General features: G+C 61.8%; 53 protein-coding genes, 1 tRNA gene and 1 other RNA gene (1 of these 55 only partly in view). 23 read left to right on the top strand and 32 right to left on the bottom strand.

The window, feature by feature from the left end:
• Together V7D69_RS03645 and V7D69_RS03650 are read left to right on the top strand one after the other, a co-directional pair.
• Positions 1-659, top strand: a 659-nt coding sequence (locus V7D69_RS03645; protein WP_442947037.1) for a TPM domain-containing protein, incomplete at its 5' end; no start/stop codon positions are given.
• 7 nt (positions 660-666) lie between these two features.
• Positions 667-1,215: an NUDIX hydrolase gene (locus V7D69_RS03650; RefSeq protein ID WP_324062679.1), complete on the top strand. Its 549-nt coding sequence runs from the start codon at positions 667-669 to the stop codon at positions 1,213-1,215.
• A 240-nt stretch (positions 1,216-1,455) separates the two neighbouring features.
• On the opposite strand, the gene mmsB is transcribed toward V7D69_RS03650, so the two are convergent.
• From mmsB to V7D69_RS03680, 6 genes are all read right to left on the bottom strand, one after another.
• On the bottom strand, positions 1,456-2,325 hold the full coding sequence (gene mmsB / locus V7D69_RS03655) for a 3-hydroxyisobutyrate dehydrogenase (protein WP_324062677.1): 870 nt from the start codon (positions 2,323-2,325) through the stop codon (positions 1,456-1,458).
• Between the two features lie 56 nt (positions 2,326-2,381).
• Complete coding sequence (locus tag V7D69_RS03660) at positions 2,382-3,164, bottom strand: enoyl-CoA hydratase-related protein (protein ID WP_324062675.1); 783 nt, start codon at positions 3,162-3,164, stop codon at positions 2,382-2,384.
• Complete coding sequence (locus V7D69_RS03665) at positions 3,161-4,204, bottom strand: enoyl-CoA hydratase/isomerase family protein (protein WP_333605083.1); 1,044 nt, start codon at positions 4,202-4,204, stop codon at positions 3,161-3,163. The genes V7D69_RS03660 and V7D69_RS03665 overlap by 4 nt, the downstream gene beginning before the upstream one ends.
• 49 nt (positions 4,205-4,253) lie before the next feature.
• Complete coding sequence (locus tag V7D69_RS03670; protein ID WP_324062671.1) at positions 4,254-5,396, bottom strand: acyl-CoA dehydrogenase family protein; 1,143 nt, start codon at positions 5,394-5,396, stop codon at positions 4,254-4,256.
• A gap of 30 nt (positions 5,397-5,426) precedes the next feature.
• Positions 5,427-5,900: a hypothetical protein gene (locus V7D69_RS03675; RefSeq protein ID WP_333605084.1), complete on the bottom strand. Its 474-nt coding sequence runs from the start codon at positions 5,898-5,900 to the stop codon at positions 5,427-5,429.
• 68 nt (positions 5,901-5,968) lie between these two features.
• Positions 5,969-7,393 carry an aldehyde dehydrogenase family protein gene (locus V7D69_RS03680; protein WP_333605085.1) on the bottom strand — a complete coding sequence of 475 codons (1,425 nt, stop codon included), beginning with the start codon at positions 7,391-7,393 and terminating at the stop codon, positions 5,969-5,971.
• A 273-nt stretch (positions 7,394-7,666) separates the two neighbouring features.
• On the opposite strand from V7D69_RS03680, the gene V7D69_RS03685 reads away from it, so the two are divergent.
• Positions 7,667-8,158, top strand: a complete 492-nt coding sequence (locus tag V7D69_RS03685) for a flavin reductase family protein (RefSeq protein WP_324062665.1) — start codon at positions 7,667-7,669, stop codon at positions 8,156-8,158.
• A 42-nt stretch (positions 8,159-8,200) separates the two neighbouring features.
• On the opposite strand, the gene V7D69_RS03690 is transcribed toward V7D69_RS03685, so the two are convergent.
• On the bottom strand, positions 8,201-9,424 hold the full coding sequence (locus V7D69_RS03690; protein ID WP_333605086.1) for an acyltransferase family protein: 1,224 nt from the start codon (positions 9,422-9,424) through the stop codon (positions 8,201-8,203).
• A 221-nt stretch (positions 9,425-9,645) separates the two neighbouring features.
• Between V7D69_RS03690 and V7D69_RS03695 the strand changes: the two genes are divergently transcribed.
• Both V7D69_RS03695 and V7D69_RS03700 read left to right on the top strand, forming a co-directional pair.
• Positions 9,646-10,653, top strand: a complete 1,008-nt coding sequence (locus V7D69_RS03695; RefSeq protein WP_324062661.1) for a LacI family DNA-binding transcriptional regulator — start codon at positions 9,646-9,648, stop codon at positions 10,651-10,653.
• Between the two features lie 202 nt (positions 10,654-10,855).
• Positions 10,856-14,191 (top strand): glycosyltransferase, encoded by a 3,336-nt coding sequence (locus V7D69_RS03700; RefSeq protein WP_333605087.1) that lies wholly within the window; start codon positions 10,856-10,858, stop codon positions 14,189-14,191.
• Between the two features lie 75 nt (positions 14,192-14,266).
• Here the strand turns inward: V7D69_RS03700 and V7D69_RS03705 are convergent, their stop codons facing one another.
• The 5 genes from V7D69_RS03705 to V7D69_RS03725 form a co-directional block, all read right to left on the bottom strand.
• Entirely contained in the window at positions 14,267-15,049 is a 783-nt protein-coding gene (locus tag V7D69_RS03705; RefSeq protein ID WP_324062657.1) for an enoyl-CoA hydratase-related protein, read from the bottom strand.
• Positions 15,050-15,099: 50 nt separating this feature from the next.
• Positions 15,100-15,918, bottom strand: a complete 819-nt coding sequence (locus tag V7D69_RS03710) for a LysR family transcriptional regulator (RefSeq protein WP_333605088.1) — start codon at positions 15,916-15,918, stop codon at positions 15,100-15,102.
• An 80-nt stretch (positions 15,919-15,998) separates the two neighbouring features.
• Positions 15,999-16,397 carry a Co2+/Mg2+ efflux protein ApaG gene (gene apaG / locus V7D69_RS03715; protein ID WP_333605089.1) on the bottom strand — a complete coding sequence of 133 codons (399 nt, stop codon included), beginning with the start codon at positions 16,395-16,397 and terminating at the stop codon, positions 15,999-16,001.
• 75 nt (positions 16,398-16,472) lie between these two features.
• Positions 16,473-17,831, bottom strand: coding sequence for a PAS domain S-box protein (locus V7D69_RS03720; protein ID WP_333605110.1), 1,359 nt, complete (start codon positions 17,829-17,831; stop codon positions 16,473-16,475).
• Positions 17,828-19,036 (bottom strand): trans-sulfuration enzyme family protein, encoded by a 1,209-nt coding sequence (locus tag V7D69_RS03725; RefSeq protein ID WP_333605090.1) that lies wholly within the window; start codon positions 19,034-19,036, stop codon positions 17,828-17,830. Before V7D69_RS03725 ends, V7D69_RS03720 begins: the two co-directional genes overlap by 4 nt.
• Before the next feature lie 83 nt (positions 19,037-19,119).
• Between V7D69_RS03725 and V7D69_RS03730 the strand changes: the two genes are divergently transcribed.
• Positions 19,120-20,403, top strand: a complete 1,284-nt coding sequence (locus V7D69_RS03730; protein WP_324062652.1) for a phospholipid carrier-dependent glycosyltransferase — start codon at positions 19,120-19,122, stop codon at positions 20,401-20,403.
• Positions 20,404-20,416: 13 nt separating this feature from the next.
• Here the strand turns inward: V7D69_RS03730 and V7D69_RS03735 are convergent, their stop codons facing one another.
• From V7D69_RS03735 to V7D69_RS03760, 6 genes are all read right to left on the bottom strand, one after another.
• Positions 20,417-21,604 (bottom strand): glycosyltransferase family 2 protein, encoded by a 1,188-nt coding sequence (locus V7D69_RS03735; protein ID WP_324062651.1) that lies wholly within the window; start codon positions 21,602-21,604, stop codon positions 20,417-20,419.
• Positions 21,605-21,643: 39 nt separating this feature from the next.
• The gene (leuB, locus tag V7D69_RS03740; protein ID WP_324062706.1) at positions 21,644-22,687 is read right to left on the bottom strand and encodes a 3-isopropylmalate dehydrogenase; all 1,044 of its coding nucleotides are present in this window, start codon (positions 22,685-22,687) and stop codon (positions 21,644-21,646) included.
• A gap of 14 nt (positions 22,688-22,701) precedes the next feature.
• On the bottom strand, positions 22,702-23,313 hold the full coding sequence (recO, locus tag V7D69_RS03745; protein WP_333605091.1) for a DNA repair protein RecO: 612 nt from the start codon (positions 23,311-23,313) through the stop codon (positions 22,702-22,704).
• Between the two features lie 47 nt (positions 23,314-23,360).
• Entirely contained in the window at positions 23,361-23,615 is a 255-nt protein-coding gene (locus tag V7D69_RS03750) for an accessory factor UbiK family protein (protein WP_324064478.1), read from the bottom strand.
• A gap of 42 nt (positions 23,616-23,657) precedes the next feature.
• Complete coding sequence (locus V7D69_RS03755) at positions 23,658-24,212, bottom strand: TspO/MBR family protein (protein WP_324064479.1); 555 nt, start codon at positions 24,210-24,212, stop codon at positions 23,658-23,660.
• A gap of 83 nt (positions 24,213-24,295) precedes the next feature.
• The gene (locus tag V7D69_RS03760; protein WP_324064480.1) at positions 24,296-25,078 is read right to left on the bottom strand and encodes a TlyA family RNA methyltransferase; all 783 of its coding nucleotides are present in this window, start codon (positions 25,076-25,078) and stop codon (positions 24,296-24,298) included.
• A 211-nt stretch (positions 25,079-25,289) separates the two neighbouring features.
• Here V7D69_RS03760 and V7D69_RS03765 point away from each other — a divergent pair, with 211 nt between their 5' ends.
• Complete coding sequence (locus V7D69_RS03765) at positions 25,290-25,670, top strand: hypothetical protein (protein ID WP_324064481.1); 381 nt, start codon at positions 25,290-25,292, stop codon at positions 25,668-25,670.
• Positions 25,671-26,107: 437 nt separating this feature from the next.
• Here the strand turns inward: V7D69_RS03765 and rnpB are convergent.
• The 4 genes from rnpB to V7D69_RS03785 form a co-directional block, all read right to left on the bottom strand.
• An RNA gene (gene rnpB / locus V7D69_RS03770) (RNase P RNA component class A) lies at positions 26,108-26,564 on the bottom strand.
• Between the two features lie 8 nt (positions 26,565-26,572).
• Complete coding sequence (locus V7D69_RS03775; protein WP_333605092.1) at positions 26,573-27,277, bottom strand: N-acetylmuramoyl-L-alanine amidase; 705 nt, start codon at positions 27,275-27,277, stop codon at positions 26,573-26,575.
• A gap of 39 nt (positions 27,278-27,316) precedes the next feature.
• The gene (locus tag V7D69_RS03780) at positions 27,317-27,958 is read right to left on the bottom strand and encodes a histidine phosphotransferase family protein (RefSeq protein WP_324064483.1); all 642 of its coding nucleotides are present in this window, start codon (positions 27,956-27,958) and stop codon (positions 27,317-27,319) included.
• Between the two features lie 43 nt (positions 27,959-28,001).
• Positions 28,002-28,415 carry a M67 family metallopeptidase gene (locus tag V7D69_RS03785; protein ID WP_324064484.1) on the bottom strand — a complete coding sequence of 138 codons (414 nt, stop codon included), beginning with the start codon at positions 28,413-28,415 and terminating at the stop codon, positions 28,002-28,004.
• Between the two features lie 19 nt (positions 28,416-28,434).
• On the opposite strand from V7D69_RS03785, the gene V7D69_RS03790 reads away from it, so the two are divergent.
• The 5 genes from V7D69_RS03790 to mtgA all read left to right on the top strand — a co-directional run bounded on the left by V7D69_RS03790 (position 28,435) and on the right by mtgA (position 34,108).
• On the top strand, positions 28,435-29,379 hold the full coding sequence (locus V7D69_RS03790) for an RluA family pseudouridine synthase (RefSeq protein WP_333605093.1): 945 nt from the start codon (positions 28,435-28,437) through the stop codon (positions 29,377-29,379).
• Positions 29,380-29,474: 95 nt separating this feature from the next.
• Positions 29,475-30,380 (top strand): RNA polymerase sigma factor RpoH, encoded by a 906-nt coding sequence (gene rpoH, locus V7D69_RS03795; RefSeq protein ID WP_333605094.1) that lies wholly within the window; start codon positions 29,475-29,477, stop codon positions 30,378-30,380.
• A 243-nt stretch (positions 30,381-30,623) separates the two neighbouring features.
• Positions 30,624-32,855: a catalase/peroxidase HPI gene (gene katG, locus V7D69_RS03800; RefSeq protein ID WP_333605095.1), complete on the top strand. Its 2,232-nt coding sequence runs from the start codon at positions 30,624-30,626 to the stop codon at positions 32,853-32,855.
• 5 nt (positions 32,856-32,860) lie between these two features.
• On the top strand, positions 32,861-33,328 hold the full coding sequence (locus V7D69_RS03805) for a c-type cytochrome (protein WP_333605096.1): 468 nt from the start codon (positions 32,861-32,863) through the stop codon (positions 33,326-33,328).
• Positions 33,329-33,439: 111 nt separating this feature from the next.
• Positions 33,440-34,108 (top strand): monofunctional biosynthetic peptidoglycan transglycosylase, encoded by a 669-nt coding sequence (gene mtgA, locus V7D69_RS03810; RefSeq protein WP_333605097.1) that lies wholly within the window; start codon positions 33,440-33,442, stop codon positions 34,106-34,108.
• A 64-nt stretch (positions 34,109-34,172) separates the two neighbouring features.
• On the opposite strand, the gene V7D69_RS03815 is transcribed toward mtgA, so the two are convergent.
• Positions 34,173-37,541, bottom strand: a complete 3,369-nt coding sequence (locus V7D69_RS03815; protein ID WP_333605098.1) for a TonB-dependent receptor — start codon at positions 37,539-37,541, stop codon at positions 34,173-34,175.
• 343 nt (positions 37,542-37,884) lie between these two features.
• Between V7D69_RS03815 and V7D69_RS03820 the strand changes: the two genes are divergently transcribed.
• Positions 37,885-38,832, top strand: a complete 948-nt coding sequence (locus V7D69_RS03820; RefSeq protein ID WP_324060902.1) for a cation diffusion facilitator family transporter — start codon at positions 37,885-37,887, stop codon at positions 38,830-38,832.
• 25 nt (positions 38,833-38,857) lie between these two features.
• Positions 38,858-39,352, top strand: coding sequence for a GFA family protein (locus tag V7D69_RS03825; RefSeq protein WP_333605099.1), 495 nt, complete (start codon positions 38,858-38,860; stop codon positions 39,350-39,352).
• Positions 39,353-39,362: 10 nt separating this feature from the next.
• Here V7D69_RS03825 and V7D69_RS03830 read toward each other — a convergent pair whose 3' ends face one another.
• The 3 genes from V7D69_RS03830 to clpP all read right to left on the bottom strand — a co-directional run bounded on the left by V7D69_RS03830 (position 39,363) and on the right by clpP (position 42,031).
• Positions 39,363-39,773 carry a TM2 domain-containing protein gene (locus V7D69_RS03830; protein ID WP_324060905.1) on the bottom strand — a complete coding sequence of 137 codons (411 nt, stop codon included), beginning with the start codon at positions 39,771-39,773 and terminating at the stop codon, positions 39,363-39,365.
• A gap of 191 nt (positions 39,774-39,964) precedes the next feature.
• Entirely contained in the window at positions 39,965-41,227 is a 1,263-nt protein-coding gene (gene clpX, locus V7D69_RS03835) for an ATP-dependent Clp protease ATP-binding subunit ClpX (RefSeq protein ID WP_324060906.1), read from the bottom strand.
• 120 nt (positions 41,228-41,347) lie between these two features.
• Positions 41,348-42,031, bottom strand: coding sequence for an ATP-dependent Clp endopeptidase proteolytic subunit ClpP (clpP, locus tag V7D69_RS03840; protein WP_324060907.1), 684 nt, complete (start codon positions 42,029-42,031; stop codon positions 41,348-41,350).
• Between the two features lie 196 nt (positions 42,032-42,227).
• Between clpP and V7D69_RS03845 the strand changes: the two genes are divergently transcribed.
• Positions 42,228-43,739, top strand: a complete 1,512-nt coding sequence (locus V7D69_RS03845) for a hypothetical protein (RefSeq protein WP_333605100.1) — start codon at positions 42,228-42,230, stop codon at positions 43,737-43,739.
• Between the two features lie 83 nt (positions 43,740-43,822).
• On the opposite strand, the gene tig is transcribed toward V7D69_RS03845, so the two are convergent.
• Complete coding sequence (tig, locus tag V7D69_RS03850) at positions 43,823-45,385, bottom strand: trigger factor (protein ID WP_324060909.1); 1,563 nt, start codon at positions 45,383-45,385, stop codon at positions 43,823-43,825.
• Between the two features lie 75 nt (positions 45,386-45,460).
• Positions 45,461-45,545: transfer RNA gene (locus V7D69_RS03855), tRNA-Leu, on the bottom strand.
• A gap of 152 nt (positions 45,546-45,697) precedes the next feature.
• On the opposite strand from V7D69_RS03855, the gene V7D69_RS03860 reads away from it, so the two are divergent.
• Entirely contained in the window at positions 45,698-45,859 is a 162-nt protein-coding gene (locus V7D69_RS03860) for a hypothetical protein (protein WP_324060910.1), read from the top strand.
• Between the two features lie 18 nt (positions 45,860-45,877).
• Here V7D69_RS03860 and sppA read toward each other — a convergent pair whose 3' ends face one another.
• Positions 45,878-47,755 carry a signal peptide peptidase SppA gene (sppA, locus tag V7D69_RS03865; protein ID WP_333605101.1) on the bottom strand — a complete coding sequence of 626 codons (1,878 nt, stop codon included), beginning with the start codon at positions 47,753-47,755 and terminating at the stop codon, positions 45,878-45,880.
• A gap of 122 nt (positions 47,756-47,877) precedes the next feature.
• On the opposite strand from sppA, the gene V7D69_RS03870 reads away from it, so the two are divergent.
• A complete protein-coding gene (locus V7D69_RS03870; protein WP_324060912.1) occupies positions 47,878-48,858 on the top strand; it encodes an aspartate carbamoyltransferase catalytic subunit in 981 nt (326 codons plus the stop codon).
• Entirely contained in the window at positions 48,855-50,105 is a 1,251-nt protein-coding gene (locus tag V7D69_RS03875) for a dihydroorotase (protein WP_324060914.1), read from the top strand. The genes V7D69_RS03870 and V7D69_RS03875 overlap by 4 nt, the downstream gene beginning before the upstream one ends.
• 53 nt (positions 50,106-50,158) lie before the next feature.
• Here V7D69_RS03875 and V7D69_RS03880 read toward each other — a convergent pair whose 3' ends face one another.
• Genes V7D69_RS03880 through V7D69_RS03890 form a run of 3 tightly spaced genes read right to left on the bottom strand, consistent with a single transcriptional unit; the run spans position 50,159 to position 52,688 of the window.
• On the bottom strand, positions 50,159-51,445 hold the full coding sequence (locus V7D69_RS03880; RefSeq protein ID WP_333605102.1) for a tetratricopeptide repeat protein: 1,287 nt from the start codon (positions 51,443-51,445) through the stop codon (positions 50,159-50,161).
• Between the two features lie 32 nt (positions 51,446-51,477).
• On the bottom strand, positions 51,478-51,951 hold the full coding sequence (locus V7D69_RS03885) for a hypothetical protein (RefSeq protein WP_333605103.1): 474 nt from the start codon (positions 51,949-51,951) through the stop codon (positions 51,478-51,480).
• A 14-nt stretch (positions 51,952-51,965) separates the two neighbouring features.
• Positions 51,966-52,688: a ParA family protein gene (locus V7D69_RS03890; protein ID WP_324064756.1), complete on the bottom strand. Its 723-nt coding sequence runs from the start codon at positions 52,686-52,688 to the stop codon at positions 51,966-51,968.
• Positions 52,689-52,968: 280 nt separating this feature from the next.
• On the opposite strand from V7D69_RS03890, the gene V7D69_RS03895 reads away from it, so the two are divergent.
• From V7D69_RS03895 to V7D69_RS03915, 5 genes are all read left to right on the top strand, one after another.
• The gene (locus V7D69_RS03895) at positions 52,969-54,060 is read left to right on the top strand and encodes an SPOR domain-containing protein (protein WP_333605104.1); all 1,092 of its coding nucleotides are present in this window, start codon (positions 52,969-52,971) and stop codon (positions 54,058-54,060) included.
• Between the two features lie 42 nt (positions 54,061-54,102).
• Positions 54,103-55,344, top strand: coding sequence for a DUF418 domain-containing protein (locus V7D69_RS03900; protein WP_324064538.1), 1,242 nt, complete (start codon positions 54,103-54,105; stop codon positions 55,342-55,344).
• A 68-nt stretch (positions 55,345-55,412) separates the two neighbouring features.
• The gene (locus V7D69_RS03905) at positions 55,413-55,601 is read left to right on the top strand and encodes a (2Fe-2S)-binding protein (protein ID WP_324064537.1); all 189 of its coding nucleotides are present in this window, start codon (positions 55,413-55,415) and stop codon (positions 55,599-55,601) included.
• A gap of 60 nt (positions 55,602-55,661) precedes the next feature.
• Entirely contained in the window at positions 55,662-56,141 is a 480-nt protein-coding gene (gene bfr, locus V7D69_RS03910) for a bacterioferritin (protein ID WP_324064536.1), read from the top strand.
• 13 nt (positions 56,142-56,154) lie between these two features.
• Positions 56,155-57,033 carry the 5' portion of an NAD(P)H-dependent flavin oxidoreductase gene (locus tag V7D69_RS03915; protein ID WP_324064535.1) on the top strand. It continues 177 nt past the right edge of the window, so 879 of the gene's 1,056 nt are visible here — the first part of the coding sequence; its start codon is at positions 56,155-56,157; its stop codon lies beyond the right edge, outside the window.

The following is a 57,033-nucleotide window of genomic DNA, read 5'->3' on the forward strand; positions in this document are numbered from 1 at the left end:
ACACGGACCGCGACCGCATAAGCGCCGCCGTGGGTGAAGCCGAACTGCTCAGCGCGGGCGAGATCGTCACGATTCTTGCCGAACGCTCGGACGGTTACACCGATGTCGCGCTGGCCTGGTCGGCGGCGGTCGCCTTGCTTGCACTTGCGTTGCTGGCGATCGCGCCGGATTTCTATCTGGGAATTTACGACCGCATCCTGGCCGGCTGGGGGCACGAATGGACGCCGCGCGCGATACTGACGCTGGCGGCGGGGGTCGCTGCGGTCAAATTCGGCGCGATGATGCTGCTTCAGCTCTGGCAACCGCTGCGGTTCTGGCTGATTCCGCCACCGATCAAGACCATGCGCGTACATGACCGTGCCCTGCGCGCCTTTCGCATCGGCGCCGAAAGGCGCACCAGTGGCCGAACCGGCATTCTCATTTATCTTTCGATGCGAGAGCGCCGAGCAGAGATCGTGGCGGATGAAGCCATATCCTCAAAGGTCGATCCGCAAGTATGGGGAGACGCCATGAACGCCATGCTGGTCGAACTTGGCCAGAGCCGCATCGCCGATGGCATGATAGCAGCGATCCGCAAGGTGGGCGCTGTGTTACAGGTGCACGTGCCCCGCGCCGCCGATGACGTGAATGAACTTCCCGACCGCCTCATCGAAGTATGACCCCCGCATGACGCTCGCCGACCATTACGATGCCGACAAACCCGAAGAAATCATGTGGGAAGGCCGCTTCATCACTGCTAAACGGCGGGGGCGATGGGAATATGTTGGCCGTTCGCGTGGCATAACCGCCGCGGTCATTCTGGCGGTCGATGTGGAAGACCACGTCATCCTGGTCGACCAGTATCGAGTTCCCCTTGGATGTCGCTGCATCGAGCTTCCCGCCGGGCTTGTGGGAGATCATGACCACACCGCCGGGGAGGACGCAAGCATCGCCGCCGCCCGCGAGCTGGAGGAGGAAACCGGCTATCGCGCCGGGAGAATGGAGAAAATCGGCGAGTTCTTTTCCTCCCCCGGCATGGTCAGTGAAAGCTTCACCCTGTTTCGCGCGTATGATCTGGCGAAAGTGAGTGAGGGCGGCGGGGTCGATAGCGAGGACATCGTCGTCCACCGCGTGCCCTTATCCGGGATCGCAAAGGCGGTCACCGACTGGCAGGGGGCCGGCTATGCGATGGACGTGAAGATGCTGGCCCTGCTGGGCCCCTGGCTGTTGCGCTGAGATGCGAACGCGCTTCGGAATCTGTCAGCGCAAGGCTCATTATGCAAGGGAGGAGGCGGCGCTGAAAGCCGCTGCGAACGCCCCCTTCCCGCTCCGCCCCTATCGCTGCGCTCTATGCCGCAACTATCATCTGACCAGCCGCACCAAGGGTATGCGCCTGCCGCAGTTCGAGATCGAGCGACGACGGGCCGCGAAGCTCAGCCCGTCTTCATCCCCGCCCGCCCTGCAGATGAGCGAGGTTCAAAGTGTCGTGAAGATCGCGCCGAAGTCCTTGGCGCCATTGCCGCCCTCGACGAAAGCCTCATAAATCTTCGTCGCATGCTGGCCGAGTGGGACATTCGCGCGTGCGCCTTGCGCGCCTTCCATGGCCAGGCGCAGGTCCTTCAGCATCAGTGCTGAAGCAAACCCGCCCTGGTAGTCATTGTCCGCCGGGCTGGCAGCGCCGACGCCGGGAACGGGGGTATAGTCGTTCAGCGACCAGCAGTAGCCGGTCGACTTCGAACTGATCTCGTAGAATTTCTGTGGCGAAAGACCTGCCTTCTCCGCCAACGCCATCGCCTCGCACGTGCCGATCATGTGGATCGCGAGCAGCATGTTGTTGCACATCTTGGCGACTTGGCCACTGCCGATCTGTCCGGCGTGAATGACTGCCTTGGCCATGGGCTTCAACACCGCCTCGGCCTTGGCAAACGCCTCCGCAGTTCCTCCGACCATGAAGGTGAGCGTACCGCCGTTAGCGGCCGCGATGCCCCCCGAGACTGGCGCGTCGACCATGATATAGCCCGCGTCCCCGGCAAGCTGGGCGACTTCACGTGCGGTTGCCACATCAATGGTCGAGCAATCAAGGAAGAGCGCGCCTTTCGGGGCCTTGCCGATCACGTCGGCGGTGTAAACCGACTTCACGATGCCCCCATTCGGCAGCATCGTCACCACAGCATCCGCTTCCGCTACCGCTTCGGGCACCGTGGAGAACGTCTCGCACCCGTGTTCCCGGGCTTTCGCAAGCGCCGCTTCGGAAAGGTCGAATGCGTGGACCTGATGGCCAGCCTTGACCAAGTTCGCAGCCATCCCGCCGCCCATGTTGCCAAGGCCAATGAACGCAATCTTCATGTGAAATTCTCCACTCCGTTATCCCATTCGCTGGGACAGTTATCTCGACGCTTGGCTCATCTACCCTTCCAGACGCCGGGGCGCTTCTCGACGAAAGCCTTCATGCCTTCGGCCTTGTCCTCCGTGGCGGTGAGCACCTGGAACATGCGGCGCTCCATGACCATGCCGGCATTGAGCGTGGTCTCGAAAGCCATGTCGACCAGTTCCTTGTTCATCATCGTCGCCAGCGGCGGCATCGCAGCGATCGTCTCGCCCGCCTTCAACGCTTCCTCGAGCAGCTTGTCGGCGGGCACGACACGGCTGACCAAGCTCGCGCGCTCGGCCTCCGCCGCGTCCATCATGCGGCCGGTGAGGCACATGTCCATCGCCTTGGACTTGCCGACGGCGCGCGTCAGACGCTGCGACCCGCCCATGCCCGGCGCAACGCCCAATTTGATCTCGGGTTGGCCAAATTTCGCGGTTTCCGAAGCGATGATGAAATCCGCCATCATCGCCAACTCGCAGCCGCCGCCCAGGGCAAAACCGTTGACCGCCGCGATCCAGGGTTTACGAACGGCCTTGACGAGCTGGCTGGTCCAACCCGCGAAGAAGTCTTCCGAATAAAATTCGGCGCTCTGCTTGTCGGACATTTCCTTGATGTCAGCACCGGCGGCGAAAGCCTTGTCACCCGAACCGGTGATGACGGCGCAAAGCTGCGTCGCATCGCTCTCGAACTTGCCGAACGCATCGATCAGTTCGGCCAGCACCTGTGAATTGAGCGCATTAAGCGCTTGCGGGCGATTGAGGGTAATGAGGGTAACCGCCCCTTTCTGTTCGACCAGGATCGTTTCGTAGTTCATATGGGCTTCCATTCCTCTTCAGCAGGGAGAGGCGCGAAAATCGCGTCCAGCATCTCTTCGGTCACATGCTCGGGCGTGTCGGGATTCCATTGCGGAGCGTTGTCCTTGTCAACGATCACCGCGCGCACGCCTTCGGCAAAATCCGGCAACGTCAGGACCCGCGAGCCGATGCGGTATTCCATTGCCATGTTCTGAGCAAAAGTCTCTAACCGCGCGCTCTCGGCAAGCTGACGCAGGGCGACCTTGCAAGCCTGCGAGCTCTTGGTCCGCAGCGTTGCCAGCTCCCTTACCGCCCACTCGCCATCATCGGCTTCGAGCGAAGCCAGAACGCTTTCCAGCTCGTCCGACGCGAAGTGTTTGCGAATCGCCACGCCGTGGGCCGCGATCCTGGGTTCTGGCGGCGTGACCGCCAACGCCGCCAGAACGCCGCCGATTTCATGCCCGGCAGCGATGCGCTGCTTCGCCTCCGGCAGTGTTTCAGACGGCAGATAATGCGATGCAAGGGCCGCCCAGAGGCATTCCGAACCATCGAGGCGCGCGCCTGTAAGGGCAAGGAACTGACCCACCCGGCCATCGAGCCGCGAAAGATACCAGCCGCCGCCAACATCGGGAAACAGGCCGATACCGGTCTCAGGCATGGCAAAGCGCGTGTTCTCGGTGGCAACGCGATATTTCGCGGGTTGCGAGATGCCGACACCACCCCCCATGGTGATGCCGTCCATGAAAGACACCACCGGCTTTTCGTATGTGAAAAGCTGATGATTCAAGCGATACTCGTCAAAGAAGAACTCGCGGCCGGCGGTGCCGCCATCCTCCAGCGCGGACCGCCGCAGCAAGTTGATGTCTCCACCCGAGCAGAACCCCCTGCCCTCGGCATGGTCGATCATCACGACCTGGATGTCGGGATTATCCGCCCATTCCGCCAGCGTCGCCGTCATCGCCTGACACATGCCCAGCGTCAGCGCGTGGATCGCCTTTGGGCGATTGAGGGAAATGACGCCGGCAATTCCCTCGCGCCGGATCAGCAGTTCCTCGCTCATCTGCGCACTCCGCCTGCTCTCAGTCGCTTGGCCACGTCAGACATCGCAGTCACTTCAACAGATCCCGGCCGATAATCATGCGCATCACCTCGTTAGTGCCTTCAAGGATGCGATGGACGCGCAGGTCCCGCCAGAAACGCTCGATCGGGTAATCCTTCAGATAGCCGTAACCGCCGAACATCTGCAGAGCGCCATCGACGACGGCGGAGCCAGTATCGCTGGCAATCATCTTGGCCATCGCGGCAAAGCGCGTCTTGTCAGGCGAGCCGGCCGTGACTTTCGCTGCGGCAAGGTAAAGCAGCGCCCGGGCCGCTTCCAGTTCGGCAGCCATTTCCGCCAGGCGGAACTGCGTGTACTGGAAATCAGCGATAGGCTGATCGAACTGCTTGCGATCCTTCACATACTGGATCGCTTCATCAAGGCATCGCTGGGCTCCGCCCAGAGAGGCGGCGCCAATATTCAGGCGGCCCCCATCCAGCCCGGCCATGGCGAATTTGAAACCGTCGCCTTCGGCGCCGACCCGGTTCTCCAGCGGCACCCGGCAGTCCTCGAAAATGACTTGAGCGGTAGGCGAAGCATTCCAGCCCAGTTTCTTCTCGGGCGCGCCGAAGCTGAGGCCAGGCGTATCCTTCTCCACCACGAAGCACGAAATGCCCCGCGACTTGTGTTCACCCGTGCGCGCCATGACGAGGTAGACATCGTTATAGCCGCCGCCCGAGATGAACTGCTTGGTCCCGTTGAGCACATAATAATCGCCGTCCAGGCGCGCCGAGGTCTTGAGCGCCGCGGAATCGGAGCCGGAGCCGGGTTCGGTAAGGCAGTAGGAGCCGATCGTCTCCATCGTTATCAGCGCAGGAAGATAACGTTCCTTCAGTTGCCGATCGGCGAAAGCATCGATCATCCACGCGACCATGTTGTGGATGGAGATGTAAGAACTGGTGGCGGGACAGCCATAGGCCATGGCTTCCATGATGAGGGCCGCATCGAGCCGCCCCAGGCCAATGCCCCCGCCCTCTTCCGAAACATAGATTCCGCCAAAGCCCAGTTCGCCCGCGGCCTTCCACACATCGATCGGATAGTGATGCTTTTCGTCCCACTCTGCCGCGAATGGCGTAATCATGTCGGCGGTGAACTTGCGCGCGGTCTCCTGGATCGCGATCTGGTCTTCGGTCAGCCCGAACTGCTGCGTCATTTCAGCCCCGTTTCCATTGTTTCAAGCCTCTTATGGACATTTCGTGTAAGTCAGTGGTGCCGGCGCTGCATCCGGTCCGGTATCCTTGCGGACGAGAGTTTTCCCCCCATCATGCGATGAAAGCGCCACGTCGAGGTTCCAGCTCTGACCTTCGCCGCTGAAATCGAAGGAAGCAGTCACGCTCCCCGGCCCGCTGGCTTTGATCTCCGCGAGTTTTGCAACGGCTTCGTAAAACACAAGCTGGTAGGCGCTTACCGTCAGCAACCCCTTGGCATCCCCCTTCGTGCTGGTGCAATCTGCCGGGGAAAGCCCCCAGCGCCCTCGCAGTTCCGGCGGTATGCCGTCATCGTTTTCCACCGAGGCCGTCGTAACGGCTGTTTCCGTCGCTTCCTCCGTCGCCGGCTCGCTGCTGATCGATGGTTCAGGCGCCTTTTCGCCGCCGCCGGAACAAGCGGTCAGCGCAATCGCAAGCGCGGCAGCGACGGTCAGCGGAGTTGCTTTCATCGGCCCTTTCCCTTACCGTTCGAGAACGATCCAGAACAACCGGATCGCTCCCAATTCCTGCAAAAGTTTCAGCCGACCAGTTCGATGATGTCCTTGCCGAAAAGCTCCTCGTCGCTCGGGATGACCTTTGTCGTGGCCAGCGGTTTGGAAACCCAGGTCTCATTGATAAGATCACGCCAGGTGACGTTGTTGTTGGTGGCGTTGCCGCCCCAGGAACCGCAGCCCAGCGAGAAGGTCTGGCGCATGCCATTCCACACGTTGCCCGAGTTCGAGGCCGACTGCGGCTGATTGACCATCACGCGGCTGGTCTTGGTGCCTTCGGCCAGCTTCATGATGTTCTCATCACTCGTGGAGTAAATCCCGCAGGAGTGGCCCTGCCCCTGATAGCCCTGGATGGCGTTGGTCAGGCGGATCGCTTCATCGATGTCCTTGGCGCGGTAGAGAGCCATGGTCACGGTCATCTTCTCGCCAGAGAACTTGTAGTCCGGGCCGTAGCCGGTTTCCGGCACGATGAAGAACGCGGTGTCCTCCGGGATGGCGAAGCCGGCATAGTCGGCGATGAACTGCGGCGACTGGGCGACGACCTTGGCGTTGATGTGCTCACCGTCTTCCCAGATGGCGTTCTGCAGCTTAGTCTTGTTCTCACCCTCGATGATGAAGCCACCCTTGGCCTTCAGCTTTTCGAGCATGGTGTCATAGATCGCGTCGAGCAGGATCACCGAATTGTCTGACGAGCAAGATGCGGCATAATCCAGGGTCTTCGAAAGCAGGATCTTGCTTGCGGCGTCGTCAAGATCAGCCGTGTCATCAACGGTGATGACCGCGTTGCCTACGCCCACGCCCAACGCCGGGGTGCCCGAGGAATAGGCCGCCTTCACCATCGGCGTACCGCCGGTGGCGAGAATACGGTCACACTGCTTCATCACCTCGTTGGTCTTCTCGACCGAGGGCTGCTCGATCGGGATCACGAGGTCGGCAGGCGCGCCCATCTTCACCAGCGCGTCGCGCATCAGGTTACAGATCTTGGTATTGATGAACTTGGCGCGCGGATGCGGGCAGATGATGATCGAGTTACGGCCCTTGACGGCGCTTATCGCCTTGATGACGGGGGTTGCCTCCGGGTTGGTCGAAGGCGAAAGCGCGCCGATGACGCCGACAGGCTTGGCGATCTTGACGATGTTGCGTTCGGGGATTTCCTCGATCACGCCGACCGACTTATCGTCGATGATATCATACAAGGTGGCGCGGGTCTTAACCGAGATCTTCTTGAACTTGCCCTCGTAATTGCCGAGCTGCGTTTCCTCGACCGTTTCGCGGGCGATTTCCTCGTCCATGCCCGGCTTGCACACAGCATAGACCATGCCCCTGATCCAGCGATCGACCTGTTCCTGAGTCGCGTTCTCGATCTGGGCCTGAGCCGCTCGCGAACGCGCCACGATCTCGGCGACTTCCACAGCGACGGGGGTTTCGGCGATAAGTTCAGCGGTGGCCATGTGCTTTTTCCCTAGGTGTTCCGCGCCGCTCCCGCGTCATCGGGCCGTCACGGTCAGGTGGTTCTCGGACCAGCGACGCTTAGGCGTCAAACCAGCCCCTTGCAGGTGCTCCACTGCACTTTTGAGCGTCCGAACGCAAGCAATTTAAGCGCGCGATTAAAATCCGGCGCGCTGAGCCACACGAAGTTTCGCCCTAGCGGAAATTTGAGCTACTGGACCACCATCAGCCAACGGCGTGATATCCGAATCGCGATCTGACAAGGAACACCGTACGTGAGTGAGACAACCTTCGACCCGGCCGCTTTTCGCAAGGTGCTCAGCAACTATCCCACCGGGGTATGCGTGATTACCGCATTGGACGAAGAAAAACCGGCCGGCATGGTCGTAGGCAGCTTCACTTCCGTTTCGCTCGACCCGCCACTGGTCGGCTTCTTTCCGGACAAGTCCTCAACATCCTGGCCGCGGATCGAGAAGACCGGCCACTTCTGCGTCAATGTCCTCGGCAGTGACCAACAGGACGTCTGCCGTGCGGTTAACGCCAGGGGAGAGGCGAAATTCGTCGGGGTGGAATATGTCGTGTCGGAGCACAATTTGCCGATCATCGCCAATTCGATCGCCTGCATCGAATGCCGGCTTTATTCGGTGACCGAGGCGGGGGACCACTGGTTCGTACTGGGCAAGGTTTTGCGCATGGAAACCGTGCGCGATGACGATCCGATGCTGTTCCATCGCGGTCGTTACGGCGGTTTTGCAGAAATAATGTAGACTCGCCGATATCTATCAGCGGCTTCGGAAAAATCCTGAACTTCAGCCGACAGACACAGACGACGCCAGCGGCCTGTCCTCCAAGAAAGACCCGCGCGATCTTTTCCGGCGTTTGAGGCCAATCAGCGGCCGCAGCGGGCCGATTTCCCGGCCGACGAGATAGAACAGCCATGACCCCGCCGTGACGGCGCCTAACAGCACCAGGAACTCAGGCAAAGCCGCCAGCCCCCAGTCCCGGATTGCATAAATGACGAACACCATCACTGTCTGATGCGCGATGTAGACGGGGAATACCGCTTCGGCGAGCGTGGCGCGCCAGCGACCGTCGCGATTCCAGTACCGGTCAGCGATGCCGAACAGGGCGATCACCATACCCCAGCACTGCATCGCCTTCGCCATCGATAACGGCTGATCCCACGTGCGCGGGGTAGCCACGTTGCCGGGATAGAGCCAGGCTTCGACAACCACGAAAGCATAACCCGCAAGCCCCAGAACAAGCGCCCATTTCCACTGCTGTCCGACAGCCAGGCGGAGCGGTTCCGAGCCCCGCAGCAGGAAGCCGAACAGGAACATCGCGCCGTAATGCAAATGCGCGGAGCGATCGATGAAGAGGCTGTGGACGTCCGTCCAGCCGTAATCCAGCGATCGGATCGCGAATATTCCAACAGCACCAAGAGGCAGCAATGCCGGACTGGCAAGAACCCGTTCCGCTCTTCGACGGAACGCCTCCCGCCAGGCTGCCGGGAGCATCATCAGCGCCCCACACAGAGCGACGGTGTATGCCAGGAGGTAAATCACGAACCACAAGTGCATGGTGGCTGGAAGATATTCCTTGCCTACCCAGCTAAAGCTGAAAGCGTCATGGAGCAGAAAATAACCGTAGCTCTGACTATATCCGCTGTGAATCAAGCCCATGAAAGGTTGCGGAGGCACGACCACCGTGAGACCGAACAACAATGGAATGCCCAGCCGAAGCAGCCGGCTTTTCAGAAAGCTCCCGGTATTGCCGTCCTTGTCGCACAATGCCGCACTCGCATAGCCGGAAATGGCGAAGAGCAGCGCGAGCCGCCAGGCGCTAAGGCTGAGAAGCGGGATTTCCACCCAGTTCACCACGCCGCGAGACGGCGTTTGATAGCCCCAGGGGGTGAAGGAAAAGCCCACATGATAGAAGATCAGCAACACAAACGCGCCGATGCGCAGCCAATCCATTCCGTAGTGGCGTTGCGTTGAAACGCGCTTCATTACTTCCCAGTTCGCGGGTGACACCCCGGTTCCTTAGGCGCGTTGCCACGGCTTCGCAATCTGCCGATCGTAACCTGATCGCTAACACGCCCCTGTCCGTCGAACCTTCGCCGCCGCTTTCATCTGGTTCGCCAGCCTGCAATATTGACTTCCCTCCGCGCTCCCTTTCCTTAATGCGCCATCCATGGGTGCATGATCGAATATTCTAAATGACCGCCTTGAAGCACCGCTCCGAAGGACCGCCGATGAATGCCCCCTCCGCGCGCATGACCATTACAGAGATAGCCGAGCTTGCCGGCGTTTCGAAGAAGACGGTCAGTCGCTACTTCAATCACGCCGAATTGCTGAGCGAGGAAACCCGCGCGAAGATCGAGACGGTCATTGCCGAAACCGGTTTCGTGCCCAATGCACAGGCACGCGCGCTGGCTCTTCAGCGCAATTTCCTGATCGCCCTCGTGCATGACGGCTCGGATCGCGGGATCCTCGAACTCGTGCAAGACGGCATTGGGAGCGCGCTTGAAAACAGCGAGTTCGCGTTGGTGCTTCAGCCTATGGCCGCCGATAATGCGTCGACGCGCTTGCGTGCGCTGCTAGATCGTCTGCGGCCGACCGGCGTGATCCTGATCCCGCCCTTATCGGAACGCCAGGACCTTGCCGCGCTTTGCGCGGATGCGCAGGTGCATTGCGTCAGACTTGGCCAGGTTCGCGGAGACTATGGCCTTACCTGTGATGACCGCCGCGCTGCGGCGCAATTGGTCGATTGGCTAGTACGTTTGGGGCATCGTCGCATCGGCCTCGTTGGAGGGCCGGAAAGCTCTCTAACCGCACAACAGCGGGAATTGGGTTATTTGGACGCGATGGCCGACCACGGGCTCGACCGCGGCCCTTCGCTTATCGTCGCCGGGGATAATACGTTTGAGTCGGGTATTTCGGCCGGCCGCCTGCTGCTGGAAGTCAGCCCACGCCCCACGGCCATCATCGCTTGCAACGATGAGATGGCCGCCGGCGTGCTCAATGCAGCGGCGCAGGCTTTGGTGGCCGTCCCCTCGACGCTGTCAGTGGTGGGCTTCGACAACGCTTCGCTCGCCGCTCGAACGGTGCCTCCACTTACGTCGATGCACGTGCCCTGGAGCCTGATGGCGCAGGAAGCGGTTGCGCGCATCACTGCAGACCATGATGACTTGCATGCTGCAGCCCGATTTGCAGCGGAATTGATTATCCGGGATTCCGTAGAACCCGTAACCGCAACATAGGCTGCATCTCACCGTCCGCCGTCAGAGGGGGACAGCAGCGACGGCGAGTGGCGAGTGCGGTTGCCTTCGCCCCCGGTGTTGGTACAGACTATGTCTGAAAAGCGCGGAAAACAATTCGGCACCGTTGGGCATCAGTTGCCGTTCAGCGAAAAACGGCCATAGGCGCTTCGTTTCGGCAATCCAGGAATCGATTCGAGCGACGATGGGACTACCAGTCTTCTTTGACCCCACTGGCCGCCGCAGCCGCTGGTCAAAACGCGCCGTGGCGTTAATTATCGCCGTGGTCGCCGCCGGCGCGCTCGCCTTCGCTTCCACCTTGATTTTCGTGCGCCCGGAGCGTGAGATTAGCTTGCGGCTGCCGCAACCCCGCGCATCGGAACTCCGCGGCATCCAGCCTCGCCATGGCTGGGCCGCCTGGCTGCCTCATGCTCGTCGCCCTGTCAAAGGCGGCACCACTCCGCTGAGCATCGGCTTTTACCTGCCGGGCGATGACGCCAGCTTCAGTTCGCTGCAGCGACATGCCGGCTCGCTTGACTGGGTCGTTCCGGCGCAAATCACTGTGTTCGGACCCACGCATCAAGTGGCGGTTGATGATGAACCGCGCTTCGACCGAGCAATGGGTGCGATGCGCGATCCGCCCAAGGTCCTACCGATGGTCCAGAATCTGGCGGACGGGGAATGGGACGCTGCGGGAGCAACCGCGCTTCTGCATGATCCGGTCCAGCGTCATGCCCTGGTCACACGTCTGGCTGACCACGTCGTAAAAGGCAGGCTTTCCGGCCTGATGATGGACTTCGAGGTGCTGCCTCCCGGCGCCATGCGCGATTATGTGAAGTTCTTGCGCGAATTGAACGCCGCGATGCCTCAGGACCGCCAGCTGGCGGTGACTGTCCCTGCCGAAACGGACCGGGCGCTTCTAATCGCCTTTGCGAAAGTCTGCGACCGCGTAATCTTGATGGCCTATGACCAGCACTGGCAAGGCGGTCTGCCCGGCCCCATCGCGTCTCAGGACTGGTTCGTCGAGAGGGTGGCGACGGCAGAGCGCATTATCGGCGGAGGCAAGCTGGTCGTCGCTCTGGGCAGCTACGCCTACGACTGGCACGGCGGCACTGCCGATGCGCTGACAATCGAAGAAGCATGGCTTGCCGCGCACGAAAGCTCAGCCCCCGTGATCTTCGATCGGTTCAGCGGGAACGCCGGCTTCGCTTATGAGGAAGACGGAGGAGAGCAGCACGACGTCTGGATGCTCGACGCCGCAACAAGCTGGAATCAATTCCAGGCGCTGAAGCGATTGGGCATAGGCGCTATCGCGATGTGGCGCCTGGGGTCCGAAGATCCGGGATTCTGGGAGGATCTGAGGGCGTTTCGTCGCGGCGGCCTACCTGACCTTACCACGCCTCGCTCCATGCTGAGCACGGAGGTTCACGGCTCCGGTGAGATTCTGCGTCTAACGGCACGTCCCGACGACGGTCACCGCGCGTTCTCTCTTGACAAGGCCGGCATGATTACCTCCGAAACCTATACCCGGATGCCGACACCCTTCGTGGTCCATCGTTGGGGCGGGGGCAATCCCAAGCTGCTCGCCCTTACTTTCGACGATGGTCCCGATCCTTCCTGGACCCCGCGTATTCTCTCGATACTGGAGAAGGAGAAAGTGCCGGCCACCTTCTTCGTCATCGGCGAGAACGCGTTGCAGCACCCCTTCCTGCTCAACCGGATGATTGCTGATGGCGATGAAATCGGCAATCATACGTATTCTCACCCCAATCTCGCGATCACCGGCCTCGGTCAGACCACGCTTGAGCTGAACGCCACGCAAAGGTTGGTGGAAGCTTATACCGGCCGTTCCATGCGGCTTTTCCGTGCGCCCTATTTCGGGGACGCCGAACCCACCACGTTGGACGAACTGGAGCCGGCGCTGGAAGCGCAAAAGGCGGGTTATACCGTCGTCGGCCTGCACGTTGATCCCAACGACTGGCAGCGGCCCGGTGCAAACACCATCGTGCAGCAAGTGATCGATCAGGTCCATGCGGTCGAGCCGGACAAGTCCCGCAACGTGATCCTTTTGCATGATGGCGGCGGCGATCGCTCCCAGACGGTAGCCGCGTTACCGCGGATCATCGCAAGCTTGCGTTCGGAAGGATATACCTTCGTTACCGCATCGCAGCTTGTCGGCGTGCCGCGGGCGCAGGCGATGCCGCGCGTAGCCGGAAGCGATCTGGCAGCAGTGCGTACCGACGTTGCCATTTTCGTGCTTCTCGCGGCGATCACGGCTATGCTTGGTTGGCTGTTCTACCTGGCGATTGCCCTGGGCTTGGGCCGCGCCGTTCTGGTGGCGGCGCTGGCTACCGTGCAGTCTCTTCGCCACCGCCCGGAGCCCCCTCAATACGAACCAACCGTTTCCGTCATCATCCCCGCCTACAATGAAGAGCGTGTTATCGTCGCTTCCGTGGCGCGTGTGTTGGCGAGCGATTATCCGGCGCTGCAAGTCATCGTTGCCGACGACGGTTCCAAGGACCGTACCAGCGAGCTGGTTCAGGAAGCGTTTGCGGACGATCCACGCGTAACGCTGCTCACGCTGGCTAATGGCGGCAAGGCCAGCGCGCTTAACCGCGCCCTGGCGGAAGCAACGGGCGAGATCGTAATCGCTCTGGACGCCGACACACAGTTTGAGCCGTTGACGATCCGTCGTCTGTCACGCTGGTTCGCTGATCCACGAATCGGTGCCGTAGCCGGCGACGCCCGGGTCGGCAATCGCGTCAACCTTGTCACCCGCTGGCAAGCGATCGAATACATCACCTCACAAAACCTCGAGCGGCGCGCCTTTGCCGGCTTTGACGCAATGACAGTGGTGCCGGGCGCCGTCGGTGCATGGCGCCGTGCCGCGCTGGATAGCGTGGGTGGCTATCCCGAAGACACTCTGGCCGAGGATCAGGACCTTACCATTGCAATCCAGCGTGCCGGCTGGCGCGTCACTTACGATCCCCGCGCCATCGCCTGGACAGAGGCGCCGGAAAGTTTCAAGGCGCTCAGCAAACAGCGCTTCCGCTGGGCCTTCGGCACCCTCCAATGCCTGTGGAAGCACAGTTCGGTTCTCTATCGCGGCAAGCCTTCGGGCCTCGCCCTTATCGGGCTTCCGCAGGCATGGCTGTTCCAAATCGCTTTTGCGGCCATCTCGCCATTGATCGACCTCGCGCTCATCGTGTCAATTGTAACCACTGTGCTGCGCGTGCATCAGCATGGCTGGCTTCAGGGCCAGGGCGATGTGTGGCGCATGATAACCTACTGGTGCGCCTTCACCGCGATTGACGCGTTCTGCGGCTGGGTCGCCTACCGCCTTGACGGCAAGGGCGTGCGCTATCCCGTGTTCTTACTCTTGGCGCAGCGCTTCATATATCGTCAGATCATGTATTGGGTGGTGCTGCGCGCGATCTCTTCGGCGATCGGCGGTTGGGTTGTCGGCTGGGGTAAGCTCGAACGTAGCGGGCGCGTCGGCGTGGGCCTCACTGCCTCAAGCCAGGAGAAGCCGGCCCGGTGACGCAAGGGCGGCTGTGGCGGAAGGCGCTGTGGTGCTCCTGACGATGCGATCTTCGTCAGAAGAAGCAGTTGAAGTTCAGCGCCCCTTGAAGACAGGCTTGCGCTTTTCAATGAACGCGTTGACCCCTTCGAGAAAGTCTTCCGTGCGCCCTGCATCGCGCTGCATGCGGCGCTCCGCCTGAAGTGCGGCCTCGAGGTCGGAATCGACCGCGTCCCAGACCAGGCGCTTGATAAAACCCAGAGAGCGTGGACCGGCGGCAAGCGTTTTCGCCACCTTCATCGCTTCCACATCAAGATCTGCTTCCGGCACGATCCGTGTGGCCAGGCCCCAGTCAAGCGCCGTTCGGGCATCGATCCGTTCGCCCAGCAGCAGCATCCGCATCGCCCGCACTCGGCCAACCGCCTGCGTGAGCAGCCAGGTCGAACCACCATCAGGCACCAAGCCGACATGGCAGAACGCGCAAAAGAAGTAGGCATTGTCAGCCATCAGCACGACATCGCCCGCCGCCGCAAAGCTGGCGCCGACGCCCGCCGCCGGGCCCCTGACAGCAGTTACAACCGGCTGCTCCATTCGCTTGATTGCCAGGATCACAGGATTGAACGCCCGGTCCAGTTGCCCGCCCACGTCGCGCATCGGATCGGAGAGCGTGTTTTGCGCGGCAGCGAGGTTGGCGCCGGAACAAAAGCCCCTGCCTTCGCCCGTCAACAACACCGCGCGAGCCTCCTTTGCGGCCCGGTCAAAAGCGTCCACCATCTCGTGGCCCATCGCCTCGGTAACGCCATTTATAGTCGTGGGATCATTAAGCGCGATACGCGCAACCCCGTCTTCGAGGCGATAGAGGATATGTTCGTAAGCCATTCAAATCCCTCCGCTCGCACCGACGAAGCGGTTCCCGAACACCGCAGCCGCTACGCCTTATCTGTAAGCGCGGCGACGAGCGCCTTGACTTTCTTCTGCCGCCATTGCGGCAGCGGCGCAACCAGCCAATAACCTCTCCGACATGGAGCTGGCGTCCCCGCCGCGCCTTGCTCTGTCGAGGCCACCAACTCGCTCACAAGGAGTGCTGGCACCCGCGCTCTGCCCAAACCGGCAAGGGCGGCCGCCAGCGCCTGCCCAGCATCGCTGACCATGATGGGCGGCTTGGCATCTTCGTCTTCAGCAACGCCGGAAGGATCGTCGACACTGCCAGGCGTCGGATCGCCTGGCCAACCGATCCAGTCACCGCTGCCCAGAGTAACCCATTCGGATTTTCCGAGGGGAATGCCCTCAAGGTCACCAGGGCCATCGGTCCAGCGCACGGCCAGGTCAAGATTGGCCTCGGTGAAATCCGTCATCTCTCCATCGACCAGCACGAAACGCACTTGCGGATTCTCAGTGCGAAAGGCAGCCAGGCGTGGCGCCAGCCAAGCCGCGAAAAACTCGCGCGGGGCCGCGATCGTGTAAACGTGGCTGGACTGCCCCGCCTGCATGGCCTGCACGGCATCTTCGAAATGCAGGAATCCCGTGCGCAATGCCGCCAATCCCGCACCAGCCTCCTCAGTCAGTTCCAGGCCCTTGCTGGTGCGGCGGAACAGGACGACCCCCAACAGATCTTCCAGAGCGCGGATCTGCTGGCCCACGGCCGCAGGTGTCACTGCAAGCTCGTCAGCGGCGCGCGTGAAGGAAAGGTGCCGGGCAGCGGCATCAAAGACGCGCAGGGCGTTAAGAGGCAAGTGCGTGCGCTTCATGCCGTTTCCCTATGCGCGCCGGCCGCGTGGGGCAACGGCATTCCTGTGGACATGCGAAAACGGCGCTATACAGGTGCCGCTCAACCGGCGGTGGCAGGCGCGGCGAGCGGGAAGAACGGTATCAATGCCCGGAATAGGCTGCCGTCACCACGCCGGAACGTATAATGTCCCTCCATGCTGCCATGTGGCGTGGACAATGGGCAACCCGAGACATAATCGTGACTGGCGCCGGGCTGAAGCATGGGCTGTTCGCCGACGACGCCTTCCCCTTCAACTGTGCTGACTTCGCCATTGCCATCAGTGATCCGCCAGTGCCGCGTCATCAATTGCAATGTGCGATCGGTGCCGTTCTCGATGCGGATATGATAGACCCAAAACCACTTGCCTGCCTCAATGCGCGATTGCTCGGGCAGGAAATTCACGGCGACACGAACGGTAAGCCCATCTGTGATCGCAGTATGCTGGAACAGTTCCTTCATCTCACGCGCCAGCCTAACGGTTAATCCTCAAGGCCACAACCGCCTTGGCGCCAACGACGCGACCAGACTGGACCCTCAGGAGATGGAGGCCGCCGCACATTCCAAGCCCCAACGAAAACCTTCCTGCAGATATTCCGTCGAAATCTTCGCATCTAGCTTCACTCTGGGTACGTCAACGATGATCCTGGTGCCAAATCCTTTCCGTGTCGGCTCACGCGCTGGCGGACCGCCGCTTTCGATCCATTCGATGCGAAATACCTCCCGCGCACCGCCATCGCGATTCAAAGACCAGCGCACTAGAACCTGGCCTTCCGGAACGGAAAGCGCTCCGTATTTCATCGCGTTGGTCCCCATTTCATGGAACGCCATCGCCAGCGCTTCGGCCGCCTTCGGCGAAAGCAGCACGTCCGGCCCCTCGCACACGATCTGCCGACGCGAATCGGCCAGCGAACGAAGCTGCGCCTCGATCATTTCCATCACAGGAATGCGCGACCAAGCCCGGCGAACCAGCAGATCCTGATTCGCGGCAAGACCGCGAATACGCTTTTCCAGTCGCTCGATGAAGTCCGGCTGGTCAGCATCGGAGCGTCGAGCCAATGATTGGATGACCGCAAGCATGTTCTTGCTGCGATGATTCACTTCCTGCAACAGCAATTCAATGCGCTGTTCGGCGTCACGCATCTCAGTCACGTCAGTATTGGTGCCGAACCAGTAAATGATGTTGCCAGCCTCATCGCGGATCGGAGTCGCCCGGGAAAGAAACCAGCGCCATTCCCCATTGGCCCCGCGTAGTGGGAACGTATCCTCCCAGTCTTCGCCCGACGCGATATGTTCGGCGAAGCGGTTGGCCACCGCCTCAACATAGTCAGGGTGATGCACGGCGCGCCAGCCCCAGCCCTGCATCTCTTCCAGCGTGGTTCCGGTGTAATCGAACCAGCGCTTGTTATACCAGAACAGCCAGCCGTCACGATCCGCGATCCAGGCAAGCTGGCTCATGTTGTCCGCCAACAGACGGAAGCGTTCCTCGCTGAGTTCGAGGCGCTTTTTTATACGGATGCTTTCAGTGATGTCGCGGGCGATCTTGCTTGCCGCGATCACCCGCCCATCGTCGCCCAACACTGGCGAGACGGTGATGGCGACATTGATCTTGGTTCCATCCTTGCGTTGACGAATGGTCTCGAACGTCGGCACGCGCTCGCCTCGGCTGATGCTGGCGATGATCCGGTCTTCCTCTTCCTGGCGGTCAGCCGGGATGAGCACACGGATATTGCACCCGATGATTTCGGACGCGCTCCAGCCAAAGATGCGTTCCGCCCCGCCGTTCCAACTCAGGATGTGGCCATCAAGCAACTTGCCGACGATCGCGTCATCGGTGGATTCGACGATCGCTGCAAGAAGCGCCGCGGGACCGGCGCCAAGATCAGCGGTGTTCAGAGCCCCGCTTTCGTCAACGCCTGATCGATATCCTCGATCAAGTCGTCCACGTCTTCGAGACCGACATTGATACGCAGCATTCCTTCCGAAATACCCATCGCCTCACGCCCCTCCGGGCCCATGTTGTGGTGTGTACTGGACGCAGGATGGCACATGAGCGAACGCGAGTCCCCGATATTGTTCGAAATATCGATCAACTGCAGCGCATCCAAGACAGCGTGAGCCTGCTGGCGTCCGCCGTCGAGTACGAAGCTGAAGATCGGCCCGCAAGCATCCATCTGCTGCTTTGCCAACGCATGCTGCGGATGGCTGTCAAGCCAGGGGTGAAGCATCACCGGCACCCGTTCTTCCATGAATTGGCCCAGCCGCAGCGCGTTTTCGCTTTGCTTTCGGGTGCGCAGATCCAGCGTTTCAAGACCCTTCAATACGACCCACGCGTTGAACGGAGACAGATTCGGCCCCGTGTTGCGCTGGAAGGGCAGCAGCTTCTCGTTGATGAACTGCTCGCTTCCGCAAACCGCGCCCGCCAGCACGCGCCCCTGCCCGTCCATCAGCTTGGTCGCCGAATAAGCGACGACATCGACGCCGAACTCCATCGGACGCTGAAGCGCGGGGGTGCAGAACGCGTTGTCCGCGACGGTAACGATGCCATGCGCCTTGGCGATACCCGCGATGGCCGTCATGTCCGCGATCTCCATCGTTGGATTGGCCGGCGTTTCAAAGAAGAAAACTCTCGTGTTCGGACGAACCGCGGCTTCCCAGGCCGCCGTGTCGGTGGCGTCAACCACGGTCACGTCGATGCCAAAGCGTGGCAGCAGGTGATCGCCCAGCCAGCGGCACGATCCAAAGGCCGCGCGCGCGGAGACCATGTGATCCCCAGCCGAAAGCTGGCAAAGCAGAGCAGCCGTCATCGCCGCCATGCCCGACGCCTGGACACGGCATGCCTCAGTCCCTTCCAGTAAGGCAATCCGCTCTTCCAGCATCGCCACGGTGGGATTCTGAAGGCGGGAATAAGTCATTCCCTCCTGCTCGCCAGCGAAACGGGCGGCGACAGTGGCGGCATCGTCGTAACAATAGCCCGAGGTGAGGAACAGCGCCTCACTCGTCTCGCCCATTTCGGATCGCCAGGTCCCTCCGCGAATCGCGCGGGTGGCCGGGCGCCAGTTGCGGGTTTTGCTGCGATCTTGTCCGGTGGTGCGTTTCATAGTTCTGCCTCTAAGAGCGCCAAGTTATCAAGGCAAGCGGCAGGCTCTTGCCGAACGGCGCATTCCTGCTATCGGCCGGCCCAATGCCCATGGTCGCTCGAAATGCCCGTGATCCTCTTGGCTGGTGCCTGGGCGTCACTTCTCTGTTCCTGCTCCTTATCCTGTGGCGGATCGGCACCCCCACCCGCTATTACTTTGATGAGGTCCATTACGTTCCCGCTGCGCTCAAGCTGCTGGACCTGATCCCGGCCAATCGCGAACACCCCATGTTCGCCAAGGAAGTGATCGCCGCATCGATCCATTTCCTCGGAGACCGACCGCTCGCCTGGCGGATCGGCCCGGCGCTGGTCGGTACGCTCGGTCTCTTCGCGTTCTCCCGACTGGTATGGCATTTGTCTCGCCGCCGCGCTGCGACGATCGCTGCCGCTGTGCTGCTGGCGACCAATTTCATGTGGTTCGTCCAGAGCCGGATCGCGATGCTGGACATGATCGAGGCGGGCCTGTGCATGGTGGGCCTGTGGCAATTCGCCGCCGCGATGAACGCCAAGTCCACCGGCCGCGCCCGCCTGCGCCTGATTGTCTCAGGCATGGCGCTCGGCCTGTCGCTGGCGGCGAAATGGAGCAGCGCGCCGGCAGTCATTATGCCGGGTCTTGCGTTTCTCATCCTCCGCTTTCGCGATAGTGGCCTGACTATCGGCAATCACAAGCGCGCAGGCCCGATACCGGGCATATCGCTTCCGGAAGCTGCGCTGTGGCTGGGGTTGTTCCCGCTCGCCGTCTATTGGGCCACGTATCTACCCGCGATGTTCTACGCTCGCCTGCCCGTGGCGCCCCTGGGTTTCATCGCCCAGCACAAGTTCATGATAATGCTTCAAGACAGCGTGAGAAAGCCGCACCCCTACCGCACCTTCTGGTATCAGTGGGTCGTTGACTGGCGGGGCATCTGGTATTTGTTCAAGAACGTCGACGGCGCTCAGCGCGGCATCGTCATGCTGGGCAATCCCTTCAGCATGATTGCCGGCCTTTTCGCTTTGTTATGGGGTATATGGGCGTCGCTTTTCCGGCGCCGTTTCGATGCGCTGGCTTTCGCGATTCTTTATACCGCTTGTCTTGCCGTATGGGCGTTCAACGGCAAGCCCGTGCAATTCTATTACCATTATCTTCTGCCGGGTGCTTTCCTGATGGCGCTGCTGGCGCTCGCGCTTGACGAGCTTTGGCAAAGACGGGACCGTTGGCGGCGGCTGGCAACTGGCGCCATGCTCGTTTCCGTGCTGATGTTCGCGCTGTTCTATCCGATCATTTCGGCCGCACCGCTGCCGTCAAAGGGCGCCTATACCCTCTGGATGTGGCTACCGAGCTGGCGGTAGCCGGCCAGCCAAATCAGTATTTGCCCCAGACGAACTTGGACGAAAGCGCGAAGTTCCAGACCGAACCCAGGATGATGCCGGTCACCACCGCCACCACGTCGTGAATACCGATGGTCTTGAGTACGGCGGCGGAGCCGACGTTCGTCAACAAACCGAGCGAACAAGTCACGCCGAACTGCGCCCAGCCGCGCATCAGCGGTCCGAAGCCGCGCAGGCGTTTGTCGGAGTAGGTCAGCTCGTTGTTAAGAACGAAGTTGAACGTCATGGCGATGATGGCTGCCAGCGTATTGGCAATGTTGAACGTCGCGCTTTCCGACCAATTGCCGTAAACGAAACGTTCCGCGAAAATCAGATGCAAGAGCACCCAAAGCGCTGCGAGCTGCACCAGCACACCCATCGCACCAACGGTGCCGAACAGCGCAAAGCGGGTCGGAATGATGCGACCCAGCCATTTATCGTAAAGACCCACGAGAAATTCGAACACGACGGTCTGGTCCAGCTTGCTTTCGCCCTCGGCACGAGCGGCGAAGTGGAGGGGAAATTCTTTGACCCGAAGCGGCCGGTCGACCGTTGCCAGGATATCGAGAAGGATCTTGAAGCCCACGCCGGAAAGGCGGTGAGCGTCGGCACGCAGAGTTTCGGTGCGCAGCATGAAGAATCCGCTCATCGGATCGGAGAGTTCGACGCCGGTGACCTTGTTGGCAATCTTGTTGGCTAGGCCCGAAGCCTTGACGCGATCCGGCCGCCCCCACGCCTCGATGCTGGCCCCCTCGGCAAAGCGCGAGGCATAGGCAAGGTCATATTCGCCGGACGTAACCGCCTGCAACATGCCGGGCAGCAGCGCTGGATCATGCTGATGATCGGCATCCATCACCGCCACCACCGGCGCCGCCGTGGAGCACATGCCCTCAATCGCGGCGCTCGCAAGGCCGCGACGGCCGATGCGCTGGAGACAGCGCACGCGCGGATCAGTCAGCGACAGGCGGCGGGCCTCGTCCGCGGTGCCGTCTGGACTGTTATCGTCAACGAAGACCGCTTCCCAAGCGATGCCGCTCAGCGCCTTGTCCAGCCGCTCGATCATCGTCGCGATGTTCTTGCGCTCGTTGTACGTCGGCAGCACGATTGCCAGCTCGAGCGGCTGAACCGCTACGTCGAAAGCGGTATGTGCGGTCTCAGTCAAATCGGAACTAGTGATATTCATGCGCCCCGCGTGTAGCTGGTAATGCTCAAGAAAGGTTTATTACAGCCGTTCGACAACCGCGTCACCGATTTCCCGCGTTCCCGCCGAACCGCCGAGATCGCCGCCCTTCACGCCTGCCGCCAGAGCGTCCGCGACGGCGTTCTCAATGCGCACCGCCTGCTCTTCCAGCCCCAGCGAGTGCCGCAACAGCATCGCCGCCGAAAGAATCGTCGCCATTGGATTCGCGAGTCCCTTGCCGGCGATGTCCGGCGCCGAGCCATGGATAGGCTCGTAAAGGCCGAACGTGCTTTCTGCAAGGCTGGCGGAGGCAAGCAAGCCGATCGACCCGACGCACATGCTCGCCTGATCGCTCAGGATATCGCCGAAGAGATTGCCGGTGACGATAACATCGAACTGGCCCGGATTTTTCACAAGCTGCATCGCCGCATTGTCGACGTACATATGGCTGAGTTCGACCTCGGGATATTCCTTCGAAACCTCGATCATCACGTCGCGCCAAAGCTGCGAGGTTTCCAGCACATTGGCCTTGTCCACCGAGCAGAGCTTCCGCGCGCGTCCCATCGCCGCTCTGAAGCCGGAGTGCGCGATGCGCCGCACTTCATCCTCGGCATAAGACATCATGTCCCAGCCCTGGCGACGGCCATCCGGCAGAGTGCGGATGCCCTTCTCGCCGAAATAGACATCGCCGTTAAGCTCACGCACGATCAGCAGGTCGATCCGGCTGGCGATCTCGGGCCGCAGGGTGGTCAGGCTTTCAAGGCCGGGGAACACGCGCGCTGGTCGCAAGTTAGCGAACAGACCGAGTTCCTTGCGCAGGCCCAGGATGGCCTGTTCGGGGCGCAGGTGGCGTTCAAGATGATCGCACGAGAAATCACCCACCGCGCCGAACAGAATCGCGTCCGCGGAGCGCGCCGCTTCCAAGGTGGCTTCTGGAAGCGGATGGCCATGTTTGCGATAAGCCACGCCGCCCACATCGCCTTCGACCAGTTCCAACCCTGACAGATTCAGCTTTTCGAGCACCCGGACCGCCTGCTCCGTGACTTCAGGCCCGATCCCATCCCCTGCAAAAACTGCGATGCGCATGGTGTTCTTCGTCATCATTCCCAGCCTTCGATACGCTCCAGCCGCTCACGCAGCAGGGCGCGGGCCGCCATAACGTCTCTACGGCGATCAGCAAGCGGATACCGCGCCAATTCCCGCCCGATACGATCGAAGACATCGTGAAATGCCGGCCAGTCCAACTGCTCCGGCCTCTCCACCGGGGTGCCATAGCCCAGTTCGCGCAAGACCAGCACTTCGTAAGACAACAACGGCAAAACCCAGCCACGCGCGGAAGGCGCCACGCAGACGGCGTCCATCAGCGCCGAAAGCGCCTCATAGAGTGGCGGATAGGGATGTCGTTCGGGAAGCGCTGTGGCGGTCAGCGCCGTTACCCATGCTATCGCTGCGGCGGGCAGAGGTTCGGTGAGCCAAGGCCCCCTGCTTCGCACCAGCTCGACGCGCGCGAACGGCAATTGGTTTTCGGATTTGGAGCGAACTTCGGCCTCAACGACATTGCCGGGAATCAGCACCGGTCGCATCTGTCGCCCCCGGCCGCCCGCAACATATGCCGCGACAAGGCCATGCTCCATCGTCAGCAGACGTACGATGACCGCGGTTTCACCATGGGGGTGCGTTGCGCAGACAAGAGCGGATGCGCGGAAATACATCCAAGCTCGTGTGGAACGCCTTGGCCGTTACGGCAAGAGCGGTACGATCAGCCCGAGGCGTTCAGTTTGCTCTCTATCGCGTCAAGCCGGGCCTTGAGCGCATCGGCTTCCGCGCGAGCTGTGGCGGCCATTTCCTTAACCGCATCGAACTCTTCACGACTGACGAAATCCATATCGCCCATGAACTCCTTGAACCGCTCGCGCGCATTGTCACGAGCTTCGCGCCCCATGCCGGCCAAGGTGCCGGCGGCGCTGTTCATCATCTTGACGAAGTCGGCAATGAAGGGGTTTTCGCTTTGCATGACGCCTAGATGGTACGGTCGCGCGAACTGCGCAAGAGGCGATCAGATCGCATAACGCACCACCGCGCCGCTGCCCGATGCGCCGTCCATGGAGGGATTGGCCTGAAGCACGGCAAAGTTGAGATAGGTCGCGAACAGGATCCAAGCCAGATAGGGCGCCAGTAGTGCGCCTGCGCCTGGGCGCACTTTCCAGAACAAGCCAAGGGTCAGCAACACCGCGAAGTCAAGCAGGACGATAAGGACAAACGATCCGGCAAGCAAATGCGCGCCGAAGAACACCGGCGACCAGGCGATATTAAGGACGAACTGGATGGTGAAAACGACGATCGCCAGCGCCCGGCCCCGCGCACCGCGCGCGGAAAGCACCTGTGCGAGCGCCAGCCCCATGAGAATATAAAGCGTCGTCCAGACGATTTCGAAAGTGATGGGCGGCGGATAAACGGCTGGTTTCGCCAAAGCCGCGAACCACGTATTGTCCGGGCCGCTCTGCACGGTCTTTGCCGAAAGGAAACCAAGAAGGACAGTAGCAGGAACGCAAACGAGGGCCCAACGCATGAAGCTCGCACGCAACTGGCCGGAAGATGCTAGCAAGTTCATTTCCGAGCAATTACTCCCGAATCAGAGCATAACCACGAAGTCAGCGCGTTTTGGAACGGTAAGGCGCAGCGCGCAATCGTCAGCTAACTGCAGCGACGTGCCGAAACGAGAAATTCCACATTGCCTTCCGGCCCCTTGATCGGACTTTCGACGATGCCCTGGATTTCCCAGCCTTCGCCTTCCAGCCAATCCCGTACTTCCGCGCACACGCGGACATGAAGCGCTGGATCGCGCACGACGCCGCCCTTCCCGACTTCCGCACGGCTCACCTCGAACTGCGGCTTGATGAGCGCAACCAGTCGGCATGAGGGCGCGGCCAGGCGCAGCGGCACTTCCAGCACTTTAGCAAGGCCGATGAAGCTGGCGTCGCACACCACCCAATCGCATGCCGCATCGATCAGATCAGGTGTGAGCACGCGCGCGCTGGTCTGTTCGAGCACTGTTACCCGCGCATCCTGCCGCAATTTCCAGGCGAGTTGGTTGGTGCCTGAATCGACTGCAAAAACGCGCGCCGCACCTTTGCTCAGCAGCACGTCAGTAAAGCCGCCGGTGGAACTGCCGATGTCCATCGCCACCGCACCGTTCGGATCGAGGCCAAAATGCTCTATCGCATGAGCCAGCTTGATCCCTCCGCGCGAAACCCAGGGATGATCGCGCCCGCGCACTTCCACCGGCGCATCGGCCTTCAAACTTTGGCCCGGCTTGGCGATCTTCGTCTCGCCTGAGAACACCAGCCCGGCCAACACCAGCGCCTGAGCGCGAGTGCGGCTTTCCGCAAGGCCACGGTCGACCAACAGTTGATCGACGCGCACCTTGGCCGAAGCGCTGCTCTTTTCGACGGAACGAGATGAGGATGGGTCGGTCATGGGGATTTGTACACTTGAGGTGAAACACGCCTCATTCCATACCGGGCGGATGAAGGCAAATCCGTGCAAATGCACTTCCCTGTTCCGTCCCCTGGCATTTACCGCCCTTTGCGTGACCCTGCTGGCGGGCGGTTGTATACCGAAACCGCCCGCGCCAAGCCCCGTTGCGCCGCCACCGTCGGTTCAGCGTCCCGCCCCCACGCCTTCACCGATGACTTCCGACTGGCGTGATGCCCCGATAACACCCGGCGACTGGCGCTGGAGCCCGGCCACGACAGGCTCGACCGCAAGTTTCTCCGGCGGGCAATTCGTCATGCGCTGTGACCGGGCGCGGAACGCCGTCGTGCTGTTCCGCTCGGCACCGGGCACCGCCGCCTCCATCACGGTTTCGATCACGACGACCGAAGGGACCCGTTCGCTTGCCGCAAACGCGGTCGCAGGCGGCCTGGAGATCGCTCTGCCGGCGCGCGACCCGCTGCTCGACGCCATAGCTTTCAGCCGCGGCCGTTTCGCGGTGCAAGCGGCAGGTACAATCCCGCTCTACATGCCTAGCTGGACGGAGATTTCACGGGTGGTCGAAGACTGTCGCTGAAGCCGGCAATCACCCGTTCCACGAGAGCCTCGGCAACTTGCCACATGGCTGGGGAAAACCGGCCGGAAGTCCTGATAATGACCGCAAAAAAATTGATTGCAAGACTTGTTGTGCGCTGCGGAATGAGCCACATTTATAGCAAGGCGGCGGGACCCGGGAAACGCGCCCGGGGTCACCCAAAGTCCCAGTCGCGTAAAGCGGCGTTCTTGGCTCAACAGCGCGAAAGGAGGTGATCCGATGTCTCATGGTTCAGCAGAGAGGTCGGCAATTTCCGTCGCGAGGCATTATCGCTGAGTTTCGATTGAAGCGATAAAGGCTTTCGCTGGCGGCACTTCCGGCCGCTGACCATGCGAAGGGCTGTACCGAGCCATCGGTGCAGCCCTTCTCATTTGGGACTTGAGCGGCCCGCCTTTTTCATCTGATCCGTAACCTAATAATACGCCGGAGAGCCTGTAAGCCGGGTTCTGTGCCTGGCGTGGTCTCCCCCAAGTTGCCTTGTTCGGGGGACCTTACGCCACGGCGGCAGCCATTCCTCTTGGCGACACGTTGCCGTGTCGCTCCAGCGACCAACCCGGGCTGCCTGGGTCCGAAACCGACCCGTCCCGCAGGACAAGCAGCCCCTATTCGGTCTTGCTCCAGGTGGGGTTTGCCATGCCGCTTGCCGTTACCGGAAGCGCGGTGCGCTCTTGCCGCACCCTTTCACCCTTGCCTGTGTCCTCAACCTCTCCAAAGAGGCGCGGACCATCGGCGGTATACTCTCTGTGGCACTTTCCCTGAGCTTCGCGGGGCCTGAAAACCCCCCTCGCCCGGCGGGCGTTACCCGCCACCCTTGTTTCGTGGAGCCCGGACTTTCCTCGGCATTCTTGCGAATGACGCGGCTGCCCGGCCCTCCGGCGCGCCGGTCACCTAGCACGTCCGGTGTCACGCTCCAACAGGAGTTCGAAGAGAATGCCGCCGATCTCGCCGTCAATCTCTCCGTCGACGATCATCGGTCGCCAGCGCCGCTGGAATGCACGCACTGCAGCGCGCCCATCAGAGATATCGTAACCGAAGCGCTCCAACGCCAAATAGAAGGCGCTGGGATTATCATAGAACAGGTTCATCCTGGCAGCGGGAATCTCCAGCGCGAGCCCCAGTTCACCCAGCCGGCTCCAGTCAAAATATTCGCCCGGATCCTGCTTGCGCGCCGGCGCGATATCGGAATGGCCGACGACATTGGCGCGCGGAATGTCATGGCGGTCCAGGATGTCGGCCAATAACGGCAACAGCGCATCCATCTGAGGCTCAGGAAAGGGACGATAGCCCCATTCGTGCCCCGGATTGACCAGTTCGATACCGATGCTGGCTGAGTTCACATCGGTTACGCCGCGCCAATACGACCGCCCCGCATGCCAGGCGCGCTTGTCCTCGGACACCAGAGAGGTCACCAGGCCATCCTCATCAATCATGTAATGCGCTGAAACTTCGACTGCGGGATCGCACATGCGGGAGAGCGCCTCGTCAGCGGTCTTCATGCCGGTGTAGTGCAGCACAACCATAGAGATCGGCAGCTTGCGTTCATTCCAGTTGGGGGACTGGACAACGCGGTTGACCAGCCAACGGTTCATCGCGCTTGCCCTTGTCCAACCATGCTGCCGGCCTTTCCGTCAGGCTCCCGGAAGCACGGCGCCCAACACCAGCGCGTCGTCCGAAAGCGCGTATTGCAGTCTTCCCCCCTGCTCCTGTGCGAGCTGGTGAATCATGGCGGCCGGCGCCGTTCTGCTGGACAGTTCGCCCGTGGGCAGCGAACCATCGAGCGCGCGCCCGATGTCGCGATCGAAAGCGATCCGCTGACCCGCGGCGCGCACGACCAATTCGCTGGAGCCGTCACGAAATTCCGCCGCAATGTCCAGTACACCGCCGCGCGGCAGCGCCTCCATGCCAACCAACGCGAAGTTGAGCAGCGTCTTGACTGCAGCCTTGGGAAGCGAATCGCCGCCCAGAGACCAATTCACCGTGATGCGGGCGTTGTTGGCCACCAACCCGTCAACCAGGACGCGCGCCTCGCTTACCGGAACAAGTTCTCCGAACCCGCCCGCCGCGCCGAAAGCGAGGCGGAAGAACTTGAGCTTGTCTGCGGAAATGCGCGCGCTTTGGTCAAGCAGCTCGAAACAGCGCTGGCGCATCTCCGGATCTTTCTCGTCCGCCAAGAGTTCAAGACCGTTCGAAAGCGCGCCCACGGGGCTGAGCATATCGTGGCACAGGCGCGAACACAAAAGGCTGGCGAGTTCGAGCGAGCTCGTTGTCATTTACGGACGCTTTCCATTCTCTTTGCCGGTCAAAAATCCGGGATCAGCTTTGGACGGCACGGCCTTCTTCCACCGTGCAACAGGTTAATGCGGAAAAACCTTTCCCGGTATCGCGCCAGAAAGCAACCTGCCCCTCGCCGATGATCGCCCAGATGCGCAAATCGCCGGTGGAATGTTCACAATCGGCGGCCGACGGCACGGGATGGCCCCCAGGGTGGGAGTGATAATATCCCAAAACCTGTTGACCGCCCTGCCGGGCCGCGCGATGCGCCGCCAACAGCGTGGCTGGATCGATCTCGAAACGCCGGTACGGCTGGTCAGCGATGTTGGCGGCGGGCAGAGCGGTGTCGATGCGGCCGCCTTGCCCAAGCAGCAGCCCACAGCATTCATTCGGTTTGGCGCGATCCGCTTCCGCGCGCAGCACGGCCAGAACGCCACTTGTCACCTCGACAACCATGCCCATCTCCATAGTCGCAATGGGGGGAAACGAAAACATCATCGAAGGGCTTGTCGGTCCCGAGGGCGGACGGCTGGACAAGGCGCTGGCCGATGCGAGCGGCCTTTCGCGCGAACGGGTCAAGGCCCTGATGAGCGAAGGCAGGGTTACGCTGGAAGGCAAGCCAGCATCGCAAGCCTCCCTCAAGGTTGTGCCCGGCACCGCCTTCGTCATTGCCGTGCCGGCACCGGCGCCGGCAGAAGCGGTCGCGCAGGATATTCCGCTCAAGGTGGTGTTCGAGGATGAATATCTGATCGTTGTCGACAAACCGGCGGGCCTCGTCGTTCATCCTGCCGCCGGAAACCTTGACGGCACGCTGGTCAATGCGCTGCTTCACCATTGCCAGGGGCAGCTTTCAGGCATCGGCGGCGTGGCGCGCCCCGGCATCGTCCACCGCATCGACAAGGACACGTCCGGCCTCCTCGTCGTTGCCAAGACCGACCGCGCGCATGAAGGCTTGGCGACCCAGTTCGCTGATCATTCGATAACCCGCGCCTACAACGCCGTGGTCGCGGGCCTTCCCGTTCCCCTCGCCGGGACGGTGACCGGGGCGATCGCCCGTTCGGCCGTCAATCGCAAGAAGATGGCGCTGGTGGAAGATGGCAGGGGCAAGCACGCGGTGACGCATTATAGGACCCTGGAGCGGCTGCGCGGTGCGGCGGTCGTCGAATGTCGGCTGAAAACCGGGCGAACCCACCAGGTGCGTGTTCACATGTCGTCAATCGGCCACGCGCTATTGGGGGACCCTGTCTATGGACGCACTCCTTCAACGATTCGCCCGATCCTGCAGCGGCTCGGATTTTCCCGTCAGGCGCTTCATGCCGTGGAACTCGGCTTCATTCATCCCGTTAAGGGAGGAATGGTCCATTTCGTCAGTCCCTTGCCCGACGATATGCGAACGCTGATCGATGAACTGCGTCAATGAAATCGGATTTATGTGCTATCATGAACAGGTGGCCGCAAGCTAAGACGCCTAGAAAGGGTCTTTGACCGTCGGCCGACCTAGAAAGGACGGAAGAAGTGAGCAACAAGGAACGCAACCTACCCGCGGTGCCCGCATTGGGCGGTGAGCAAAGCCTCAACCGCTACTTGTCGGAAATTCGCAAGTTCCCGGTGCTCTCGGCAGAGCAGGAATATATGCTCGCCAAGCGCTTCCAGGAACATGAGGATCCGGCAGCCGCCGCGCAACTGGTGACCAGCCACCTGCGTCTCGTCGCGAAGATCGCGATGGGGTATCGCGGCTATGGCCTACCTGTTTCGGAACTTATCTCCGAAGGCAACATCGGCTTGATGCAGGGTGTGAAGAAATTCGATCCCGATCGCGGCTTTCGCCTCGCGACTTACGCGATGTGGTGGATCAAGGCTTCGATTCAAGAGTTCATCCTGCGCTCGTGGAGCTTGGTGAAGATGGGCACCACGGCAGCCCAGAAAAAGCTGTTCTTCAACTTGCGCCGCATGAAAAGGAACCTCGACGCTTACGAGGATACCGATCTGCACCCCAATGACGTGACGCAGATCGCCACAACCCTCGGGGTGTCAGAGACCGAGGTCGTCAACATGAACCGGCGGATGATGATGGGGGGCGACGCCTCGCTCAACGTCTCCCTGCGTGAGGAAGGCGAAGGCCAGTGGATGGATATCCTGGCGGACGAACGTCCGCTGCAGGACGAAACCGTGGCCGATGCCGAGGAGGCGCTGGTGCGCCACGACATGCTGGTCGAGGCGATGGACGCGCTTAACGAGCGTGAGCGCGACATCCTAACCGAACGCCGCCTGACGGACGATCCCAAGACGCTTGAGGAATTGAGCCAGGTCTACAACGTCAGCCGCGAACGCGTGCGCCAGATCGAGGTGCGCGCCTTCGAGAAGCTGCAGAAGGCCATGAACCGCATCGCCGGCGAAAAGAGGCTGGCGATGGCAGGCTGATCCTGCTTTCGGCGCGATAACTCCCAAGATCCTCCTTGCCGTTCACGCGGCTGGGAGGATTTTCGCGTGCATGGCCAATACCTTGATATGGAGGCGACGAGTATAAACGACCTGTGTTTCAGCACAGGTTCATCGCCATTGAAAATTCCGATCACTGTCTACAGATCGATCAACTTCAGCGAAAAAACCGGTCTGGTTATCTGCCGCTCCATCCTGGCGTTTCCAATGGAGTGTTTGAAAACCATGCAAAAACTATCCGTCTCGGTGCTGGCCTTATTGGCAGCGACCGCATCGCCGATGATCCTCCCAACGGTCGCGCAGGCGCAGTCCGCAGTTAGCGCCGCCAAGCCAATGACCAACAAGGACTGGTGGCCCAATGCGCTGGACCTCGCGCCGCTGCGCCAGCATGAAGCGCAATCCAACCCTTATGGGCCGGACTACAATTACGCTGAGGAGTTCAAGACACTCGATCTTAATGCGGTGAAGGCGGACATCGCCAAACTGCTGACGACCTCACAGTCCTGGTGGCCGGCCGACTTCGGCAATTACGGGCCTTTTTTCATCCGCATGGCCTGGCATGGCGCCGGCACTTATCGCGCGAGCGATGGCCGGGGCGGCGCCGATGGCGGCGAACAGCGTTTCGAGCCACTCAACAGCTGGCCCGACAACGTCAACCTGGACAAGGCGCGCCGTCTGGTCTGGCCGATAAAGCAGAAATACGGCCGCAAGCTCTCCTGGGGTGACCTGATGGTGCTCACGGGTAATGTCGCGCTGGAACAGATGGGCTTCAAGACCCTGGGCTTCGCCGGTGGGCGCGTGGATGCCTGGCAGCCCGATCTCGTTTTCTGGGGCCCGGAGACCAAGTGGCTCGAAGCACACCGCTTCGACGGCGATGGCAAGCTCCAGAAGCCCTTGGCGGCGACGCAGATGGGCCTCATCTACGTCAATCCGGAAGGACCCGGCGGCAATCACGATCCGATCGGGGCGGCTGCCGATATCCGCCAGGCGTTCGGCCACATGGGCATGGACGACGAAGAGACCTTCGCGCTGATCGCGGGCGGTCACACCTTTGGCAAGGCCCATGGCGCTCATAAGCCGGAGGAATGCGTCGGCGTCGCGCCTGCCTCGGCTGGCGTAGAGCAGCAGGGCCTGGGCTGGGAAAACAAGTGCGGCAAAGGCAACGCCGAAGACACGACTTCCAGCGGGTTGGAAGGTGCCTGGTCCGTCGATCCGGTCGCCTGGACCACGCAATACCTTGACAACCTCTATGGCTTCGACTGGGTGAAAACCAAAAGCCCGGCCGGCGCCACTCAGTGGATCCCCACCGATCCCGCCGCCGCGAACCTGGCGCCTGACGCGCACGATCCCGAAAAGCGGCATGCGCCGATCATGTTCACGACCGACATCGCACTCAAGGACGACCCGAAGTTCCGCGAAATCGGCCTGCGTTTCAAAGACCATCCGGACCAATACGCTGCCGCTTTCGCTCGCGCATGGTTCAAGCTGACTCATCGTGATATGGGACCGGGCGCGCGCTACCTCGGTAACGAGGCGCCCAGCCAGAAGTTCAGCTGGCAAGACCCGCTTCCCACGGCGAATTACACGACGATTGACGCCGGAGACGAAGCGCAGCTGAAGGCGAAGATCCTTGCCGCCGGTATTACCGGTCCTGAACTGGTCCGTACTGCCTGGGCCGCGGCTTCCACGTTCCGCGGCACTGACATGCGCGGCGGCGCGAACGGTGGGCGCATCCGCCTGACGCCGGAAAAGAACTGGGCCGTCAATGACCCGGCCGAACTCACCAAGGTGCTGGCAAAGCTGACGACGATCCAGACTGCGTTCAACAAGGCGAACAAGGGTGGAAAGCAGGTCAGCCTGGCCGACCTGATAGTGCTGGGCGGCACCGCCGCTGTCGAGCAGGCAGCCAAGCAGGCCGGCTATGACATCGCGCTTCCTTTCAAGGCGGGCCGCGTGGACGCAAGCCAGGAGCAGACTGATCCGGAATCGTTCGCGTTCCTGGAGCCGACCGCCGATGGCTTCCGCAATTACTACAGCGCGAAGAGCCGCCTTTCTCCGCCTGAAATGCTGGTCGACAAGGCCAACACGCTGAACCTGACCGTGCCGGAAATGACCGTGCTCATCGGGGGCCTGCGGGTTCTCAATGCCAATGAGGCGCAATCGGCAAACGGCGTGTTCACTGACCGGCCCGGCACGCTGGACAACAGCTTTTTCGTAAACCTGCTTGATATGGGCACGAAATGGCAGAAGTCCGCCAAGACCGATGGGCTTTACGAAGGCTATGATCGTGCGAGCGGCAAGCTCAAGTGGACGGCGACGCCAGTGGACCTGGTCTTCGGATCAAATTCCGAACTGCGCGCCGTCTCCGAAGTCTATGCTTCCGGCGATGCCCGGGAGAAGTTCGTCAAGGACTTCATCGCCGCCTGGACCAAGGTGATGAACAACGATCGCTTCTGATCGAAGTGTTCGAAGGCATCGGGCGGCGATATCCCCGAGGTGTCGCCGCCCTCTTCCCGACGATGGAGAACCGGATGAAACGGGTGTTTCCCAAAGTGGCGGCAAAACTGGCCGGATGCCTGGCGATGCTGAGCACCGGCGCGGCCCATGGCGAAAACCCTGCTACGGCCAACGCCGCCACACCGCATCCGCTGCCTTTCACTTCTTGCATGGCATACCATTCCACCGAACCCGGCAAGATGAAGTTCGGGCCCAGCCTTCACGGCGTGAGTGGGCGGCCGGCGGCAAGCCTGCCCGGCTATTCCTATAGCGAGGCGCTGAAGCAGTCCGGCATTACCTGGAACGCTGAGACGCTCGACAAGTGGCTGACTTCTCCGAAAAAAACCGCACCTGGCACTAAGATGCCGTTCCCCGGCATCCCAGATCGCGATAAACGCCGCCAGGTTATTGAGTTTCTCCTGACCTTGAAATGACGCGATCGGGCTTGCAGCGGATAAACAAAGGCGTCGCGGCCCGAAGTTGCAAGAGACGGGCCCGCTCGGCTAGAAGCCCGGCAGTGTCTCCATCCAGGCGTTTCTGACCGCATGCTCCGCTTCATTGCTAAGTTTATCGTCTGGTTCGTCGCGATCAGCGTTGGCCTCACCCTGCTTTATCGTTTCGTTCCGCCACCCGTCACGGTAACGATGCTGGTGGACGGCAACGGCATTACCAAGGATTGGGAGTCGCTTAGCCGGATCGATCGCAACATGGTCGCCGCCGCCGTCGCCGCGGAGGACGGCAAGTTCTGCAGCCACAATGGCTTTGACACTCAGGCGATCGAAAAGGCGATGGTGCGCAATGCTGATGGCCAGCGCCTGCGAGGCGGATCGACTATCAGCCAGCAGACCGCCAAGAACGTGTTCCTGTGGCAAGGCGAAGGCTGGACCCGTTACTTGCGCAAGGGCTTTGAGGTCTGGTTCACGTTCCTGATCGAAAACCTGTGGGACAAGCGGCGGATCATGGAGGTCTATCTGAATGTCGCCGAGACCGGGATCGGCACTTACGGCGTCGAGGCGGGTGCCCAGCGCTATTTCGGCAAATCAGCGGCGAGGCTGACCCCACTGGAAGCGGCCCGGATCGCGGCGGTCCTGCCCAGCCCCAAGACCCGCAGCGTCAAGAACCCGGCAGGCTTCACGCGCCGCTACGGCAACACCATCGCCGCCCGCATCGGCACCGTGAAACGCGAGGGCTTCGACGCCTGCGTCTATAAATAGGGCTTGAAAAGAAGAAGGAGGAACCGGCGGTTCCTCCCTCCGTTTCATTTCGCGTTTTGCTTAATCAGAACTTCACGCGCGCACCGATGCGGATCAGGTACAACGAGTTCGTGATCGGATCAGTCAAAGTCTGGTTCGGGGTGGCGATTCCCGTCGAAGAGTTCGCCGAATAGCGGTACTGCGCGCAAGCCGTGGTCGGCGTGGAAGGCGTACCCGGTGCCCCGGTGTTGGCCGGAGCGCTGAGGCACTGCACCTTCACGAGCGGCACCGAGTAAGAGAACGGCACTTGCGCCTGGATGCCCCACTTCTTGTTAATCAGGTTCAGGAAATTTTCGGCGTCCGCAAAGAGCGAGATACGCGAATGCCCGAGGAAGGTCGGAATTTCCTGCTCAATGTGAAGATCGAGGCGCGTCTTCGTTCTTGACCGATCGATGTTGCGCGGCGCGATCTGGCCGCGATAGTCCTTCAGGGCTGAATTGTTGATGTAGCTGTCAAGCTGCGCCTGCGTGGTCGCATTGTCATAACTGACCTTCGGGTCATTGATGCCGGTAGGCACGTAGAGAAGGTAGTTCGAGGTGTTGAGCACCGTGCCGAAGCTGGCGCTGCGCGCTCCTGACCCCGCCTCCTGCATCGTGTAGCTGAAGGGCCGTCCAGCCTGCCTCGTGCCAAAGAGCGAGAACTTCGTCTTGTAGTCCCCGAAGAACGCATGCTCGTAATCGACATGCCACTTCACTTGCCATTTCACCTGGTCGTTCGAGATGCCGTAGGCAGAACGATTGGGATCGGCGAAGACGGTGAATTTGTAGAGCGAGGTCGCCTGCGACGACGTGGCGGCGGCGTTGTCTTTCACATCCTCCCATGTGTAGCTGGCGCCAACTGACAGGCCCCAATCCCACGCCTTATCGAAACGGGCGACCCAAACATACGACCGCCCCTTGTTGAAGTTGGTCATGACGATGTCCGACAGCGTTGTGCCATCGATCGAGGTGTAGCGAGGACGGCCATCAGGCGTAGTCAGGCCGGTCACGACCGACCGCGCATCATAGAAGCCGATGCCATCGATGGTCTTGGTATAGAAAAAGTCCGCACCCAGCTGCCAGCCGTCACCCAGCGGGCCAAGGTTTGCCTTGTAATCCGCCGACAGAGTTCCGCGCCATTCGGACGGAATCTTGAAGTGCGGGTCGAGCGCATTGATCGTGGCCGCGCTGGCGGGCTGACCCTGGACAAACTGTTTAACCGAGTCCGGCACCTGACCGTTGACATTGTTCAGTGCAGCCTGAGCGACGGCGATCTGTGCCGGAGTCGTCGCGGCAATACCGTTCAGGGTGTAAGCGCCGGGCGCGGTTTCCAGAACGGACAGCGAGCGGGAAAGAACCCCGGTGTTGCCGAAGCTGTTGCCGAGATAGATGTCGGGATTGCCGGCCGCGAATTTGCCGAAGCCGCCGGTAACGTGGATCCGGTCGGTCGCGCTCCAGTCGAACGACATACGCGGCTGAACGACGCCAAGACCGTCGAAGGTTGCGTTGTTCGCGAAGCCTTGGCGCGCCAGGAAGCCGCTGTTCAGCACCGGCCGGTCGCTTCCGCCCCACAAGTCATAGCGCACGGCCAGCAGGACGTTGAAGTTCGACGTCACTTGCCAGCGGTCCTGCAGACCGAAGGCATAGCTCATGTAGTGGAAATTGACCGCCGCGTCGTTCGGATCGCCGGTCGTCGCGTTGTTGTATGTGAACGAAGTCGCATGCTGCTTCTGGAAGCCGTCTACCGTGTCGAAGGACCATACGCCCAGCGATTGAGGTACGAACAGATTGTAGACCCAGTGCTGATAGCCTTCGGCGGTCATCTTCAAATCGTGGTTGCCGGCGGTCAGGTTGGCAGCAATGTAGCCGCCCTTGATCTCGTTTTCGACCACGTTCGCATGACGGAACTGGTCGGGGCCGAGATTGAGGCGCGGCGAGCCCGAAGTGCAGACGGTGTTGGCCGATTTGTTGGCGGCGCCGAGGGCAGTTGTAGTGGCGTTAGGATCGGTACAGATCGTCATCATGCCGATATCGCGGCCCATCAGCGGGTCGGCCGGCTGCTTGTAGTTCTTGTAGATCGCGCGAACTTCGGTGGAGAAATTGTCAGTCCACTGGCTGTTCCAACGCGCGATGCCGGCATGCAGACGTTCGGCAGTGGAGTAGTAGTGCGAACGCAGGCCAAGTTGCGGGCTGCTAGTGCTATTGCTGGTATCGGTGCTTGTCGGAGTGACGTCGTACGCGTTGATCCAGGTCAGCGACAGGTGCTGCGTGTCGGAGATCACCGCATCGAGCTTGGCAGTGAAGAACTCGCTTTTCTGCGGTTCATTGGAGACGATCGGACCCGGATCGTACTTGTAGACGTTCTTGGAGATGCCGGTAATGTTATTGACCATCGCTGAGGTCAGGTTAGGTATCACGCTGGCATAACCGCCGTCCGCCGGACCGTCCACGAACGGCGTGCCTTGCGTCACCCGTTCGCCGGCGACCATGAAGAACAAGCGGTCCTTGATGATCGGACCGTCGATCTCGCCACCCCAGTCGCGGTTCTTGAAGTTCAGTTTGACGTTCCGGTCGGCCCCGTTGATGTGGAGCTTCGTCCCCGTCAGCCCATCGTCAGTGTATGTGTAGAACAGGTTGCCGTGGAACTTGTTAGTGCCCGACTTGAGCACCGAGTTGACCACGCCGCCCTGGAACAGGCCGTAAGAAATGTCATAGGGCGCAATCAGAGCAGAAAACTGTTCGATCGCCTCAAGCGGCACGGGACCACGCTTGGTCGGCGCGCCGTCGGCATTGAGACCGTAGCTGTCGTTCACCTGCACGCCGTCGATTGTGTACAAGTTGAAGCGGGGATTCTTACCCGCGAAAGTCAGAGCTCGGTTATTCCCCAGGTCCACGTCGACGAGCGGGGAACGACGAGCGAGATCGCGAATGTCACGGCTGACCGATGCAACCGTGCTGATCGCATTGGCATCGAGCACGGTGATCGCCGCGCTGGTTGTGAGGCCCGCGCCCTTGACCTTATCCGCGCTGACGACGATCGCCTGGCCGGTGCTGTTGATGGAGACCGGCAGGGTGTAGGGAGTGCCCAGAGAGGTGTAGACATCGGTAACGCTGGTCGCCTCGTAACCTTCGTCGCTGATCTTGACCGTGTAAGGCCCGCCCGCGCGCAAACCGTTGACCGTGAAGCTGCCGTCGCCGCTGGTCGTCACCGACTGGCTCGTATTGGACGGGACATGCAGGACTTGCACGCTTGCGCCGGCCACCGGCGCCCCATCGCTCGTCACCGTTCCGCGAATGGTCGTGGTCGTCTCTTGCGCATGGACTGGAGCCGGCGCCAGCCCGCCGGCGACCGTGACAACGGCGGTGCCGACAGCCAGTGTGCTGACCGCCGCCTTGAGAACGGAATGCAGTTTCATGAAAGCCCCCTAAAGGTCGTCTAACCAGTGAACACAACGGGCGGCGATCTCGCCGCCGAATTGCTGCGGCTGCTAAAAGCAGCGCAATGTGACAAGGTTCTGACGCGGGGCGTTAGTTTATGTGCGCAGCGACGAAATTTTATGACAAATCCATGTCACGCTTAACTAAATTAAAAGTTTTTCCTTATATTTCTGTTAGTTGCTGGAATAGCGTGCAATTGTGCGCCGCGGCAAAAATATCACGGTTCGGCTGCCCCAGCCGGTTTCTTTGCCCAATCTCCTTAACATGTGATGTTACGTCATCGCTTGATGAAGCCACGGTATCCGTGCGATTGCACCGCGTATGAGCGGAGCACACCATCATCGTCATGACCATCGTCACACCCACGGTCATCATCACCATCCCGCACCTTCTCCACGCCAGGCGGGCAGGGCTTTCGCTGTCGCCGTCACGCTGAACCTGATCTTCGTCGTGACTGAAGTGGCGGCTGGTTTCGTCAGCGGCTCGATGGCGCTGTTGGCCGACGCCGGGCATAACCTGTCCGATGTGCTCTCGCTGCTGCTCGCCTGGGGCGCGAGCGTGCTTTCGGCACGGCCGCCCTCAGCGCGCTTTACCTATGGCCTGAAGAGTTCTTCGATCCTGGCCGCGATCGCCAATGCCGCTCTTCTGTGGGTGGCGGTCGGCGCGATCCTGGTGGAAACGATACGCCGTTTCACCGAACCCGCGCCGGTCGCGGGCACCACCATGATCGTAGTCGCCGGCGTCGGCATCGCCGTCAATGCTTTGTCCGCGCTGCTCTTCGCCAAGGGGTCGAAGTCAGACCTGAACCTGCGCGCCGCCTTCGTCCACCTTATGGCGGACGCGGTCGTCTCGGTGGGAGTCGTGGCCGCCGGTCTAGTGATCGTGTGGACCGGTTTCGCGCCGATCGATCCAATCATGTCGCTGGTCATCACTGGCGCTATCGCATGGTCGAGCTGGGGCTTGATGCGCGATTCGCTGCATCTGGGCATGCTGGGGGTTCCCCACAGTGTCGACGGTGCGAAAGTGCGCGCCTTTCTGGAGCGGCTACCCGGCGTGACCAGAGTGCATGATCTCCATATCTGGCCGATGAGCACGACCGAGACAGCGCTGACCGCTCATCTCGTGATGCCGGGCGGACAGCCGGGGGATGCCTTTCTCCACGAACTCGCGCATGAACTCGATCACGATTTCGGCATCGGTCACCCGACCATCCAGATCGAGATCGACGGAAACTGTTTCTGCCCGCTCGAAAGCGAAGCCGTAATCTGACGCCAGCGAATCCAGGAGATAGAGCATGACGGATACACTTCACGAGGGCGGCTGCGGCTGCGGCGCGTTACGCTACCGCGTCCGGGGCGAACCAATCTTCGTCAACAATTGCCATTGCACGCAGTGTCAGCACCAGACCGGCTCGACCTCAGTGGTCAACGCATTCTATGAAAGTGATCGGATCGAGATCGTGTCAGGCACGCTCTCCGAACACGAGGTGAAGGCCGGAAGCGGCGGCCCGCACGCAATCTGCCGCTGCGGCCAATGCGGGACGGCGGTGCTCAGCTATTATCCCCGGCTGGGCAGGCTCGGCGCGGGTCTGCGGGTCGGGACGCTTGACGATCCCTCATGGGTGCGGCCGGACGCGGTGATCTTCGTTTCGGAAAAGATGCCTTGGGTGGCGCTGCCCGAAGGTATTCCTGCATTCGAGACGACCTATAATTTCGCCGATGTTCTTCCACCTGAACGCGTGGCTCGCATGGGAGCGCTGATGGAGCGGCGCAAGGCCGGGGAGGTGTGATCCCTAACGATCATCCATATTTGTAATGAAAGGCTTCTTCGCTCGACACTGCATAAACGATGGCCTCAATGAAAGAGATGACGGCCGGGATAAAAGTCCAGCAGAAAAGTAAGTAGAGGATACCGCTGCCCACTCGCCCTAGGTAGAACTTATGGGCTCCAAGGCCGCCTAATAACAGTGCAAGAATTATTGCCACAACACGGCTCTTGGGTGGCCTGGCATATCCGCCATGGGAAACCGCGGCATTCATATATACATTTCCTTGCCGTTCGCTTGCGCGAATAGCTTCCTCGGCCTTACGCATGGTGACATCGACCGTCTCACTACAATGTCGGCACTTCTTGGCAGAAGCCTTGATTGGTTCCGCGCAGAAAGGGCAATCTACCATGCCCTGCGAATCCGCCCCCATGGGTTCATTCAACGACGCCATCATCCCCCCTACCCGCTGAAGTAACTCTCGTACCGGTGATTGGTCGCTTTATCAATTATCCAAGACTATTTAACCGACACCCAAGTTGTTCCATCGGTAGACGCGACAACAGCGCGCGAAATGAATAGAAAAGGCCGCCCACCTCGCGGCGAGCGGCCTTTCAAAATTACGCCAGTTTGATCTCAAGCAGCAGCTTCGGCCTTGTCGCCCTTCAGTACGCGGACGGGTTCCTTGCGGCCGTCCACCACGTCCTTGTCCACCACGACTTCCGCGATATTGCTCTCAGTCGGCAGGTCGAACATCGTGTCAAGCAACAGCCCTTCCACGATCGAGCGCAGGCCGCGCGCGCCGGTCTTGCGATCGATCGCCTTCTGCGCAATCGCCTCCAGCGCTTCGTCCGTGAAAGTCAGCTCAACATCTTCCAGTTCGAACAGCTTAGCATATTGCTTGACCAACGCGTTCCTGGGTTCGCGCAGGATCTTCACCAGCGCCTCTATATCGAGGTCTTCCAACGTGGCGATCACCGGCAGGCGGCCGACGAACTCGGGGATTAGACCGAACTTGAGCAGGTCCTCCGGCTCCGCCTTTTGCAGGAGTTCGCCCACACGGCGCTTGTCCGGATCGGCAACGTGCGCGCCAAAGCCGATCGAGCGCTTCTGCAAACGATCCGCGATAATCTTTTCAAGGCCCGCGAAAGCGCCACCGCAAATGAACAGGATGTTGGTTGTATCCACCTGCAGAAATTCCTGCTGCGGATGCTTGCGGCCGCCCTGCGGGGGAACGGAGGCTGTAGTGCCTTCCATCAGCTTGAGCAGCGCCTGCTGCACGCCCTCGCCCGAAACGTCGCGCGTGATCGACGGGTTTTCCGCCTTGCGGCTGATCTTGTCGATCTCGTCGATATAGACGATGCCGTGCTGCGCCTTCTCGACATTGTAGTCGGACGCCTGAAGCAGCTTGAGGATGATGTTTTCCACATCCTCACCTACATAGCCCGCCTCGGTCAGCGTCGTGGCATCAGCCATGGTGAAAGGCACATCGAACGTCTTGGCCAGAGTCTGCGCGAGCAGAGTCTTGCCCGACCCGGTCGGGCCGACCAGCAGGATGTTCGATTTCGAAAGCTCGACATCGCCTTGCTTGCCGCTGTGCTTCAGACGCTTGTAATGGTTGTGCACCGCCACGGACAACACGCGCTTGGCGCGGTCCTGCCCGATCACATAGTCGTTCAGCGTCTCGCAAATGTCACGGGGAGACGGTACGCCACCGTCTTTCTTGCCCGCGATCCCGGCCTTCGTTTCTTCCCGAATGATGTCGTTGCAAAGCTCGACACACTCGTCGCAGATGAAGACCGTGGGGCCCGCGATCAGCTTGCGCACTTCGTGCTGCGACTTGCCGCAGAAGCTGCAGTAAAGGGTGCTTTTCGCGTCAGATCCGCTCAATTTCGTCATTTTCCGTCTTTGGCCCCCCGCTGAGGCGACTCGCTCAGTCTACTCTGGCGGGGGACGGTTTTGCAATCCTAGGCCGAAATGCTTGCCATGGACTGAAGATAGAGATCGGGGCGTAAAAAGTCAGCCCTCGGCCTGCTTGTCGGCATCGGGACGCGTTTCAAAGACCTTGTCGACCAGGCCGAAGGCCAGCGCTTCCTCGGCTTCAAGGAAAGTATCGCGGTCCATCGCCTTCTCGATCTCGTCCAGCGACTTGCCGGTGTATTTCACGTACATGTCATTGAGACGCTTGCGCATGCGCAGGATTTCGCGCGCCTGGATCTCGATGTCCGAAGCCATGCCCTGCGCCCCGCCCGAGGGCTGGTGGACCATGATCCGCGCGTTCGGCAGCGCGATGCGCATGCCGGGCTCACCGGCAGCGAGCAGGAAGCTGCCCATCGAGGCGGCCTGGCCGATGCATACGGTGGAAACGCGCGGCTTGATGTACTGCATGGTGTCGTGGATCGCCATGCCCGCGGTGACGACGCCGCCCGGCGAGTTGATGTACATCGAAATATCCTTCGACGGATTCTCCGATTCGAGGAACAGCAACTGGGCAACGATGAGCGAGGCCATGTAGTCCTCAACCGGGCCGGTCACGAAGATGATGCGTTCCCGCAAGAGGCGCGAATAAATGTCGAAACTGCGCTCACCCCGGCTGGTCTGCTCGACGACCATCGGCACCAGAGCGCCGGTCACGGGATCGGTGGTGAACTTTCCCTGATTTCCAAAAACACTTGCGCCCGAAGCGCCGAACAGGTCGAGCATGGGAGTCCTCTTCTGATTTGAGCCGCCTATGTCGCGTGCCCATCTTCGATGTTCAAGGGTATTAACACTTCTATCGTTGCCTCTTTTGCAACAATCGATCTGTGTCAGGTGGAAAATGGCCGACGAGCCGAGTGTTCGCGGTTTGCGCCGATGGTGCTTCACTGAATCTTTGCCTGCACAAGCTAACGCCGCCGCCATGTTCGCCCCCGACGAAATGTCCGCCCCCGACGAACCCGTCCGCGGCACGCAACGCGCAGCAGCAGCCATCGCGGCGCTGGTTGCCTTGGCGGCCGCCCTTGCGCAGGCGGCACTGGCGCGCGGCCCTTGGTACGACGAGTTCTACACCCAATACGTCTCGCGCCCGGATCGACCTTGGTTAGAGGCGCTGAGAACCAGCTGGCTGCCTGACAATCATCCGCCCTTTTTCTATATGCTCATGCGCGCCACGGCCTGGCTGGGCCCGATCGAGACGCATCGCCTGGTCAATCTCGCATTTGCCGCGCTGGCCATCTCCGGTGGCTGGGCGATAATACGGGACGAGCCCCGGCTTCGCGCGCCGGCCGCGCTTCTGGTGTTGTTGCTTGCCGCGAATCGCTGGACCATGCTCTCAGGCACTGAACTGCGATCCTACTTCATCTCGCTTTGCGTCGGAGCACTGCTTTCGCTCGCACTGGCCGGTATCTGGCTTTCCCCCTTACGGGGCGGGCGCGCGAAAAGGATTGTTTATGCGCTGACCGTCCTTGTCGCATTCAACACCCATATCGTGACCACCCTGATTTCCGGGGCGCTGATCGCACCGTTTTTCGCCGCGGCAATGCTGAGCAGGGACAAAATGCGGCTGCGCGCGCTGTTCCCGGCGCCACTGGCGGCGGGCCTGGTCTTTGCATGCATAGCGGCGATCCAGCTACCCTATTGGAGTCACAATACGCAGGTATTCTGGATTCCGGGCGGTCTGGCCGCTGCGCGCCTTTCCATGCAATATGCCGCGCTACGCACGATGGAAGCCAATCCATTGATCCTGATCGGCAGCGCGGCGGGCGCCGTATTGCTGCTGCGCGACTGGATTCTGACGCGCAGAATCCCCTCTTCGCTGGCCTTGTCCCTCCTGACCGGAACGGGCATTGCCCTGGCTTTGGGCGTAGTGGGTGCCATTCACCTGGCGCGCCCGTTCGTGACGGAAATATACCTGGTCGCAGGCATGGGCGCCCTCACCTGGACAATGGCGCTTACTTGCGCGCGCTTGCTATCGGCCCTGCCGCGCCGTGTGGAAACGTTGTTGCTTGCGCTCGGCCTAGCCGCCAGCGGTATCGCGCTTGTCGGCAATGCCGGCGCTGCGGCGCATCGCAACAGCTGGCTGGGCACGGGCAGACTGATCGCGCGAACCGTCGCCCGCTGCCCCGATGCGACGGTGCATATCGACCCGTTCTGGAATGCCGATGTCATGGCGATGGCGCCTGCCGACAACCGCCGAGTGGCGCCCTGGGCCTATCAGGTCGTGGCGGCGCAGCTCGGCTTTCGTATTGCGCCGACCACCTCGCGCTATCTGTCCGGTATCTGTCCCAACCTGTTCTGGGCGGAGCACCAGGCGGGGCGACATCTCGATGCGGCCAGCGCCCTACGGCATATCCAACAAGGCGGCTTCGCGATACGTTCGATCGCGCTTTACCACATCGGCAACGGCTGGGTCGCCAGCGACAGGCCGCTGTAAAGCGACAACTGCCGGCCAGCAAACAGCAGACGCCCGGAAGTATTCGCCTCCGGGCCTCTGCTCTCGACGCAATCCGGTGAAGATCAGTCCTCGGCCTTGGCAGCCTTCTTGGCCGGAGCCTTCTTCGCGACCGGCTTCTTGGCCGGTGCTTCTTCAGTGGCGGCCTCCGCCTCGTCCTTTTTGGCCGGAGCTTTCTTGGCGGCCGCTTTCTTCGGCTTTTCCTCGGCGGCCGGTTCCTCTGCCGGGGCCGCTTCCGCCTTCTTCGCGGCGGCCTTCTTGGCCGGGGCCTTCTTCGCGGCGGGCTTGGCGGCAGTCTCTCCGTCCACTTCCGCCTCGATCGCGGCCTGCAACTCCTCACGCGTCACTTCGCGTTCGGTGACTTCGGCCTTCTCGATCAGGAAGTCGACGACCTTGTCCTCATAGAGCGGGGCGCGCAATTGCGCGGCCATCATCGGGTCCTGCCGGACATATTCCATGAAGCGCTGGCGGTCCTCCGCGCGGTACTGCGAGGCCGCCTGGCTGACCAGCATCGACATCTCCTGCGCGGTCACCTCAACGCCGTTTTTCTGGCCAATTTCGGACAGAAGCAGGCCCAGACGCACGCGGCGCTCTGCGATCTTGCGATAGTCGTCCTTCTCAGCCTCGATTTCCTTCAGCGCCGCGTCAGAATCCTCTTCCTGACCCGCCTCATGCGTGAGCTGCTGCCAGATCTGGCTAAATTCGGCCTCAACCATCGTCGGCGGCACGGCGAAGTCATGCCCGGCGGCAAGCTGGTCCAGCAGCGAGCGCTTCATCGCCGTGCGGGTGAGACCGGCGGTCTCCTGCTCAAGCTGGCCTTTCAGCAGGCCGCGCAGCTGATCCAGGCTTTCCAGCCCCAGTTCCTTGGCGAAATCATCGTCGAGCTTGCTTTCGGCCGGGGCCTTCACTTCATGCGCGACGATGTCGAAAGTGGCTTCCTTGCCCTTGAGGTTCGCGGCCGGGTAATCTTCCGGGAACGTCACCGTGATGACGCGCTCTTCACCGGCCTTAATGCCGATGAGCTGCTCCTCGAAACCGGGGATCAGCCGGCCGGAACCGATCACTATCGGCTGCTTCTCCGCCTTGCCGCCTTCAAACTCGACGCCGTCAAGCTTGCCGGTGAAATCGCAGATGATCTGGTCGCCATCCTCGGCCGCGCCATCCTTGGTCTCGAAGCGCTGCTGCTGGCTGACAATGCGCTCAACCGCCTCCGTCACGGCCTCTTCAGCCACGGGAACGATCAGCTTCTCCAGCTTCAGCCCCTCAAGCGAGGGAGCCTCGATCACCGGCAGCACTTCCAGGCTGACGGTCAGCTCAGCATCCTTGCCTTCCTCATAGCCTTCGCCCAGCGATACGTCCGGGTTCATCGCGGGACGAAGGGCATTGTCGGCCACCAGCTTGTCCATCGCTTCGCGGATCGTGGTGTTGAGCGCTTCCTGGTGAATCGCCGCGCCGTGCATTTTCTTCACGAGGTTGGCGGGCACCTTGCCGGGGCGAAAGCCGGGCATGCGCACTTGCGGAGCGATCTTTTTGACCTCGCTCTCGATCTTCGCGGTGATGGTTACGGCGGGGATGGTCACCGTATAGGCGCGCTTCAGGCCCTCGTTGGTGGTTTCGACGATCTGCATTTCGATGCCTTCCTGTGCAATTCACGGGGCCTTTTCGGCCGATTTTCTTGGCTCACCCTCCCTCAGGCGGCGGACTGGTGCGGGCGAAGGGACTCGAACCCCCACATCTTTCGATACTGGAACCTAAATCCAGCGCGTCTACCAGTTCCGCCACGCCCGCATGGATGAAGCCTGAAACTCAAGGGACGGCCCCTTATAAGGTCGCGGGAGAAAGGGCAAGCGCCGCGAAAGCCGGCGACGAACAGCGCCCCCTTGCGAGACGCAGGCAAGGCGCCCACGTAAGGTGAAACCGTTGTTCCGAAGAGGTATCCCATGGCCACCCAGCCCGGCGACAATCCCGGCAATACGCCGGCCGAAGTCCCCGTCCCGCCCGGCGAACCTACTGCCCCCGGCGCGCCTCCGGAAACAGTGCCGCAGGGGCCGGATAGGGATCAGCCGGACGGCGCCCCGGTGGAACTGCCCCCACCGGATTAGAGCACCTCCAAGCGGCCACTATTTCCGCACCGTCCACCGCATGAGCGACTGCACCAGCGACAGGTCTTTCGGGTTTGCGGCCAGGCCGGGCCGCGGCGGACATTCCAGGCAATAGGCTTGCACGCCGCGCGTGCCCAGCAAGCCTTCGAGTTGCATGAGCGCCCTGCCCGCCTGCGCCCGCTGGCGAGCGCCGACAAGGCCAGCCAAGTCATAAGCCGCAGCGTTGTCCTTCGGGTCGGTCTGCAGTCCTTCAAGCAAACTGCTGAAAGTGTCCAGCTTCTCGCCCAGGAACTCGGCATGCCACCTGTCATTGCCCAGGCCACCCAGTCTGGCCGCATAAGCGAGCGCGGCATGCAGATCGCCCATCTCATCCACCAGGCCGCGCGCGCGCGCCTCGGCACCGGGCCAGACGCGGCCTTGCGCCACTGCGTCGATCTGCTCGGGCGTGCGCGCCCGCGCCTTGGCCACGAGGCTCACGAACTTGCCGTAAGTATTCTCGACAGAGGACTGCAGCAGATTATTCAGCTCCGGCGTGAAACCACCGAAAATATCCGGCTGCCCTGATAGCGCCGTGGTATGGACCCCGTCGCTGGTAACGCCGTAATCGGCCAGGGTCCTTTCGAAGCTGGGAAGCACGGCAAAGACACCGATCGAGCCCGTCACCGTAGCTGGATCGGCAAAGACCCGCTGGCCAGGCGTAGAGACCCAGTACCCCCCACTCGCGGCGAGATTGCCCATCGACACCACGACGGGGATCTTGGCATCGCCCCACCGCTGGATCGCGCGCCGGATGCGCTCCGCCGCGGTTGCCGAGCCGCCCGGCGAATCGATCCGCACGACCAGAGCCTTGAACCCTCCGCCTATATTGTCATCGAGCGCCTTCGCGATGCGTTCGCCCCCTGCCTCACCAGGGCCGGCATCGCCATCGACTATGTCGCCCGCGATCGTGACGACCGCGATGGCTTTGCCCGGCTGGCGTTCGGGATTGGCGGTAAGCCACGCAGCAAGTCGCGTGTGCGCGTAAGGCACATCGTCATTGGCATCGGATGCGCCAACCAGATCTGTTACGCGCTTTTCGAACTCGGTCTTGTCGCCAAGCCGGTCCACGACGCCGGCGGCCTTGGCGCCTTGTGCGAAATCACCGCCCGCCGCCTTCATCAGCCCCACCGGATCAGACGCGAGTTCGTCGATCCGGGCCCGAGGCCGGGCTTTTTTCACATCGGCCTTCCACGCCTCCCACAAGGCGCCATAGACGTCCTGATAAGCCTGGCGCGCTTCTGGCGACATGTCCGAACGTACGTAAGGCTCCACGAAGCTCTTGTACGTGCCCACCCGATAGACGTGCGCGTTGACTTTGAAGCGGTCTATCAACCCCTTGTAATAGTTCATGTTGCCGCCCGGCCCGGCGACGAAAGCTTCGCCCATCGGGTCCAGCCATGCCTCACTTGAATGGGCTGCAAGCTGTATGCCATCGTCAAGATAGGCATTGGCGAAGGTCAACACCGGTTTCCCGGCCTTGCGCACCCCGTCCATTGCGGCGCCGATCTCTCGCAGGTGAACAAAACGTCCGCCCATGAAGCGCGAGAGATCGAGCACCACCACCTTCACCCGGCTGTCCTTCGCGGCCAGGTCCAGCGCGCGCTCAATGTCGCGGGCCTGAAATTCGCGTGTAGGCGCCTGGCCCGAAAGCAGCAGGTCGAAGGGATCGACCCTGCTTTTTTCTTCAACGACCGCGCCATTCAGCTCGAGCAGAAGCGCGCCCTTCTCCACGCGGCCCGCGATCGGGCGCGCCGAAAGTGCGGCAAAGACAAGCGCGAAGAACAGCGCCAGGAACAGCAACGCCAGCGCATCCTTAAGGCCGACCAGCAATCTCCAGACCTTGCTCGCGAATTTCATGGATTCACCTGCCTTTCACGCCATGTCCTTACCCGCACTCACGCGGGTAAGGAAGGGAAGCGGGGAAAGTCCGGCGAATGGGCTTGAGCAGCGGGACAGCCGCGCCTAAGGCATCATCTTCAATGACATCGCCAGAATATACTTATCCGGAAGGCGTCGCTGCCTTCCCGCACCGCAACCTCGTCGGGATTGCGGGGCTCGCCCCGCATGAGATCTGGTTCCTCCTGGACGAGGCGGAGCAATGGGTGGAACTGAACCGCCACGCACAGAAACATCGGGAGGTTCTCTCCGGCCTCACCATCATCAACGCCTTCTTCGAAAACTCCACCCGCACGCTGCTCAGCTTTGAGATCGCCGGCAAGCGGCTGGGCGCGGACGTGGTCAACATGGCGGTGGCGACCTCCAGCGTAAAGAAGGGCGAAACGCTGATCGACACCGCGATGACGCTCAACGCCATGCGCGCCGATGCCATCGTCATCCGCCACGCCAGTTCGGGCGCGGTGCAGCTTATCGCCGACAAGGTAGACTGCCCGGTGCTTAACGCCGGGGACGGGCAGCACGAGCATCCGACGCAGGCCCTGCTGGACGCACTGACCATCCGCCACGCCAAGCGTGCCTTCAACGGCCTTCGCGTTACCATCTGCGGCGACATCCTGCACAGCCGCGTGGCGCGCTCCAACATCCTGTGCCTCACCTCGCTGGGGGCCGATGTACGTGTCTGCGCGCCGCCGGCACTGATGCCCGCCGATATCGAGCGAATGAACGTGACGGTGTTCCACGATTTCGACGCCGCGCTCAAAGGTGCGGACGTAGTGATGATGCTGCGCTTGCAGATGGAACGAATGGAAGGCCAGTTCATCCCCTCCCCCCGCGAATACCGCCATCTCTACGGTCTTTCGCTGGAACGGTTGGAAAAGGCGAGGCGCGACGCGCTGGTGATGCACCCCGGCCCGATGAATCGCGGCATAGAGATCGACAGCAATGTCGCCGACCTTGTCGGCCGCTCCCAAATCACCACGCAAGTGGAAATGGGCGTCGCCATGCGCATGGCCTGCCTGGACGTATTGACGCGAAGAGCGCGCGGGCTGGAGGGCTGGTCATGAGCAATCACGCGCCGCTCACCATCATCAACGGACAACTGGTCCTTCCCGATGGCCGTGTGGCGGCCGGGGCGATTCGCTGCGAGCACGGCTTCATCACCGCGCTCGGCCCTGATGTAACGGCGCTGCCCGGTGATGAAGTGCACGACGCCGCCGGCCGGCTCATTGCGCCTGGCCTTGTCGACATCGGCGTGTTTCAGATCGACAAGCCCGCATTCCACTTCGGTGGGATCACGCGCGCGGCGCTGATGCCGGACCAGAACCCGCCGCTTGACGTGCCCGCCCGCGTGCGTTTTGCCGCGCAGTCCGGCAAACCGGACTTCTGGGTGCACCCGCTGGCCGCCGCGACCCGAGAGCTGGAAGGCGAAGCATTGGCGGAAATCGCCATGATGCGCGACGCCGGCGCGCGCGCCGTCGCCACTGGCCGCCAATGGATCGGCGATTCGGGCACTATGTTGAGACTGCTGCAATACACCGCCATGCTGGGAATGGTGGTGATCGCGCATGCCGAGGATGCCGGGTTGGCGGGCAAGGCCGTCGCCACCGCAGGTGAGATAGCGACCCGCCTCGGCTTGCCCAGCGCTCCTGCCCAGGCGGAAGCGCTGGCGATTGCCCGCGATCTCGCGCTGGCCGAACTCGCCGGCGCGGCAATCCACTTCCGCAACGTCACTACCGCGGCGGGACTTGGCCTGGTGCGCCACGCCAAGGATCGCGGGCTGAAAGTGACCGCTGGTGTTTCACCTGCTTATTTTATGCTTTCCGATCTTGCGATGGCGAACTTCCGCACCTTTGCGCACCTCTCCCCGCCGCTGCGGTCGGAGGACGACCGTAAAGCGGTGACCGCCGCCGTGGCCGACGGAACGATCGATGTCATCGCCTCCGGTCACGACCCGCGCGGACCGGAAGACAAGCGCCTGCCTTTCGCCGATTCCGCCCCCGGCATGGCCGGCGCCGAGACGCTGCTGCCCCTGACGCTCAATCTGGTTCGTGACGGTGTGATCGACATCGGGCGCGCGTTCGACCTCCTTTCCGCCAACCCGGCGCGCCTCCTCGGCGTGGATGCGGGACGCCTTGCCGTAGGGGCCGAAGCGGACATCGCAGTGATCGATCCGGAGCGGCCGTGGATCGTCAATTCAGACAAGATGGCCGCCAGCGCGGGGAACACCCCGTTCGACAAGCAGCCGGTGCAGGGGCGCGTCCTGGCCTTGTTCAAAGGCGGTGTCGCAGTGCGCATGAAGAAAGTGCGCTAAAAAAAGGCCCCCGTCCCTAAGGACGGAGGCCAGTTCACATGGGACTGTGCAATTCAGCGATGCGCCAACATCGGCGCGGAGGGAATCTTGTCGGGAATAGCGCCGGGCAACGGGCGGGTATCCGCATAAGCAAGGCAGGCGCCGCCGTGCTGGCGCAGATCCGCGCACAAGGTCCGGGCGGAGCCGCCGTCAAAGCCTTCGGCAGCGACGCGGAAGTAGCGCTCGCCGCGCACTTCAGCTTCAGTGATGCGCAAGGTGTGGCTCTTCAAAGCCGGATTGCGCGCGACGAATATGCCCCAGGCACGCTTGGCGCCCTCCATCGTGCGAAACGAGCCGAGCTGCACCAGATGCGTGCGCGGCGCGGCGCTCGCAACCGGCGTGTGGTGAGCGACGTGCGAGGACCGGGTCTTCGGCTGCGAAAGGACTTTCGCCTTGGTCGGTAATGACGGCGCTGGCAACTGCGAGACTGGCTGAGCGCTCATCGCGAGGGAAGGCGGAAGCGCGTCCGCCTGAGGCGGGATTTCTTCCACGGTCTTCTGATCGACGCTGACCGGAGGAAGCTCCGCCGCCGGTAAGGGCGCCGGCGCGGGGGCATCCATAACGGCCATGCGAGCCGCATGTTCGACGCCGTTCAACGCCAGCTCCGCAGGCTGCCCGGCATCCGGCCCGACCGGAACGCCGAGAAGGCCGGCGATGCGCGTCCGGTATTGCTCCGACTGGCCTCGGCTGGCCCACTCGCTCATGCGCGCATCGAGTTGGTCGGCGGGCACATCCTGCGAGGCGATCACCCGCGCCTCGGTCCAGCGCCCGTCAAGCGCATAGGCATAGGCCAGGTTCTGACGAATCTTGGCGGTGTTGTCTCCTCCACGCAGCGCGTCGGACAGGACTGCCACGCCCTGATCGGACTGCCCCGCAAGGGCCAGGGCAAGGCCCAGATCGCTGGCTGCAATTTGATTGCGCCAGCGATCGAGGACTTTCAGCGCCTCATCATTGCGGCCGGACCCGATGTAAGCCAGTGCTTGATTCAGCCCAAGACGCGGGCTGGATTCGCCCAGTGAAACCGCATCCTCGAACGTGGTGGCGGCGGCACTGAACCGTCCTACGGCCAGATAAGCCTGCGCAAGCTCCACGCGAGCCGCGGCATTGCGCGGCGATCTGGCAACGCGATCTTCCGCCTTGGCGATGACCCTGTCGGCCATGACCGCAGGTTGCTCACCGTAAGCCGCCGGCCTGCCGGCACTGGCAAGCCCCGCCTGACCCGCACATCCCGTGAGCAAGGCCAGCGCCATTGCGGAACAAGCGGCAAGGCCGGCTCCGGTTCTGACGTTGAAGCGTTTCATCGGACTTGTCCCCTTGATCTCTTTTCGACCGGTCAGCGCGGCTTGCCGGCGGCGCTCTGGAGGTGCGCCACTTCCGGAATTTCGGACAGATACTTGTCGAGCGCTTCAGTCACGAGGATCTGCGCGCTGCGATTCAGGACGACGCCCGCCATTTTCAGGCGGAAATGCCGCTCGGCATCGAGCCGGAGCGTGAAGGCCGCCCGTCGACCATCAACCGCCGCCGGTTCGGCCGGCACGACCGCGCGATTTATCCGCCAGGCGAGATCCTCGATCTGCCGAAGCACCTCGGGCATGTCGCCCTCGGACACACTGTCGGGCATCTGCGCGGCGGGCTGCGCCTTGTCAGGCGCCTGTCCCCAGTCGTTCCAGCCCAGGTCGTCGGCATGACCAGCGGGATTGCTGCTTGCCAGTTTCAAGGCATCCGGCCGGCGCATGGCGGGCTTGGCGCCTCCCTTGCGGGCCAGCAGCCTCGGCGTGAGCGAGGCGAAGGCGTGTTGCTCTCCCATTCGACGCTCCACCTTCAAGAACCGGCGACGCGGCGGCCGAAGCCGCCGATCGGGCGCGCCGCGCTCTGCAAGACCGGCTGGCTCGCCGTCGGCACAGAGAATACGGTGCGCCGAAAATTGCGCTCCAGACGATCAGAGACGTAATTCCACAAGGCCGCTACTTCCTGCGACGAGCGGCCGTTGGGATCGACTTCCATGACGGTGCGCCCATCAATCATCGATGCAGCGAAATCAGTGCGCTGATGCAGCGTGACCGGCGCCACGGTGCCATGCTGCGAAAGCGCGACGGCGGCTTCGGCGGTGATGCGGGCCTTAGGCGTTGCCGCATTGACGACGAACAGCAGCGGCTTGCCTGAACGCTCGCACAAATCGACCGTGGCGCCCACGGCGCGCAAGTCGTGAGGGCTGGGACGGGTCGGAACGACGATCAGTTCAGACACCGAAATCACGCTCTGGATTGCCATCGTGATGGCCGGCGGCGTATCGATCACCGCAAGCTTGAACCCCTGTTGGCGCAGCACCTGCAGATCGCTGGCCAGCCGCGCGACGGTAGTTTGCGCAAACGCCGGCAGCTCCGCCTCGCGCTCGTTCCACCAGTCGGCCAGCGAGCCTTGCGGATCGATATCGATAAGCACGACCGGACCGGCGCCGGCGCGTTGGGCCTGAACGGCAAGATGTCCCGACAAGGTCGTCTTGCCCGAACCGCCCTTCTGCGATGCCAATGCTAATACCCGCAAACCAAGGTCCCCCAACAAAAACAACAGGCGCTATGAAGCTTTCCATGCGAAAACTCGCAGATCGTTCCTAATTTTGAGTTAATCAGCGCCGGCTGGCGAGTGGGCGGCTTAAACAAGGCCCAGGCACCTATTCCGGGGCCGTGCTAAGCAGACCTTTACCATTATCGGTAATGAGAAAAGGCGTTCGGCCGCTTTACCCGGATGAGTTCCCGCTGGCGCGGACCAGCAGTTTTCGCTTACCATATCGTCAAAGGCAGGCAGAATCGGGGGAGGCATCCAGATGAAAAAATTTCTGCCGGTGTTCGGCCTGGGTGGGCTCATTGCCGCCGCTTGCCTGTTTCCGACCTGCCAGGCTTACGCCGACGTGAAAACGGGAGTCGATGCCTGGTCTGTCGGCGATTATAATGCGGCGGTGAAGGAATGGACGCCGCTTGCGGAACGCGGCGACCCGGACGCACAGTTCAATCTCGCGCAAGCCTATCGCCTCGGTCGCGGCGTGCGGACCGACCTCGCGAAGGCCGAAGAACTGTTCCGCAAAGCGGCGGCGCAAGGGCATATCCAGGCGGCGGACAATTACGGCCTGCTGCTGTTCCAGGAAGGGGAACGGCAGAAAGCCATGCCTTATGTGCAGGCCGCCGCGTCACGCGGAGATCCACGCGCGCAATACATTCTCGGCGTTGCCTATTTCAATGGCGATCTGGTCGCCAAGGACTGGGTGCGCGGCTATGCGCTGGTCAGCCTGGCCGGTCAGGCGGGATTGCCGCAGGCTGCTCATGCTCTGGCGCAGATGGATCAGCATATTCCGCTGGCCGACCGCCAGAAAAGCGTGGCGCTTTCAAGCCAGATCGCGGCCGAAGCCCAGGCTGCCCGCACACGCGAAAGCGCTGCTGCCGAACTGGGATCGGCACAGCCGGGCATCACAAGCAACTCCGCGAAGATCGTCTCCGATGAGTACGCCGTTGCCGAAGCACCACGTCCAGCCGGGGATCGCGGCCCCGCCAACGCAGGCGCCGATTATGCGCGGCCCACGCCTGCAGCATCACGACCCGCACCGATCGCCTCTGCCAAGACAGCGCCGACCAACATGGCGCCGGCAAAGCCGGCCCCCGTTCCTGCAAAGTCACCCACCATCGTGGCAACGTCAGGTGCGTGGAGCGTGCAATTGGGCGCTTTCGGTGTGGCCGGCAACGCCGAGGCTCTATGGTCGAAGGTGAAAGGGCGGCCCGAGCTGGCGGGACATGGCAAAGTGCTCACTCCGGCGGGTAAGCTCACCAAGCTGAAGGCCGCCGGCTTCACGACGAAAGAGGCCGCTGAAGCTGCATGCGCGAGGCTTTCCGCCGGGGGCTTCACTTGCATGCCGGTGCGGGACTGACGGCGCCTGTCGTTCGCTCACGCCCTTTCGCCCGATGAGGCGTTGGAGGCGGAAGAAGTCGCCGCAGCGCAGGAACGACTGGCTGCACTCGACCTGATCCGGGGCGTAGCCATCCTCGGCATCCTGGCGATCAATATTGCCGCTTTCGCCGGTCCGATGGCCTCCACCACATCGCCCAACCTTCCTCACCCGGTGAGCCCGGCCGACGAAGCTGCCTTCGCGCTTTCCTTCTTCCTCTTCGAAGGCAAGATGCGGGCGCTATTCTCGCTCTTGTTCGGAGCAGGGCTGGTGCTGTTCTGGGAACGCGCCGAGGCCGCGGGGCGCAACGGCGATGTGCTGCAGGTAAGACGCCTCTTCTGGCTGATGGCGCTGGGGGCGCTGCATTATCTGCTGTTGTGGTGGGGCGACATCCTGTTCCTTTACGCCGCGTGCGGACTGGCGGCGCTGATGTTGCGCCCATTAAGCGATCGGACGCTGCTGGGCATCGCACTGGCCCTTTATTACGCCTGGCACTTATGGGGCCTGTTCGATTCCGCCGCCGCGATCGGCGCGGAAACGGCCATGCGTCACGGCATGGCAACGGCAGCGCAAGCCCATGTGCTGGCCGCCTGGATGGAGCCTGTGCAGAGCTGGGCGGCACAGGAAATACGCGAAAGCCACCTGGGCTTCGTGCAACTGCTCCTGGTCAAACTGGGAGAGCGTCCATTCTGGCAGGTCCAGATGGTCTCTGGCAATTTCTCTGAAACTCTGCCGCTGATGCTGGTGGGCATGGTGATTTACCGTCGCGGTCTGTTCACGGGCGCGTTCCCGCGCAAACACGTTGCCGCGCTGGGCTTAACTTGCGCAATTACCGGCTTCGCGTTGACGGCAATGTTTCTCGCCTGGGCCTGGCCGCGTCATTTTCCGCCGATCGCCATGCACGCGGCGCTGGTCTGGGGCCTGGCCATGCCCCACCAATTGTGTGGCTGCGGCTGTGTCATGCTGCTTACGCTTGCAACGCCTCGCCTGGCCTCGACCTGGCTGGGACGTCGCCTGATCGCCGCGGGACGCACGGCATTCAGCAATTACATTCTCACCAGCCTTGTGATGACCTTCATCTTCTATGGCTGGGGTCTCGGCCTTTTCGGCACGGTCGGCCCTGCCCGGCAATGGTTTTTTGTGATCGGCGGCTGGGCCTTGATGCTGGGCTGGAGCGAGCCGTGGCTGCGCCATTTCCGGCGCGGCCCCTTGGAGTGGCTGTGGCGCTCCTTGATCGAGCGCAAAGTATTGGCGAACCACCTCTGATAATCATTCGCAAAAGCTATTGCGATCAGTTCGCAAATAGTTATATTGAGCGGCAAGAGGATTCGCCCATGTACGTCTGCATCTGCAATGCTATCCGCGAAACGGACCTGCGCTCCGCCGCGCGCCGCTGCCCCGGCGACGCCGAAACGGTCTATGCCGCGTTGGGCCGCGCGCCACAGTGCCGTCAATGCCTTGACGAAGCGGAAGAAATCATCGTCGAAGAGACCGAAACCGGGAACCTTCGCGCTGCCGCCTGACTTGTATTGATCGCGCGCCCGACGCATAGTCCGCCGCCCGAGAAACAGGAGTGGCGTACGATGCAAGGCGACCAGCAGGTCATCGATTTTCTCAACAAGGCGCTGCTCAATGAGCTGACCGCGATCAACCAGTACTGGCTGCATTACCGCATGCTGGACAACTGGGGCATCAAGAAACTGGCCGAGTACGAACGCCACGAATCGATCGACGAAATGAAGCATGCGGATACGCTCGCGGACCGCATCCTGTTTCTTGATGGGCTTCCCAATTTTCAGGCGCTGGGCAAACTGCGCGTCGGCGAAAACGTCGAGGAAATCCTCAAGGCCGACCTCGCGCTAGAGCATGACGCGGTTCCCCTGCTGAAGGAGGCCATCGCACATTGCGAGGCGGTGCGGGACTACATCAGCCGCGAGATTTTCGAGCGTATCCTGGAGAGCGAGGAAGAGCACATCGACTTCCTTGAAAAGCAATTCGACATGATCGAGCGTATGGGCATTCAGAATTACTGTCAGCTGCAGAGCAAGCCTGCGGAAGATTGAGGGGCGGCAACCGATGGATCCGATCGCGCGCCTCGGGCTTTCCGTTCCCCTGATCCAAGCGCCGATGGCGGGCACTTCCACCCCCGCTCTCGCCGCCGCGGTCAGCAACGCCGGCGGGCTTGGTTCGATCGCCGTGGGCACGCTTTCGCCCGAAGACGCTGCGCGGGACATCGCGCAACTCCGGTCAGCCACGGATCGGCCGTTCAACGTCAACCTCTTCGTTCACGCACCGAGCCAACCCGATCCGCCACGCGAAGCTGCCTGGCTGAAGGCTCTGGCGCCGATCTTCGCCGAGTTCGGAGCTAGCCCGCCGGCCGCCCTCGAAACGATTTATCCCACCCTGATCGGCAACCCCGCGATGCTTGCCCTTTTGGTAGAGTTTGCGCCGCCCGTCGTCAGCTTCCACTTCGGCCTGCCTGAGGTTGACGCAATCGCCGCGTTGAAGGCGGCCGGGTGCCTGCTGCTTTCAACGGCGACATCGCTGGTGGAGGCTGAGGCGGCGCGCAAGGCCGGGATCGATGCCTTGGTGGCCCAGGGCTGGGAAGCGGGCGGGCACCGCGGCGTATTCGACACCGGGAAACCGGACGACAAGCTTGGCACTCTAGCCCTGACGCAGCTGCTGGCCGCGCGGTCAGGGCTGCCGGTCTTCGCGGCAGGCGGCATCATGGACGGCAGGGGCATTCGCGCCGTGCTCGACCTTGGGGCCGTGGGAGCGCAGCTCGGCACGGCCTTCGTGGCTTGTCCGGAAACCAATGCGGACGCTGCCTATCGCACGGCCCTGGCCAGCGAAGCAGCCCGGCATACCGTCATGATCGACGCCATTTCCGGCCGTCCGGCGCGGTGCCTTGCCAATCGCTTCACCGCTTTCGCAGCCGATCCCTCGCTGCCGTCC

The sequence above is a fragment of the Novosphingobium sp. genome (genome assembly GCF_036733805.1).
Lineage (GTDB): Bacteria > Pseudomonadota > Alphaproteobacteria > Sphingomonadales > Sphingomonadaceae > Novosphingobium.

Coding starts and splice junctions, on each gene's coding strand:
- V7D69_RS03660 (WP_324062675.1), bottom strand. CDS start 3,164: ATGAACTACGAAACGATCCTGGTCGAACAGAAAGGGGCGGTTACCCTC.
- katG (WP_333605095.1), top strand. CDS start 30,624: ATGCAAAAACTATCCGTCTCGGTGCTGGCCTTATTGGCAGCGACCGCA.
- V7D69_RS03705 (WP_324062657.1), bottom strand. CDS start 15,049: ATGGCTTACGAACATATCCTCTATCGCCTCGAAGACGGGGTTGCGCGT.
- V7D69_RS03750 (WP_324064478.1), bottom strand. CDS start 23,615: ATGCAAAGCGAAAACCCCTTCATTGCCGACTTCGTCAAGATGATGAAC.
- V7D69_RS03895 (WP_333605104.1), top strand. CDS start 52,969: ATGAAAAAATTTCTGCCGGTGTTCGGCCTGGGTGGGCTCATTGCCGCC.
- V7D69_RS03695 (WP_324062661.1), top strand. CDS start 9,646: ATGAATGCCCCCTCCGCGCGCATGACCATTACAGAGATAGCCGAGCTT.
- recO (WP_333605091.1), bottom strand. CDS start 23,313: ATGTATTTCCGCGCATCCGCTCTTGTCTGCGCAACGCACCCCCATGGT.
- mmsB (WP_324062677.1), bottom strand. CDS start 2,325: ATGAAGATTGCGTTCATTGGCCTTGGCAACATGGGCGGCGGGATGGCT.
- V7D69_RS03755 (WP_324064479.1), bottom strand. CDS start 24,212: ATGAACTTGCTAGCATCTTCCGGCCAGTTGCGTGCGAGCTTCATGCGT.
- V7D69_RS03710 (WP_333605088.1), bottom strand. CDS start 15,918: ATGAAGCGCACGCACTTGCCTCTTAACGCCCTGCGCGTCTTTGATGCC.
- V7D69_RS03670 (WP_324062671.1), bottom strand. CDS start 5,396: ATGACGCAGCAGTTCGGGCTGACCGAAGACCAGATCGCGATCCAGGAG.
- V7D69_RS03765 (WP_324064481.1), top strand. CDS start 25,290: ATGACTTCCGACTGGCGTGATGCCCCGATAACACCCGGCGACTGGCGC.
- V7D69_RS03820 (WP_324060902.1), top strand. CDS start 37,885: ATGAGCGGAGCACACCATCATCGTCATGACCATCGTCACACCCACGGT.
- V7D69_RS03870 (WP_324060912.1), top strand. CDS start 47,878: ATGACATCGCCAGAATATACTTATCCGGAAGGCGTCGCTGCCTTCCCG.
- V7D69_RS03735 (WP_324062651.1), bottom strand. CDS start 21,604: ATGAATATCACTAGTTCCGATTTGACTGAGACCGCACATACCGCTTTC.
- mtgA (WP_333605097.1), top strand. CDS start 33,440: ATGCTCCGCTTCATTGCTAAGTTTATCGTCTGGTTCGTCGCGATCAGC.
- V7D69_RS03675 (WP_333605084.1), bottom strand. CDS start 5,900: ATGAAAGCAACTCCGCTGACCGTCGCTGCCGCGCTTGCGATTGCGCTG.
- clpX (WP_324060906.1), bottom strand. CDS start 41,227: ATGACGAAATTGAGCGGATCTGACGCGAAAAGCACCCTTTACTGCAGC.
- V7D69_RS03875 (WP_324060914.1), top strand. CDS start 48,855: ATGAGCAATCACGCGCCGCTCACCATCATCAACGGACAACTGGTCCTT.
- V7D69_RS03650 (WP_324062679.1), top strand. CDS start 667: ATGACGCTCGCCGACCATTACGATGCCGACAAACCCGAAGAAATCATG.
- V7D69_RS03785 (WP_324064484.1), bottom strand. CDS start 28,415: ATGGTTGTCGAGGTGACAAGTGGCGTTCTGGCCGTGCTGCGCGCGGAA.
- V7D69_RS03780 (WP_324064483.1), bottom strand. CDS start 27,958: ATGACAACGAGCTCGCTCGAACTCGCCAGCCTTTTGTGTTCGCGCCTG.
- V7D69_RS03725 (WP_333605090.1), bottom strand. CDS start 19,036: ATGAAACGCACCACCGGACAAGATCGCAGCAAAACCCGCAACTGGCGC.
- V7D69_RS03815 (WP_333605098.1), bottom strand. CDS start 37,541: ATGAAACTGCATTCCGTTCTCAAGGCGGCGGTCAGCACACTGGCTGTC.
- V7D69_RS03790 (WP_333605093.1), top strand. CDS start 28,435: ATGGGGGGAAACGAAAACATCATCGAAGGGCTTGTCGGTCCCGAGGGC.
- sppA (WP_333605101.1), bottom strand. CDS start 47,755: ATGAAATTCGCGAGCAAGGTCTGGAGATTGCTGGTCGGCCTTAAGGAT.
- V7D69_RS03700 (WP_333605087.1), top strand. CDS start 10,856: ATGGGACTACCAGTCTTCTTTGACCCCACTGGCCGCCGCAGCCGCTGG.
- V7D69_RS03905 (WP_324064537.1), top strand. CDS start 55,413: ATGTACGTCTGCATCTGCAATGCTATCCGCGAAACGGACCTGCGCTCC.
- V7D69_RS03680 (WP_333605085.1), bottom strand. CDS start 7,393: ATGGCCACCGCTGAACTTATCGCCGAAACCCCCGTCGCTGTGGAAGTC.
- V7D69_RS03860 (WP_324060910.1), top strand. CDS start 45,698: ATGGCCACCCAGCCCGGCGACAATCCCGGCAATACGCCGGCCGAAGTC.
- bfr (WP_324064536.1), top strand. CDS start 55,662: ATGCAAGGCGACCAGCAGGTCATCGATTTTCTCAACAAGGCGCTGCTC.
- V7D69_RS03665 (WP_333605083.1), bottom strand. CDS start 4,204: ATGAGCGAGGAACTGCTGATCCGGCGCGAGGGAATTGCCGGCGTCATT.
- clpP (WP_324060907.1), bottom strand. CDS start 42,031: ATGCTCGACCTGTTCGGCGCTTCGGGCGCAAGTGTTTTTGGAAATCAG.
- V7D69_RS03885 (WP_333605103.1), bottom strand. CDS start 51,951: ATGGGAGAGCAACACGCCTTCGCCTCGCTCACGCCGAGGCTGCTGGCC.
- V7D69_RS03825 (WP_333605099.1), top strand. CDS start 38,858: ATGACGGATACACTTCACGAGGGCGGCTGCGGCTGCGGCGCGTTACGC.
- V7D69_RS03880 (WP_333605102.1), bottom strand. CDS start 51,445: ATGAAACGCTTCAACGTCAGAACCGGAGCCGGCCTTGCCGCTTGTTCC.
- V7D69_RS03775 (WP_333605092.1), bottom strand. CDS start 27,277: ATGAACCGTTGGCTGGTCAACCGCGTTGTCCAGTCCCCCAACTGGAAT.
- V7D69_RS03845 (WP_333605100.1), top strand. CDS start 42,228: ATGTTCGCCCCCGACGAAATGTCCGCCCCCGACGAACCCGTCCGCGGC.
- V7D69_RS03760 (WP_324064480.1), bottom strand. CDS start 25,078: ATGACCGACCCATCCTCATCTCGTTCCGTCGAAAAGAGCAGCGCTTCG.
- tig (WP_324060909.1), bottom strand. CDS start 45,385: ATGCAGATCGTCGAAACCACCAACGAGGGCCTGAAGCGCGCCTATACG.
- V7D69_RS03730 (WP_324062652.1), top strand. CDS start 19,120: ATGCCCATGGTCGCTCGAAATGCCCGTGATCCTCTTGGCTGGTGCCTG.
- apaG (WP_333605089.1), bottom strand. CDS start 16,397: ATGAAGGAACTGTTCCAGCATACTGCGATCACAGATGGGCTTACCGTT.
- leuB (WP_324062706.1), bottom strand. CDS start 22,687: ATGCGCATCGCAGTTTTTGCAGGGGATGGGATCGGGCCTGAAGTCACG.